The organism is Sphingomonas sp. STIS6.2 (assembly GCF_000732685.2).
Lineage (GTDB): Bacteria > Pseudomonadota > Alphaproteobacteria > Sphingomonadales > Sphingomonadaceae > Sphingomonas > Sphingomonas aerolata.
The window spans coordinates 1-55,816 of the sequence record NZ_JPDP02000031.1 but is presented as its reverse complement, the minus strand read 5'-3'; the positions used below and the strand labels follow the sequence as shown (position 1 = coordinate 55,816).

Below are 55,816 nucleotides of genomic sequence, written 5' to 3'. Positions count from 1 at the left end.
TGAAGGTCACAGGTTCAAATCCTGTCCCCGCAACCAAATCCTACGACAGCCCCGGAGCGAAAGCTTCGAGGCTGTCGTCGTTATTATGCCAGCGCGTAGTGCGAACAGTAAGACCAACTCGCCCCATAGATAGATGGTGAAATCAGCTCTGGTCAAAGCCGGAGCGCTGGAGCGTGCCTGCCCAAATTTGGCATTCGTTCACCGTGGTCGATGCGACGCCGTAGCGATGCTCGACAGATCGATTGTCGGATCGATCGGCACGCCGGAATCCCTCCGATCCGAATACCTGTCGACGAGCTGGGCCGCGTGAGGGCGTAGCATGACCGTGAAGCGGACCATCTTCTCCATCTTCGCAGTGCCGATCTGCCGGTCAAGATTCGTGAGTCCGACTTCACGATCCGGGCGGATGCTGACCGTCTCGGTCTCCAGGCGCTGCGTCTCCGCCTCATACCCTGCAAGGAATGCCGCGACGATATCGTCGCATATGGGTCGAGCCCACAGAAGAGCTACAGGGCGGTCGGTGACTCAAATACAGGTGTGTCGCTACCAATTGGCTGACGTTTGCAAAGCTTTACTCGGCACACATCTTGACGCCAAGGCGCGCTGCCATTGCGGAGCGGCCAACGAATAGATCGTCGGCTGAATTGGATGGAGCGCTGTGCAATGAACCGATATTTTCAACGACGCCGGACAGTTGCCGGGCTGCTGGCCGTCGTGGCCGGGATCGCAGCGATCGCCGGTGCTGGCCTAGCCTCGGCGGTACCGCCCCTACACGGGCCGCCTGGCCATTCGGCAACAGCGGATCCTGCGATCAACGACGCGCACTTCAACAAAATGCTAACGCAACTTCTGCCTGACGGCACACCCAAGCAAAGGGCGCAGCTGAAGCTAATCGCCAATTCGGTCCATACCGATCTGAATGCCTTTCACGCACAGTTCCGGACCGCACACCAACGTGCATACGTCCTGGTGTTGCAGCCGTCGATCGACCGCGCCGGGTTGGAGGCATTGCGAGTCGAGCAGGTGCAGCAGGCGGACCGTGCCTCGCGGCGGATCGTCCAAGGGCTGGCCGACGCCGCCGAGGTGCTGACACCATCACAGCGCGTCCGATTGGCTGCTTATCTAAAGGCGGTCCATCACAAGGGAGCAGGACTGTGAGCCCCTTTTTGGTTGGCATATGCATACTGGCCGTCTCAGGCGACGCCAGCGCCGCGCCGCTGACGTTGCCGTCAAGCCAGACCCCGATAGAACGCGTCAGCGTTTCTGATCTCGATCTACGCGGCGAAGCCGGCCGGGCGACCCTTCAGAGGCGCATCCATGGAGCAGCGCGTCGGGTATGCGACACCCATGGTGTTTTGCCATTGGCGATGAACCTGAGCGCGATGCGCTGTACTCGAACTGCCATAGCCCGTGCTTCGGCTCAACTCGACCAGATCGCTGCCGCCCACGCGGCAGAAGCGGTCGAGATCGCAGCACTCGCCGTCGACACAGGTCGCTGACGGCACGCGATCGTCGGACCTGGCCTACAGGCTTTGCGGAGTGCGCGAAGCCTGTATGGTCTGATGGACATCCCTGCATCATCATCTGAAGGCCAAGGCCATTATTCAGCACATCCTGATGATCGAAGACGATTGCCGCCTGGCGGCGATGGTGAAGATCTATCTAGCCCAGCATGGCTATGTCGTTGCACACGCCCCGACCGGCGAGGAGGGCCTAGCCGCGTTGCGCGACCACGAGCGTGCGGGGTTCGCGGCCGTGCTGCTCGACCTAATGCTCCCCGACAGCGACGGGCTCGACATCTGCCGGCATGTCCGTGCATTGCCGTCGCCCGCAGGCGCGGTGCCGATCGTGATGCTCACGGCAAAGGGTGACCCGTTCGACCGCGTAATCGGCTTAGAGTTGGGCGCTGACGACTATCTTCCCAAACCGTTCGAGCCCCGCGAGCTGCTGGCCAGGTTGCGTGCCGTGCTGCGTCGACCGGCCTTGGCCGCAGCGGACAGCCTGCCGCGGTTGCGGTTCGGGCGGCTGGAGATCGACCGCGATGCGCGTGTGGTGCAGCTGGACGGGCAGGGTTGCCCGCTGACCGCCTATCAGTTCGATCTGCTCGTGGTGCTCGCCGAGCGCGCCGGTCGCGTGCTGTCGCGCGACCAGCTGATCGACGCGTTGAATGGCGGAAGCCACGAGCCATTCGACCGATCGATTGACGTTCATATCGGACGCCTGCGTGCCGCAATCGAAGACGATCCCAGGCAGCCTCGGCGCATCATCACGGTGCGCGGATCGGGCTACGTGTTCGCACGGGTGCAGGATGGCTGAGCCTGACGTGCTGGACGGTGACAGCGGACGACCCCGCCTGATGCAGCGCCTGTATTGGCGGATCTATCTCGCATTGCTGGCGAGCCTAACGGCGGCGGCAACTCTCTTTGGACTGGCGCATCTGCGCTACGGCGCGGCTCCAGCGGCCATGCAGGGCTTCCATGGCCATCTCGCCATGCTGGCGCTGCTGCTGGCGATTGCGGTGGTTGTGGCGGTCGCTGCATTCCCCGTCGTTCGTCGGCTTACCCGCCGGCTCGAGCGGCTCCAGGCCAGCGTCGATGCCTGGGGAACGGGTGATCTGTCGAGGAGGGTTGCCGTCGAGGGGCGCGACGAAATTGCGCGGCTGGCAATGAGCTTCAACCAATCGGCCGGGCGGATCGAAGCGTTGATGGGCGCGCAGCGGATCCTGCTAGCCAATGCCTCCCACGAACTGCGATCGCCGCTCGCGCGTATCCCCATGGCGATCGAGTTGCTGTCCGAGGCACCGTCCGTCGCAGTACGCGCGGAGCTAGCGCGCAATGTGATGGAGCTCGACCAGCTGGTCGAGGAGGTATTGCTCGCAAGCCGGCTCGACGGAATGTCAAAGCGTGAGCACCGGCCAATGGTTTTGGACCTGACCGCGCTCGTCGCCGAAGAATGTGCGCGGGCTACCGCGCAGTTCACTGGAGAGCGAGTAGAGATCTGCGGCGATGCGATCCTCCTCCGGCGGATGCTCCGCAATCTCCTCAACAACGCGCAACGTTACGGCGGAGGGACGGCGATCCTCGTCACGCTGACAGCCTCTGCAGCGGAGATCGCGCTTGAGGTCCACGATGGTGGCGCAGGTGTCGCGCCAAGCGAGTGTGAGGCCATCTTTGCGCCGTTCTACAGAGCACGCGGCGCGAACGAGGGTGATGGCGGACATGGCCTCGGTCTCAGCCTCGTCCGTCAGATTGCACGGCAACACGGAGGTGAGGTGCGCTGCATCGCAGCCGAGGCGGGCGGTGGTCGGTTCAGGGTGGCATTGCCGAGATCACAGCTCTGCCGCAATGCCGCCCGGAAAGCGGCCGGGAATCTAAACGAACGGACGACCGAAGTTTGGGGAGCACATAGGGCGCGAACGCCCGCTTGTGGGTTAAATTTGCGAAAACGACGCCGGACTTAGGATCTGGTTGTCTATTCCTGTGGTGATTTCGCGGTCGGTAAGCCCCGGCGTCGAGATGAGCCGGCGCCAAGCGGGATCCGACCCGAAGGCACGCCAGTTTCGCTCACGGGTCGCAAGGTCGGGAAAGGTCAGCAGGTAGGTCAGGCTCGGCAGGCGGGCTCCGGTAAGGTCCTGGGCGAAAAAGACCGGCGTTAGGCCAGTCCGACGGAATATCTCGATCTCACCGCGCGTGTCGAACATCCCGATCTTGGTCATTCCTGCCGCGTCGCTATGGCTGAAATACGTCCGGAGCTCGAATACGCGCGGCGTGTTGCTGCTCGAGGCGTCGGTCAATTCGAGCCGAGGAAAGTGAGGGAACGCGCGCATCAACTTCACTTCAAGGGACGTGTATGGCGGCGCGTCTGGCGTCGCCTTCAAAAACGACCCGGCAGCCGTGGTGTAGCTCGGATCGGCGGTAAGCCTGCCGGGCAAAGCCACGAAATCCTCGATCGAGGGATAGGGGACGAGAACATGGACGGTTGGACTTTCGGACCCGATCGCCACCGTAAATACACCCACCGGCCCGCAACCTGCGCGTCGTGCTGCAGGGATAAAGGCGTTGCTCAGATAAGCGTCCAGACGGTCCTTCATGGGGCCGTTTACCAGCCGATAGGTCCGCAGCTCGTAGATCTCCAGGGTTGCTGCCGCGTCGCGGGGCTGAGCCTGAGCCTCGACAGTTGCGAGCGCCACGCCGCTCATAGCGGCACCTGCGAGTAAGGAACGTCGATCAATTGGATGTGCCATCATGCCCTCGCAAAGCCGTCCGGGCCAGTCGAGCGCAAGCCGCAACCGTCGTCAATCGGCGATGTCTGCCCGCTGATGATTGACCTACGCCGACCTCGCGGCATTCCTGCGTCAAATGTGCCAGCTGGGTGGCGTCAAATGGTTCAGCGCTATGATATAGAGATAATATGTTGAGAGCGCTTAATCATCGAAAGCGGCTGTCCAGCTAGCATGTAAGTGCGACCAAAGCTGGGGATCTGGGACGGGCAACCGAATGGCCGACCTCGGTCATCCCATGGCAGCGATTGGCCAGAGCCGCTGTCGAGCGTGCGGCGCAGCGGTCCCCCCTGTCGGCATAGGCGGCCAGCCGCTTATGTAGCTGGCAGCCGATACGGTGCACGGTAGCGGGGCGTGATTAGTCTGTTCGCCTCTGCGTCATCCCTGAACTGACCTGTCGCAGTATCCCAATTCACCTTGCGGCCTGTGCGCAAGGCGATGTTTCCCATCTGGCACACGATGGCGGTGTTGGACGCCGCCTCGATCGTACAAGCTGGCGTGCGCGCGCGATTTTTGACGCAGGCAATGAAGTCGGCTGTATGCCGGTCGAGCCCCTCGTCCTTGGCTTTCGTGACCGGGATCTCCCGAGTCATGGCTTTGCCATCGCTTGTTTCTGGCGTGACACGCCACTGGCCACGATCGACGACAAGGGTGCCGGTCTCGCCGACGAAGGCGACGCCGTGGTCGCGGCCGCCATAGGGGCCCTGACTGATGCCGACCGCATGCTCCCATTCCACGGAATAGTCGCCAAAGTCGTAGATGGCGGTCTGCGTGTCCGGAGTTTCCATCGCAGAGCCCGGATAGCCATAGGCACCGCCAAGCGAACTGACCGAACGAGGTGCCTCTGCCTTCATGCCCAACAGCGCGATGTCCATCAGATGGACGCCCCAGTCGGTCATCAGGCCACCCGCATAGTCCCAGTACCAGCGCCAGCTGAAGTGGAAGCGATTGGGATTGAAGGGGCGCAGCGGTGCGGGGCCCAGCCAGCTATCATAATCGACGCCGGCGGGTGGGGCCTGATCCGGTTGGGGAACGACGCGCTTCATCCATCCCATGTACGCCCAAGCCTTGACCTTTCGGACCCGACCGATGCCGCCGGACTGAACATGCGCGATCGCGTCTGCCCAGTGCTGGTTGCTGCGTTGCCACTGACCAACCTGAACCACACGATTGTGACGCTGTTTGGCGGCGACCATGGCACGGCATTCGGCAATGGAGTTTCCGAGCGGCTTTTCACAATATGCGTCCTTGCCCGCGGACATGGCATCGACCAGCTGAAGCGCGTGCCAATGGTCGGGCGTGGCGATGATCACCGCGTCTATCGACTTGTCGTCCAGCATCCGACGATAGTCGTCGTAGAGCTTCGGCGTGAGGCCTGAGACCTTCTTCAATTCGGCACCGCGTGCCGCAAGGACCGTAGCGTCGACGTCGCAAAGGGCTACGGGCGCCACGTCGGCCCGCTTGCACATGGCCGATAGATCCGACCAGCCCATGCCCTTGCAGCCTATCAGACCCACCTGGACCTTGTCGTTCGCCGACACCCGGCCGCGGCGCTGGGCAAAGGCCTGGCCAAGTGGCACCACGGTAGCAGCCGAGGCTGCGAGGCCGCCAACCAAGAGGGCGCGGCGGTCGAAGCTAGTGGTCATGTTGGTCCTCCCCTATCTGTCCTGACGGCATTGGTAGCGCCCAACCGCCCCTTCGCAAGACTACAGACGCAAAGGGAGTGCGCCGCAAAACGCAGTTTCAGCTCCTGGTCAGGGGCATCCAGACGAAAAGCAGCGTCCGGTCGGCCATGACCAAGAGCGTCACGCATCGTCGAAATAGTTGATCCGAACGATAGATGGGCGTCCGAAATCGGGAAGGGGGCGATGTCTCTGAGTGTTCAGATGGTGGTCTTCAAAGGGAAAAGTCGTGGCGGGGCCCGTCTACACTAACCTGCTAACGCAACGGCGTTCGTAGATACCGGACCCACGGGAACTAGTGCGTTAGGTATCGCCGCCCCAAATTGTAGCCTTTAATCGTCAGCGCCATGTTCCGATCCAACAGGAATGGATGATCGTCTGATGCACCTTGGGCTGGTCGATGAGAATGATACCCTTCCTGACGAAGCCGCGCCTGCATTGGCGCTCCTCGACCACGCCGGCACCGACCGTGCTGCCTGTGATGACGTGCTCGAAGCCATCTCCGTCCGGCTGGCGGCCGTTGCCGGCGGTTCGCAGGCAGCGCTGGGAGCAGGCCGCCGCGCCTGCGACGGCCCTTGCCGAGGAGTTCGGGTTCGTTGGTGACGCTCGCTTTCGCACCACGATTGCCCGTAAGGTGGTCAGTTCCGCGTCTTATCCTAAAACGCGACCTTGAACTGGCCGCCGATGATCCGCGGCTCGTTGATCATCCCCGTCAGGTTGTTGAAATCGATCGCGCTGATGCTGCGATACTGGTTGGTGATGTTGCGTACGAACGCGCCGACCTCATACCCCTGCGGCGATTTATAGCCGACCTTGAGCCCGCCTTCGAGCGACGACTTGCCGGTGAACTCCACCGCTTCATACAGGAAGAAGTTTATGCGGCTGCGATAGACCCAGTCGGTATAGGCATAGACCTCGCCACCGTTCGCGAGCGGGATGCCGTAGCGCGCGGTCCAGTTGGCGATCCAGCGTGGCGCCTGGGGAAGATCGTTTCCGTCGATCATCGCAAACCCGTTCACGATCGGGTCGAGCACGGTGCAGGTCGCGCAGACCCCCACGCCGATCGAGCGATCGCGGATCTCGGTGAAGTTGTAACTGCCGCTTGCGGTCAGCGACAATTCGGGTACCGGCCGCGCCTCGAACTCGCCCTCGACGCCATAGCCGATCGCCTTGTTCGCGCTGATCAGCCTTGCCGAGTTGCTGCTGCCGCCGACCGCCGTGATCTGCAGGTCCCTGGTGCTGTACCAATAGGCGTCGATCGAGAAGTTCACCTTCCGGTCGAGCAGCGTCCCCTTAAAGCCGCTCTCGCCCGAGAAGGTCGTCTGCTTCGGTGCGGTGCTCTGGACGCTGCCGAACGTCACGCGGTCCTGGATCGCCGGCCCCTGATAGCCGGTCGCAAGCCGCGAATACACGTTGATCGCGGGGGTCAGCTCATAGGTCGCGCTCGCGTCCCAGGTCACGTTCGAGCCACGGACGACCGCACGCGCGGGCAGTGTGTCGCTGATCCCGGTCCCGGGGATCGGTGCGGTCACGAGGTCGTTGCGATAGTCGTGCGAATAGCGGACGCCCGCGCGCAACGTCAGCAACTCGGTCGGCTTCGCCTCGATCGATGCAAACGCACCGTAATTCTCGTTGCGATTGTCGTGGAAGATGTCCTGCGTCAGGTCGGTCGCACGCGATCCGGTACCGCCGAACGCATAGTCATATTGATGATAGCGCAGCGTCTGGTAGAAATAATACAGCCCGCCCTGCAAGCGGATGCCGTTCATGTCCTCGCTGGCGTAGCGCAGTTCCTGGCTGAACTCCTTGGGCTTGGTGAGGCCGCCGGTGTTCGACGGGAACAGCCCGACGCCGATCGCGCCGATCGTGCCGCCCGTGAACGGGTAGCTGTTGCCGCCGTCGACGTCGCCGGTGCTCTCGACCTTGGCCTGTTCATAGCCGGTGACCGAATAGAAGGTGCCGATGCCGTCGAGGTGATAGTCGAGCCGCAGGTTCGTGCCCCATTGCGTCAGGCTCTGGCTGGTATAGCCGTCGAGCGTGACGTGCTTGGGGTCGAAGCCGGTGTTGAAGTCGTTGGTGCCGGGTTTGAACAGCCCGGCGCGGAAGATGCGCGGCGAGCCCGTGAGGTCGCGGACGTGGACGTTCAGCAAGGCGTTGAAGTCACTGCTGGTATAGCCGAGCTGGAAGCGGCCGGCGACATCGCGATACCCTTCGAGCTTGCGATCGGCATTGCCCGTCGTGGAATCGTTGGTGACCCAATCGTCGCGCGACTGGATCAGGCCCGATGCACGGAATGCGAAGCCGTTGCCGATCGGCAGGTTCAGCGCCGCCTCGCCGTTGATCGTGTTGTAGGTCGCCCAGGATCCGGTCGCATAGCCCGAGGCCTTGTCCGGATCCGGCTTGGCGGAATTGATCTTTACGACGCCGGCTGGCGTGTTGCGGCCGAACAGCGTGCCCTGCGGCCCGCGCAGCACTTCGACGCTTTGCAGGTCGAACACCGGGAAGGACTTCAGCATCGGATTTTCGAGCGCGACGTCGTCATACACCACCGACACCGGCTGTGCGGCGTTCGGATCGAAATCGGTATTGCCGAGCCCGCGGATGTAGAAGCGCGGGAAGGTGCGGCCGAACGACGATTCCACCTGAAGGCTCGGCGTGCGACCGGCAAGGAACCGGATGTCGAGGCCGCTCGAATTGAGCACGTCGAGTTTCTCGCCGCTGATCGCGGTGACCGCGAGCGGCACGTCCTTCGCCGATTCGCGACGGCGGGTCGCCGTGACGACGATGTCGCCAACGCCCTGTTCGCCGGCCGGATCGCCGACGGCTTGCCCCGTCGGCGCCTGGTCCTGCGCGACGGCGGGTGTGGCACAGACGAATAACGGCGCGCTGGCGGCCAGCAGCCGGGCGATGGCAGACGTACGAACGGGCAAGCGAATCATGGATGGTCCCCCCTTGGGCTTCGAACATCCTCCTGCGTCGATCCGTGTGGCCCGGATCCGTCCCCGACCGGTAACATCACTGCAACGTGCGGCAATAGACACGATCGGTGGCGATGCATTTTTGCGGCGCACCGCGACATCTTTGCCCCAGTTGGCGCCGCAGTCATCCCCGACGATTGGTTGCGGGGAGCGCAATGGCGAAGCTATTGCGGCCCGGCAGACGCGGCGATCGTGCCGGACCGGGGAATAGATATGCGCGTGCTTCTCATCGGGCTGGGTGACATCGCTCGCAAAGCATATCTTCCGGTTCTGTCGACGCGAGCTGATCTCGACATTCACCTGGCGACGCGCGATGCAGGCGTCCTCGACGAGGTCGGCCGCTCGTTTCGTATCGGGCATCGGCACACCAGCGCTGCAGATGCGCTTTCCACCACATCCTTCGACGCCGCCTTCGTCCACGCGTCGACGCAGGCACACGGCGAGCTCGTCACGCTCCTTATCGAGAGAGGCGTCCCGACCTTCGTCGACAAGCCGCTCGCCGATAATCTCGGCGAGGTCGAAGCGCTTGTCGCCTTGGCCACGGACCGTGTCGTTCCGCTCATGGTCGGCTTCAACCGGCGGTTTGCGCCAGATTATGTCGCATTGCGAGGCATCGACGCGAACCTCATCATCCTCGAAAAGCACCGCTACCGGCAACCCAACGAACCGCGGAAGGTCGTCTTCGATGACTTCATCCATGTCGTCGATACGCTGCTGTTCCTGGCCCCAGGACCGGTCTGCCGACGCAACATCGAAACCCATGTTGTAGACGGCATGCTCCACACGATCACCCTCACGCTGGCAGGCGACGGGTTTACCGCCATCGGCACAATGCATCGCGACAGTGGGCTCGATGAGGAACGCCTGGACGTCATTGGCGGTGGGGCCCGTCACACCGTGCTGAACCTTGCTGATCGCGTCGAGACAAGCGGGACACAGCGCTTACATCGACGAGGCGATTGGGTCTCGGTAGGACAGCAGCGCGGCTTTGCGGCGATGTGCGACGACTTCCTGCTTGCGGCGCGTGAGCGAAGGCCGGTAGATGCAGCCGCAATTCTCGCAACGCATGAAATTTGCGAGGCCATCGTCCGTCACACGGAGGCGTGATTCCGGGACACGCCTCCCGGAATTTGAAGGCGTCGGCGCACAGCCCGCATCGCACCGATAAGGTCGCCCCCACTTATGTACGCCAGTGCCGACAACCGCCTAAATGGCGGCATGCAGTGGCTTAGCCGGAAACCTCATTGAATGAGTGTCCGCAGCTCGGCGGGGGAAGGCCCTGCAACGTCTGCTTGTGGGTCGTAGGTGAAAGAAGGTCGTGCGTGGCGGCAGTCCCTCGGACTGCCATGGGCCAGGTCTGTAGCGAATTGCGTTGCAGAACGACCCAAGGGTTATTGGCCGGCATTTGGACGACGCGAGTGATCGTGGTGGACCCGTCAGATGCTACGATCACCGTCACGCCGTCGCGTAAGCCCCAGAGCGGGTTGCGTGTCTTCAGGGAAGCGTCGAACGAGTCGTTGGGCGGCCCGGTCGGCTGACCTGCACGGTGTAAGGGGCCGTGCAGGAACAATGGATCGCCCTCTCGAAACAGGCGGGCGGCCCCGGCGAGCGACCCGAGCATCGCCGACCACAGGCCGATATAGACCATGTTGATGCACGATATCGGCCCCGCGCTTGCGATCGGTCAGTCTTCGACGGCAGTGTCGAGACCGCGGTCGAACATTGTCTGCCTTGTCGCACCACGCAACGGTCGAGAGGCGGGCGGCTGACTCCGGATCGCTTGGTCGCCATCGGCGTCACAATCCTGCAACAATATCATACTAATCTAATGGGGTATGGAACCGAACAGCCCCGCGCATATGGCGCGAAGGATTCTCATTGGGAGGATCGAGACCCTGAGCATCGGCCAGCCCGGTGCAGCCCTCAGCTTCGAAGGGAGGCTGGCCGCAGAGAACGGATGGACCGGGTCGTTTGCAGACCGGGTCGCGATGGAATATCGTCGCTTCCTCGCGCTGGTCGCGATCAGCGATGAGCAGCTTACGCCGTCGGACGCAATTGATCAGGCGTGGCATCTGCATCTAGCCTATACCCGCGATTATTGGCACGGCCTCTGCCGCGATATCGTCGCGCGCGATATTCATCACGAGCCGACATCGGGTGGCCCCGAGCAATGCGAGCACTATCGTGACCGGTATGCGCGTACGCTCAATATATACCGGGACACCTTTGGTGCTGCGCCGCCCGCAGATGTTTGGCCCGATCCCTCCGAACGATTCTCGGGAAATTTCCAGCGGATCGACCGGACCAGAAAGGTACTTCTGGGCGCGGAAGAGGCGACGTTGGTCGGGGTCACTTGCGCCGGCCTGGTTGTCCTGATCGTTCAAGATATGGTGGCGCTGGTTGCCGTTTTCCTCCTTGCCGTCGCGATCGTCACTTGGATCCAAGGTGCGCGACTAAAGGCCGGCACAGCTGGTCGTCGTTTCGATCTGAATATCGACGGTGACGCTTGCGGATCGGACAGGCACGGTAGCGGCGATGGCGGGTGCGGCGGGGGATGCGGCGGGGGGTGCTCATGACCCACCCCGTCTTGCAACGGGCGACGAGGAGGGGCGCACCGCTGCCAAGCGAGACATGCGCGTCGACGGCGGTGCGCGCCAGCACCAACCCGGATACTGTAACGCTGTTCGCACTACCTTTACTCAGGAGTGGGGCCCGCGGGATTTGCCGCCACGCGCACTGCGTCCCGATATTCGCGCACGAGCGGCAAAGGTGAACGGACGTCCGCTTTCGGGCTGCTCTAAGACACTGCTGCAGGAGTGGCTCTGGGTCTTTGCGATGCCGTCGTCCGAGCGGAAGTGAGCCGCAAGTTTCCAGCAGTGCAAGCGCTGGGGGCTCGAATGCGCGCAGGTAAGGCGACTGCCCTCCTTCCGAAATGTGATCTCTAGCTTTGGTTGTCGACGAAGCTACGCTGATCGCCATGGATCTGGTCTTTGGCTGGCGTACGGCCGTCCTCACGGTGGCAGCGGCAATTCTGCTGCCACTGGCGGTCGGCTTGTCGACGTCGTTTCAGAACCGGCTGGCGGCGCGCGCGCTTGCTGCGCTGCTGATCGTCATGACCGGCGTCTTCGTGCCCTGGCTGATCGGGTTCGCCGGCTTTTATGATCGCTGGTGGTGGCTGACCTTCGCGCCCTTCTCGAACGCGCTGCTGGTCCCGCCGCTCCTCTATCTGCATGCTTATGCTCTCGTCACCGGCCGCTGGTCGCCCGCGGCTTGGCGACACCTGCTACCTGGCGCCATCCAGTTCGCCTATCAGGCTGCCGCCTTCCTCCTGCCGACGCCGTTGAAGCGTCGCTGGGCGGATCTTGCTTTCACGACCGGCAATGCGATCGTCGCATCGCTGCTCGCGATCAGCTTCGTCGTCTATGGCGCGTGGACGATCCGGCTGTTGCACGACTACCGCGACGCCCTGTCGCAAAAGCGCAGCGACGACGCCCGGTTCGCGACTGCGTGGCTCAGCCGCACCGCCGTCGCCTATCCGCTGCTGGCGATCGTCTGGGCGGGCTGGCTGCTGGTCGATGCAATGAAGCCGCTCGGCTATAGGGGGATGATGCCGCTCTACACCGCGATCGCGGGGTTCGCTTTGTATCTCGGGATCGCAGGATGGCGGTATCTCGCGTTGCCGTTTCCGGCGCTCGACGCACTGGAGCATCCGGAGGTGCGATCACCCGCCGTTCGAAACTGGCAGGCGCAAGGGGAGGAATGGGCGACGCCGATCCGCGCCAACGGCTGGTATCGTGACGACGCGCTGACGCTGCGGCGGCTGGCGAGCCTGCTTGGGACCAACGAGACCTATGTGTCGCGCGTGCTCAATGAGGGGCTGGGCGTCGGCTTCTCGGACTTCTTCAACGGTCTTCGCTGCGAGGATGTGGCCGCGGCACTGGCGGCGGATGATTCCCGGCCAGTCCTGGTGATCGCGCTCGACGCCGGATTCTCGTCGAAGGCAAGCTTCAACCGCGCCTTCCAGCGGTGCTATGGTCGGTCGCCCAGTGCGTATCGGGCGTCTCACAAACGATAAACCGCATGGCATGGGCGATGATGAGGCGACGCGTACGCGCTCGGCCATGCTTGAAGGGGGTATCCATAACGTCGGAGCTGACATGACCGCATTGCCACCGTCCCGCCGCACCGTGCTCGGCGGCCTCGGCGCCACCTTTTCAGTCTCGCCGCTGCTCGCCCGGACCTCATCCAGTCCGACGCTCCTCCGCGCCGCGGCGATGCGCGAGGACGTCGCGTTACTGCGCAGGGCATATGCCGAGCTCCACCCCGGCATCCACCGTTACAATACGCCCCGGGAGATCGATGCCCGCTTCGCAGCGCTGGACCAGGCGGCGGCCATCCCCATGACGCTACGGGCGTTCTACCTCACGCTGTCGCGCTTTCTCGCGACCGTGCGCTGCGGGCATAGCTATGCCAATTTCTACAACCAGCGACGCGAGCTCGCCGTCGCGTTGTTCGAAGCACCGGATCGGTTGCCGTTCGACTTCCTCTGGATCGGCGACGCGATGGTCGTCACGGCCGATCCATTCGCCACGGGGATCTCGCCGGGAAGCCGCATCCTGGCGGTCAATGGCCGCCCGGCGACCGCCATTCTCGCCGCGCTCATGCCGTTCGCGCGTGCGGATGGGCACAACGATTCCAAGCGTCGCCGGCTTCTCTCGGTCCAGGGCGACGACCGCTACGAGACCTTCGACATCTTCTTCTCGATGCTGTTCGGGCAGGAGCGCTATCAGCTGACCGTGGAGGACTTCTCCGGACGGCGACGTACCGCGACCGTTGCCGGCGTCTCGCTGGCGCAGCGCCGTACCACCGCGCACGCCGGCGTCGATGCGAGCGGCGACACGCCGGTCTGGACGATCGAGCGGCGCGGTGACGCCGCGCTTCTGTCGATGCCGAGCTGGGGTCTCTACGATAGCAAGTGGGATTGGCGCGGCTGGCTCGATCAGGCGGTCGACCGGCTGGTCGCCGAGCGGGTGCCGCGATTGGTCGTCGATCTGCGCGCGAACGAGGGGGGGCTCGACTGCGGTAACGCGCTTGCCGAACGGCTGGTTAACCGCGAGACGCCGTTCGAGGAGGTCCAGAGGCTCGTCCGCTACCGCACCGTGCCCGAGGACCTGCGGCCCGTGCTCGACACGTGGGACCGCAGTTTCGACCATCTGGGAGAGAATGCGACCAGGATCAACGACCGGTTCCTCCGGCTCGATACGCGAGGCGACCGGGTCGACCCGATCAGACCGCGCGGTACGCGCTATGAGGGCGACGTGCGCGTTCTAATCGGGCCGCAGAACAGTTCGGCGACGTTCCAGTTCGCCGATTTCGTCCGCCGCAATCGCCTTGCAACGCTGATCGGCAAGACGACCGGCGGCAACCGGCGCGGGATCAACGGTGGCTGCTTCTACTTCGTGCGGCTGCCCGCGACCGGGCTGGAAGCCGACCTGCCGCTGATCGGCCGGTTTCCGACGACCCCGCAACCCGACCGGGGTGTGAAGCCGGACATAGCAATCCCGATCACGCGGGCAGACATCGCGAAGGGCACGGATGGCCAGTTGATCCGCGCACTTGCGTGACGAATGGCGGCGGCTCCGAGCGCTTGCGTTCGGGATGAACGAACGACCGGAGCTGGTAAGCGGGAACCACTGCGAATGTCCGGGTCTGGCGCACCGCTGCTGTAGTCGTCGGGAGGTCGACCAAGATAGAGGTCTTAACTACCTTCATCAGCATGATTGCGAGATCCGATCAGACCCCCCGATCTCTGCCTCGACGAGGACGGGGCCGAACTCATCGCCTAGGCGCTGGATGACGCCGCGCTTACCTACCTTGAGGGTGCCTTGGCTGCGCTTCTGACGGACGGGCCAGGCGTTCCGATCGGGAGAGACGCAAGCTTAAGCCGTTTCTAGAAGTCGCAGGACCGATCGGTGGGAGAGCCGCCACCGCGTTCGGACCCGACGCGCGTCCTAACCATGACGCTGAGAACTCGCTCAAGGCTGAAATGGTCAGCCGGGTCGACCTGATCTTCGTTATGAGGAAGGCGCATCGGAGCAAGCTCCAGCTTCAAATCCGGGTGGCTCTGGCAGACAAGCGCGCGATTTGTTTGACGTAATGAACAGTTTTGCATTTATGCAGCCGGAACTGGTCCGGCTGCTCGCGACGACGGTGAGCAGGCACCTACCAGCATGCGCCATGAAAACCGAGAAGCGGTCAAACTTGGAACATGAATTAGCAGCGATTGTGGGAAGCGGGTAGGCTGATCTGAGTGTCATCTATTGGATTTTACCAGCTGCAAAGCGGACCGGTAGCTAGCGCCCAATACCGGACGTTCAGAGTGGCTATACGGGCAACCCATAACGGCCATTCGTTAAGCGCCATCTCTCCCGTTTCTTGTCGCCGACAGGCCATTCGCGAATGCGCAATTGAGACAGACATTGGAAGTACGGCTGCGTCTACGGACGACTTCGCTAGGCTGCCAGCCGCATCCTGTTGCGGCCCTCGTTCTTCGCGACATACAGCGCATCATCGGCTCGCCGCAGCAGCGCATCGCAACTCTCCCCAGGCGCCATTTCAGCCACGCCAATGCTTACCGTGACACCCGGCGTACCGCTGTCCGTTCCGATCGCATGACGCACCCGTTCGGCGACCTTGCTTGCCGCATCCGCTGCGGCATCCGGTAACACGATCACGAATTCCTCACCGCCGAAGCGGCCAATGGTATCGCCGCTGCGCAGTTCCGCGGCAGCGCCTGCTGCCACCCTCTTCAGCACCTCGTCGCCTGTGTGATGTCCATAGGTGTCATTGATGCGCTTGAAGTGATCAATATCGAACATCGCCACGGACATCGGGTGCCCGGTTTCGCGGGCGAGCAGCAACGTCTGCTCAAGCACGAAGCTGGTGCGGCGCCGGTTTGCAATTCCGGTAAGCTGGTCCGTCTCGGCCAGAATTATTGCGTTGCGGGCGGCGGTCTCAGCACGAGTGCGGGCCCGTTCGATCTCGGCTTCGTGCGCAACCTGCGTCGTTATGTCCTGGATAATGCCGAACAGGCCAACCGATTCATTGACGCCGTTTCGGTCAATCTCACCCTTCGAAAACACATGGCGTACCTCCCCGTTGGGGCGGACGATGCGAGCGGTGAATTCAAAACCTACGCAGTGTTCGAGGGAGCGCCCGATATGCGCCGAAACCGCATCCCTATCGTCAGGGTGATAGGCGTCTATCGCGGTGTCGAGTGACGGCGGAACGCGGTTCTCCACACCGTGAATGCGAAAGACTTCGTCCGACCACGTTATGAGCTGGGTCAACAAATCCAGATGCCAATGACCCACGTGCGCCGCACCTTCGGCAAGCTCGAGCAACCGCAGCTTGTTCGCATTGCTATCGATCAGCTGTTGTCTAGTCGCAAGCAAGGCGGCAATCGGCAGGGCGGCCGCGAACAGGGCCAGCAAATAGAATTGCAGAAAGATGCTACGTGCGTACGCCTGACCGTCGGCTATCGCCTGCGGATCAGAGCCGAAAATATGGGCGAGTGAGCTGGCCGTCGCAACGATCAGCACACTTCCGGCGGCGCCAAACGGACCCATTCGCAACGCTGCCAGAAGGACTGCAAGCATCGGCAGGAAAAGCAGCGAGTAGTTGACCTGCGAGAAGGCAATGATCGACACGCCAGCCACGAGCAGAAATACCGCGATGGCTTGAGGGGCTGCTGCCAGGCCATCGCGAAACCGTTTGCGATAGAAGGCTCGGCCTGCGATCAGGATGAGCGGGGCAACGATCAAGATCCCCAGCAGATCAGTCGTGAACCACGAAAGCCAGAAGCTGATCCCGACAGCCGTTGTCGCGCAGGCGGCGATCGTCGCGCTCAGCGCTGCCGCGGCCGCTGCGGCGATGCAGAACAAGACCAAGCCCTTTGGATCGGTGAATGAATCACGACGCCGCGTTCGGTTTCGTAAAAGCCATGCCGCAAATCCGGACTCGGACACGTTAGCGAGCGTGAAACCGATCGAAAGCAGGACGCCATTCCCGCCGCCGAGGTTGGCAGCGAGACTGGCCATTGCTGCGGCGCCTAAATGCCACACGATGCGATTCCGAGGTTCGACCAGTAAGGCTGCGAAAAGAATGCCGCTGGGCGGCCACAGCATCGCGATCCCGTCAGCACCGCGGGTGAGGTAGAGGGATGCGAAGGCCGCCAGATAGTAACCAACGCCTGTGGCGATCGGTAGCGCTGCAAAACGTGTGAGCTCGGTTACACGGTGGGCTATTCGGTTCATGCGCAAAATGTAGGAGGCGACGGTTAACGGATCATAAGGACTGGTGTATTTTCAATCGGTTGTGAAGCCTGCTCCAAATTTGGCTTCATCGCCGATAGCGAGGCTTGGCCGGCGCCATGCGAAACAGAGCAGGCCGTCTGATCTGCGTACCCGCCCTTGAGGATGCCAACGCGGCGTTATGTGAAGATTGCGGCGGAGAACCCTGCCGCCGCGGATCTTCAGCGCCTCAAGCTGATCCAGGGCAGCGTGGGTTTGGCAGAGCGTGGGGCCACGACGGACTCCAACTTGTTTCCCCGAAATCTGGCAGCACACTTGGGGCGGCGGTGCTGGGCACCGTGCTCGATGCCAGCCTCGCCCGCGGACACGCTGGGGCGCTGCAACAGATTTAGCAGATGCTCGTGGACCAGGGGTCGGCGGCAAGCGCAGTGATGAGCCGGGCAGGGCTAGCGCACGGCCGGCTCCTGACGTCCCGGAGCATCCTTAAGATCGCAGGCGTCACGCTGGCGTTCTCGGTGTTCGTACCGCAAGCGACGGAGGAGCACGGCGCGCCAACCTAAACCGATGTCTGAGTGCTAGCAGCAGAAGCAGCGGCATCAAAGTCTGCCTGTGCGTCAACATCGCAAAGGCGCGCGGGCACATTCCTCCCAAGCCTATCCCTCTCGCTACCGCTCAAACAGACGCCTCAAGAATACGGTTTCCACCTCGCGCCGCAGATCGTTGTTCGGCTTTTTCAGAAAGCCGTGCCCTTCGTCGGCGAACACCACATACCAAGCGTCGTTGCCGTTGGCCCGCAGGCGCGCCACGATCTGGTCCGATTCCGATTGGGGTACACGCGGGTCGTTGGCGCCCTGCATCACCAACATCGGCTTGGTGATCCGCGCGACATTCGTGAACGGCGACACCCGCGTTAGTACCGCGCGCATCGCCGGATCGCGCTCGTCGCCATATTCTGCGCGGCGATTGTCGCGACGATAGGCCTCGGTGTTCTGGAGGAACGTGTTCCAGTTGCTGATCCCGTAGCGCTCGACCCCGCCGACCAGCCGGTCCGAATAATGCGTCATGACGGCAAGGCTCATATAGCCGCCATAGGACTGACCATAGACCGCGACACGACCTGCATCGAGGCCCGGCTGCGTGCCGATCCAGTCGAGCAGGGCGCCGATATCCTTTACCGAGTCCTCGCGCTTCACGCCATTGTCGAGGTTGAGGTAGCGCTTGCCATAGCCGTCGCTGCCGCGGACGTTGGGAAGGATCACCGTCGCCTTCAACACATCGGCAAAATATTGCGCGCCATAGTTCCAGATCGGACGCGTCTGCGCCTCCGGGCCCCCATGGATGTCGATAATCACCGGCGTCCGCGTGCCTGCCGGCAAGCCCTTGGGCCGATAGACGAACGCCGGGACGGACAGGCCGTCGAAGGACTTGAAGCGTACGAGCTCGGGCTCGGCGAGGATCGTGGGATCGAGTTCGCCCAGCTCCGATTCGGTCCAGCGTGTCAGGCCGCCTCCGGTCACGCCCCAGCTCCACACGTCGCCGGCGGAAGTGGCCGAGGTCAGGCCAACCGCCAAATTCCTGCCGTCGGGCGAAAATCTGAGCGCGGTCAGGACGCCGCGCGGCAGCACCGGTTGTGGTAGCGCGCGGCGGGTGACCCGATCCTGCACCACCACGCGCGAGAAGCCGTCCTCGTTCACGGAATAGGCGAGCACGCGCCCGTCATCCGTCAGATCGAAGCTCTCGACATCCCATTTAAGGTCCGGCGTCAGGACCGTCTGCGCGCCGGTGGCGATATCGATCTCGACCAGTCGGCGCGTGTCGCTGCCGGAATCGGAGATGGCGATCAGCTTTCGTCCGCCCGGCAGATAGCGTGGGTCGGCATAGACGGCAGCGTCAGCCTTCGGCGCGATGCGGTCCGCCTTGCCGGTCTTAAGATCCAGCTCGAACAGCTGGTCCTCACGGTTGGAAAGGCTGCGCACAAATATCAGCCGCGCAGCGTCGGGCGCGATATCGGCGGGCGCCACCGCGCCGTCGGACTGGTAAAGCGAGCGCGGGTTGCCGCCCGCCTTTGGGTCGCCCCCCAGGATTGCATAAGCGGCGCTTCCCTTGGTCGCCCGCGCCCATGCCATCAGCGTGCCGTCCTTGCTGAAAACCGGCGACTGGTTGCGGGTGCCGGCTTCGGTCACCGGCGTGGCTACACCGGTGAGGCCGCGCGTATAGAGTTGAAACCACTCGTCCCCGCCCGTGTCGCGCGTCATCACGAAACGATCGCTGCGGGGGATCGTCGTCGCGGCGGCGATCGGCTCGGCACCGAACGTGATCTGTGTGCGTGCGCCACCGGGGGTTGCGACGTGATGCAATTGCTGCGTCGCGCCAAAGCGCGTGGCGATCAGCATCGAGCCGTCCGGCAGCCAATCCTCGAATTGTGCCGCCCGACTATTCTGATAGCGCTGCACCGCCTCGCGCACCTCAACGGGGATACTGGGCACGCCAGAGAGCGTGGCGCTGCCGACCTGCTGCGTCGACACGGTCTGCGCTGCGGTTCCAGTAGCTAGCGCGGATAGCGCGACGGTGGCGACGAAAGGCTTGATCATTCGGCGGTTGTCGGTCGCCGGGCACCGTTAGGTCAAGGGCGGGTACAGCGGGTCCTCCGAATTGCTAGCGGTCTCGCGTGATCGACATCGTAATTTATCGTCCCGATGTCATCCTCAGCCGATCGGCGAACATCTCGCGTCCATCGCAGGGAGTGTGATTTACGTATCAACAATAAACCGCTCGATGATCGCAAGCGTCGCCTATAACTTGATCCAAGAAATGCTTTTTATCGCAGTTCCAGCCGCTTCTTGACCCAAGCCGATACAGTTACCTGCTAACTTCAGCATCAATTGAATGCGTAGCCATGGCGGCGCTTCTCCTCAATATATTTAGGACGCCCATGCCGCTTGAAGCAATGTGACCCAATGCAAGCTTTGACGCTAGAACCACGCTTAAGACGAGGCACATTGACGTGCCGCCTTCGCTTACCGCTTAGGAGTGTCTAGGCAGGTCGTGACCGGACCGACGATGGCGCGAACAGCCGAACGCGATCCGTGTCCGGTAGTCCCGGAGGTAGGCATTGGCGTCGGTACCGGATGGGCGATCGGCGCCAACTTCTATTTCAGCACATAGCGCGGTATCAGACCGTATGGCTCGTGCGCAAAAGCTGAAGGTTTACAGGACGGTCGCTGGCTTCAATGATGCCTATGTCGCGGCAACGAGTCAGAAGGCTGCCCTCGAGGCCTGGGGCAGCGAGCGAGACCTGTTCGCGCGAGGCATAGCTGAGCTCGTCACAGACCCCGCGCTGACCGCAGAGCCTTTGGCGTCGCCAGGCGTGGTCGTGAAGCATTCTCGGGGCACGACCGCGGAGCAGATCAAGGCCATGCCGGCCCCCGAACTGCGGACAGCGCGGGGAGATGTTTCGGCGCGCCCCGAAACGTCCGAACAGCCGCAAAAACCGAAGTCTGCACCGAAACCGAAGCCCAGCAGCGCCAAGCTCGAGGCGGCGGAGGCTGCGCTGGAGACGGTGGCGGCCGATTACGGCGGCAGGATGAAGGGGTTGGCGGACCGGGAGGCCAAACTGGCCCGCGAGCGACGTGAACTCGAAGAGCAACACCGCGCCAATGTTGGCGCGGCAGAGGCTGCAGTCGAAGCAGAGCGTCAACGATATGACGCGGCGATGCGACAATGGCGAAAAGCAAAAAGCGACACGTGAGTCGCAGCTGCCCAAGGGCATGGTCTATCCCGCCCACGGCGTCCTGTGTCGCGACGCTGCTATTCATGGTTACCGCTTCGCTAACCCTTAATATCCGGAACGATCATCCTTCGACACCGCTTCTAGATCCGTGAGCAAACCGAACTGTCGACAGGAATCATCATGAGCACGACCCTCGTATCAGCCGTTTTCGACAATCACGCCGATGCAGAGCGCGCCGTTTCAGAGCTGCGCGCTGCGGGCGTAAACGACAGCGCGATTTCGATCGTGGCGCAGCATGATGGCAAGAACACGACCACAGACGGCAACGGCGACACGCAGGAGTTTGTCGGCAAGGTCGCAGCCGGCGCTGGCATCGGAACGCTGCTCGGTATCGCCGCACTCGCAATACCCGGCGTCGGCCCTCTGGTTGCAGCTGGCGCGATCGCGTCGGCCGCGATCCCCGGTGCGGCCGTCGTCGGTGCAGCGCTGGGTGGCGCCGTCGGGGGGCTGGAAAAAGTCATGACGGACCATGGCGTCAGCCGGGTCGATGCCAGCTATTATGAGGGGCGTATCAACGAAGGTGGTGTGTTCGTGTCGGTCGATACAGCCGGGGCAGGGGTCGCTCCCGAGGATGCAGCCGATGTGCTGTATCGCTCCGGCGGTCACACATCGACGCGTGCCAAGGTCGCGTCGGCGTAATCCTCTCTGATTTGCTGGCTCGAAGAGACGGGGCGTTCCTAAGGGGGCGCCCCGTCTCGGCATTGGACAGCATCGAAGGCAAGCATCGCGACGCCTGAGCCGAACCCGTGTGCGCATCATGCCATTTGCCAATGCGACGAGGCCCGGTACAGGGCGCCCCGCAATGGCGTATGTCAGGACCTCATGATGATCAGTACACCCCGCTCGATTGACGACCGCATCGCAGAGGTGGCCACGCACGGGGACGCGGCCTGGTTCGACAATAATCCCGATCGACGCATCCGGATACGCCAAGCCGTTGCAGGGGAGTTCGCCGAGAATATCGGACAGCCCCCCGTTGGCATGCAGTGGTTCGTACTCGTCCTCGAGGCGCAGCCCGGTGCTCGTCTTCGTCAGCCCATTGCCTTGTCGATCGGGTTTGACATCAGCGGTTTGGACGATGGCGCGCTGTTCAGCCTGTTCAAACAGGCGGCCCCCGTGGAAGCACGCGATCTGCTGAGCAAGCTCCGCGCGGCGAAGCTCCCGGGGATCACGAAGCCCGCGAGCTGAAGGTATCCCAAGGCTCGACGATCTTCTCGCAGACAGAGACCTTCCCAAAGGGCGCTTGGGGTAGAGCCAGTCCCCCGCGACGTTCACGAGGGCGTTGGTCGGGGAAGGGCATCGAGCGCTGCCGATACCTGCAGGCGCAGATCGTCGTCCCGGGAAATCTCGAGCATCGCGCTAAGGCTGTTGCGGGCGCCGGCAACATCTCCCGCGACTAGCTGAAGTCTGGCTCGCTCCCACCAACCATGGGCGTGCGTGGGCGCCACGATCGTCATGCGGTCGTACAGGACTAGCGCGCGCGCGGGATTGCCGGCCTGCTCGGCACGCGTCGCCTGGTTGAGCAGCAGTCGAACAAGCGCCGATCGGTTCGACAGGGGCAGCATCCCGTCGGAAAACCGTGTCTGGCCCGTCATCTGCTCCAACAAGGCTTCCACCTGTTCGGGGGCGACGATGCGACCGTCATTGAAGGGATCGATGATCAGCGCATCCGGTGCGTCGCCAAGGCGGACCAGGACGTGACCGGGGGTGTTGAGCGGCATCGCCGACCATCCAAGGCGTCGGGCCATTGCCACATAGAGGATCGACAGACTGATCGGCAGACCGAGCCGTCGATCGACGACAGCGATCAGGTCCGCGTTCTGGGGATCGTCGTAGTGCGTGCGGTCGCCGGAGAAGCCGAAATCCTCGACCATGACGCTGCTCAAGGTCTGGGCCTGCGCGCCGCTGCCTGCTGCGTCGTCGTCCGCAGCGCGCAGGGCCAATTCTATGCCAGTGAGCTCGTCGATATATTCATCGAGATCGATACCGGGATGATCGAGCGCTGCGAGTTCCAGGGCGGCCAGATCGAGCTCGATCTCGCCGTCTTCCATGAGCCCGAGATGAAGAATGCTATTGGTCATGCGACGCTAGATGGGGGCTTTTCCGATCGTTCCTATGCCCGACTTGACCGCCGGCATGATCAGTCGAGCGACAACCGGACCGGCGTCGAGGATCACAACGCCGCCACCGATCGGACTGCGTGAAGGCTGCGCCGACCCGAACGAAACTTACCCCGGAGCCGGCGCGTTGCGGCGGTGCCGGAGCAGTCTGCTTCGCAGCCATTTGCTTAGCGAGGATCCTATCATGGGCCTGTTTTCCAAAGACATCGTGACGTTCGACGACCTGTTCCTGCACCAGTTGCAGGATGTGTATTACGCGGAAAACCAGATCACCAAGGCGCTGCCGAAAATGGTCGCCAAGGCAACGGCGCCAGCCCTGAAGCAGGGTTTCGAAACCCATCTGCGTGAGACGGAAGGCCAGATCACGCGCCTCGAGCGGATTTTCGACCTGCTTGGCGAGAAGGCGAAGGCCGTGACCTGCCCGGCGATCGACGGCATCATCAAGGAAGCCAACGAAGTCGCCGGCGAGATCGAGGACAAAGCCGTTCTGGATGCCGCGCTGATCGCGTCGGCACAGGCCGTCGAGCATTACGAGATCACGCGCTATGGCACGCTGATCGCTTGGGCGAACCAGCTCGGCCGCGCCGATATCGCTGCGATCCTGAAAGAAACGCTCGATGAGGAATATGCGACCGACGACAAGTTGACCGCGATGGCAACGTCGAGCGTGAACGTCAAAGCGGAAGCGGTCACCGCATAAGCGTTTCGGTGTCGGGGGGCCAATGCCCCCCGACCATATCCAGTTCATGAAAGGCACGTTCGATGGCTGATGATATCGCGTTCACGCTTCCCGAAGCCTTGCGTGCGCAAAAACACATGCGTGATGCACTGGGCCTGGGTGAGGAACGGTTCCCGGTCCCCGCCTTCATCAACATGGTAAGCGACGAGATCGAGCAGCTGCGCAACGCCGGGAAGACCGATGGCGAAATTGCCGCGCTTATTGAGGAGTCGAGCGGTCATGTCCTCACCGAAGCGGATATCGCGCGCTATTACACGCCGGCCGAAGACCGGCATTTCAACGAGCACTAAAACCGCCCCGACCAGCGAGATGATTATGCCTTTTGTTTTAGGGCGGGGGACACAGATTTGCTGTCCTGAACGAGACCGCCACTTCCAGCGTCGAGCGTCCTACCGGTCGTGATACCGTGATGGACGCGTGGGTGGGCGAGCATGAGCAACGGCGACGCGACCCATCTCAGGGCGATACGCCATATGTTGCGAAGGACCAGTCCTTTGCTGTCGAGAATGGCGGCGGATTTGGGCGAGAGTGCAAGTGCCGGATCACAGTCCGCGAGCGTGGATTCCAACGCCAGCCCGGCTATTGCCTTGGCCCAGCACAGGTTGTTGAACTCGAGCGTCAAGCATCGCGGATTTCCGCACCGGAACATCGGGTGATTTAGGCTTGAGGTTCGACGCCGCCGTGAGATCGGCCATGCGGCCGATACGATCGCTCTTCGGTCTGCTATCCAGCCTGTTCAGATAGAAATACGACGCGGGCTTGATTGCGAGGGCCTTGTCGAACTCCATCATCGCGTCGTCGTGGCGTGCGATCGAATGATAGAGGCGCGCGGCAACGACGTGCACATAGTCATTGCCTGTACCGCCGTTACCGGTTCTGCGGCTTCTACTGCAACCGCTTGCGGTTTGCCGTTGGAAAGCTGGATCGTAGCATGCATCATACAGGCTTCGGCGTTCGTTGGATCGAGCGCGACAACCGCCGCCAAATCCGCCAGCGCCGCGTCCGGATCGCCAACAGCGCGGCCCGAGCGGGCACCGCTTTTGAGCGCAAAGACGTTTCCGGGGTCAAACTTCAGCGCTCGGGTAAAGGCCTAGCCGGTGGCCTTGAGATCTTTGATCGCGTCAACCTTCACGCCGCGGGCGCGCCAGACGATCGAGGCGGCGCGGCGATTATACAGCATCTGATCGGCCTGATCGCGTTACGTTGCTTGCGCCGCGGGCGCGTCCTTTGCAGGGAATTTGGACATGAGGCTTCGTTGGGTGCGCTCCGCGGTGAACATGCCGCCCTTTAACGTGACACGGCGGCGATATTCGGTGCCCGCGACTGTCCTGGCGATATCGTTCTTGCGGCAACAGGATCGTTTCCACCGTGCGCGTATGCTGTGGATAGGGGACGGCGTACGGCGCGGCACCGTCGGGCGCGGCGTCGCGGGTCAAATCAGCACAATAGCCGATCGTCATCCCGTCGGTTGGATCCAGCCTGAAGTTCAGTCCATGCGCGCCTTACCCGTCATCGAAAGACGTCGCTCGCCCGTCTTCGGATCGAAGCTGCTGGCGGTCGGATCGACATCGACGAAGTTGGATTCGCTCTTCCAATAGTCTCGCAACGCCCGGTCGCGCGCATCGCCGACCAGCCCGTGCTGGTGATCATGGCGAAGATGATCAGGTCGCACCCCTTGCCGGAACTGGTATCCGATGGGAGGCAGGCTCAAGACCTATCCGGGCTATCCACATGGTATGGCGACGACGCAGGCTGATGTCATCAACGCCGACATCCTCGCGTTCATCCGGAGATAACCGTCGGCGGTAGGCGGGATACGTATCGCGCCTGCCGACCCTCTATCGAAACAGGTCGATGCCGGCGATGGCCATATGCCTCCTGGGGGATGCAAGATCGATGAAGGTCATGCGGACGTAGACGGCGTCGACTTTCGTGTCGAAGACGATGCGTTGCGGCGAGAGCGCGTTGGCGATGTTCGAGAACTCGTCGGCAGCCGCCTTGACCCATGTCCTCCCGTCGAGGCTTGTCTCGACAAGGAATCGCTTCGGTGGCGCGGTATCCGTCATCACCGCGCGCGAGGGCGTCAGGATGAAGCCAGCCAAGTGCTGAGGCGTGGTCAATTTGAAAGTGACGGTCGGCCGATCCGCAGTCGACGCAACGGGAACCTGCCAGACTGTGTTCGAATCATTGTCGAGCACGGCGCCGGCAGTCTGTCCCGATGCCGAGACGATCGATATCTCGGGGGGCTGCAGCACATCGCGGCTACGCGCGGCGGGCAGCGCGACCGCGATCGGGGCGATCTGGCGGAACAGCGCGATCTCGCTGATCGCCGGACACGCCTGTGCGGCGACGATCCGCAGGCGCAGCCGTCGTGCGACGACGGGCGCGGGCAGGCGGACGACACGCTGTGCGGCGATGCACGTGCCCGATGCGATCTCCGACCAACCCTTGCCGCGATCGACGTCGATCGCAAACCGGTCGACGCGGACGCCAAGCGGCAGGAACTCCCGGATCCGGACGAGATCGAAGCTGCGGCCGGGCGGAAGGTCGAGGACAAGGCTTGGCGTATGCACGGCGTCGGGGGTCGACCAATAGCTATCAGGACTCCGATCGAGCACATTGGCCGCCGCAAAGCGCGGCCCGCGAATGTGATCGGCCGACGCGATCGCGCCGGTCGCACGATTGTCCGCGAACGTTGCGCGCTGCGCGGTACCGAATGCTTGCAGAACGGCGACGTCGGGATCGGCGAGACGGCCGCGCCGGTCGGGTGGCAGGTTCAGGATCAGATTGGTGCCACGCGCGATCGATTCGTCGAACAATTGCAGCATCCGCTCAGGATCCTTGACCTTCGCATCCTCGTCGGCGTGGTAGAACCAGCCCGGGCGGATCGAGGTGTTGGTTTCGGCGGGCCACCATAAGGCGCCGTTGCGAAGACCGGCGTTGCCGTCCGCCTGGCTCGGTTTGCGGTTAGCCATGGTCGGCCAGCACGGATCGCCGGCGACACCATCCTCATTGCCGACCCACCGCACGTCGGACCCTAGCGGTTCGAAGGTGCAGGCCATGGGCTGATGCTGATGCACCAGGGCGAAGATCGACGGCCAGTTATAATAGGTCTCGGAGTCGATCTTCCGTGTCTCGCGGGCGCCGCCATAATAGCCGTCGCCGCCGTTGGCGCCGTCGAACCAGAACTCAAACAGCGGGCCGTAGCGCGTACAGAGTTCGACGATCTGTTTGCGGTAATAGTCGAGATAGCCGGGGCGGCCATATTCGGCGTGATTGCGGTCCCAGGGTGGCAGATAAAGGCCGAAGTCTAGGCCGGCGCGCCTGGCCGCTTGCTCGAATTCGCGGACCACATCGCCTTTACCATCACGAAACGGGCTGTTCCTGACGCAATGCTCGGTCAGCATCGTCGGCCAGAGACAGAATCCGTCATGATGCTTGGCGGTAAGCACGATCCCGCGCAGGCCGCCGGCCTTGGCCGCTCCGACGATCTGATCCGCCGAGAAGTCGGTTGGTGCGAACAATTTGGGGTCTTCGTCGCCATAGCCCCATTCGCGATCGGTGAAGGTGTTGATCGAAAAATGGACGAAGGCGTATTGCTCGCGTGCGTGCCAGGCGAGCTGGCGCGGGGAGGGGGTTGCTCCCCAGGACGCGGGTGGAGTTCCAGGCGATGGCTTGCGCGCCCAGCCGCTAGACGACGCTGTCGATGCCAGGCCGGAGGCGAGCCCCGAGGCTAGCATAGCGCGGCGGGTGATGATCGGCATGGGGACTCCTGGAACGTTTCGGGTCATGTGGCATCGCTCTCGCGTGGCGTGCTGCTGGCGGCGCCCTGAGCGGTTCTGCGTAGCGCGACGTCGTAGCGTCGGCCCTTCACAGTCTCGAACGTGATAGACTGTGCATCCTTCTCGAACCGGACGATCGTCCCCCGCTGAACAATCTTGAGCGGTTCGAACCCTGACGGCAATCGGACCGAAAGGCGCGTGTCGCCGGCAATTACCGTCGCGTCGACATGGCCATCGCTCCACGCGATCGCAACCTCGTGACCGCCCCGCGCGCGGAGCCCGACGACGCGACCGCTGGTCCATTGCGGGGGGACCGCAGGCAGCAGCGCGATCTCGGTTTCGCGGCTCTGTAGCAGCATCTCCGCGATCGCCGCGGTGATGCCCAGATTGCCATCGATCTGGAATACGGGCCGTGGCTTTGCCGGATGCGTGTCGAGCAGGTTCGCTGCGACGCTGTTGGCGATGAACGCGGAAAGCGATCGCCCGGCCTGCGCGCCGTCACCCAGCCGGGCCCAGACCGCGGTCGCCCAGGCACGGCTCCAGCCCGTGCTGGCACCGCCATGCGCCTCGCGGCGCGTGATCGACGCGCGCGCAGCCCGGGCGAGCGCGGGCGTCCGGACGGGGTCGATCGCATCGCCGGGATAGAGCGGATAGAGATGCGAGATGTGTCGGTGGCCCGGGTCCTGCTCGGCGAAGTCGGTCGCCCATTCCTGAAGTTGGCCATATTGGCCGGTGCGATAGGGCTCGATTTGCTTCAGCAACCCGGCGAGGCGCACTTTGAGCCCGTCGACATCACCGATTACTGCCATGGCCGCGATGCAGTTCGTGGACAGTTCGCGGATCAGCGCGAGGTCCATCGTGCAGCCTGCCGATATTGCGGCGGACTTGCCGGTCGCGGTCAGAAACAGGTTCTCAGGCGAGATCGACGGGGCGGTCGTGAGATGGCCGCTTCGTGGATCGCGAACCAGCCAGGCTGCACAGAATTCGGCGCAGCCTCGCATCAATGCAAAGCCACGCGTCTTGAGGAAGTCGCGATCGCCGCTGAAGCGGTAATGATCCCAGACGTGCTGTACCAGCCATGGGCCCGCCATCGGCCAGTTCGCCCAATTCGGATCGCCGACGCCCGCGCCGACGGGGTTGCTCATCGCCCACAAATCGCTGTTATGATGCACACACCAGCCCGGCATTCCGTAGAATTGTCGCGCGGTGCGCGCGCCGGTGACCGCGAGCCGTTCGATATGATCGATCAGCGGAAGATGGCAGTCTGCGAGATTGCAGGTCTCGGCGGCCCAATAGTTCATCTGGAGATTGATGTTGGTGGTGTAGTTCGAACTCCAGGGCGGGCGCACCGCGGCATTCCACACGCCCTGAAGATTGGCGGGCATCGTATCGGCACGGGAACTGGCGATGAGGAGATAGCGGCCGAGCTGGAACAGGCGTTCGGCACGCGGTGTATCGCCGTCCCCGATCGTGCCGTTGAGTTCGAGCAAGGCGCGGCGGTAGAGCGCCTGATGATCGCTGACGTGGCGCTTTACTAGTGTCGTATAGTCATGACGTCTGGCAGCCGCGAGGTCGCGTTCGGCCGAAGCGCGGACCGCGGCGACGGGGGTGTCGGGCGCGAGGTCGAAGCGGCGAAACCCTGTGGCGGCGGCGATGCGGACGATCGCGGTTGTGGCGCCGCAGATGTGCAGCGCGCCCTCCGACGCGGTGATTGCGCCGCCATCGGTTTCGACCGACAGGATCGTCGCGAACGCCATGCCCCGACCAGGGCTATCCGAATATCGAATGGGGTCGGGGACATCGCGGTAATCGGGCTCGCTCTGCGTGGGTGCCTTGCCGAGCAGGGTGATCTGTTTGCTGCCTGATTGTGCGGTAGCCGTCGCCGTCGCGCGCAGCTTGCTCGTCAGCATGAGGCGGCAATTGATCATGCCGCGTCGATCCGCGGTAAGGCGCAGCACGATCACGCCATCGGGGTGCGAGGCGAACAGGTCGCGGCCGAAGCCTGTCCCGCCAGAGCGATACGTGACGGATGCAACCGCGCGATCGAGGTTGAGCGTCCGGCAATAGTCCTGCGGGGCTTCGCGATGGTCCATCTCGAGGTGGAGATCCGCCATCGGTGCATAGCTCGCACTGAACGGCCCCTGGAGAGCATGGCTCAGTTGATCGGCACTGACCGGATCATCGGCGAACACGGCGCGGCGAACTGCGGCGAGTGCGTCCCGGTTGCGAGGATCGGCATGGTCTCGATCGACGCCCGCCTGCCCGGGGCTGACGTCGGGCTGGCCGCTCCACAGTGTATCGTGATTGAGCGACAATATGTCGCGTACGACCCCGCCGCCCATCATCGCGGCGAGCCGGCCGTTACCGACGGGATGCCCGAGCAGCCACTCGCTCGCGGGCTCGGTCGCCGCAATCCGGTGGCGCTCGTCCGCGCCGGGGGCGCTGGCTTCGGCGGCGCCCAGCCCCGTGAAGAGCCCGGCGAACATGGAACCGGTCCCTGCTGCCATGACGCGGCGACGTGATACGCTGGCGAATGCGTCGGCGACGCCCGGTGGTTGACCCGTCATGCTTTCCCTTCCCGCATGGCGGCGCGTCCGGTGGCGCCGCCATGCCCGGCTACGGCCCTAGAAATCCAGGGTCGCCCCGATGTTGATAGACCGGCCGAGCGCATCATAGACCGAAGGCGAGGTGTTGACGCGCTCCGCCGCCTCAAGCGGGGGGCTGGGACGAACCGGCGCCGCCCGGTTGAGCACGTTGTTGACGACCAGTCGCAGCGTCAACGCCCGCGATACGGTGACGCTCCCGCTCAGGTCGAACACGTCATAGGCCGGCAGATACTTATACGCATCCGGCACGTTCGGATCGTCCTCGCCGAAAATCGGATTTCCGTCGAGACGCGAGTTTTTCAGCCCCGAATTATGCCTCCAGTTGACCGAGACCAGCGCCTGGGTCTGCGCAGCTTCGGGGGAGCTGAGCGTAAACCGGAAATTGTGCTGATACCGGCGATAGCCCTGCCCGGCATAGGGCCCGAACAGCCCGACCACGTTGAAGTCGGTGTCGGGGAGGCCGAGATCACCGCCCTTGGCGGTCTGCAGCGTCGCAACATAGCTGGTGGAGAACCGCGCCCAGTTGCCCATCCGCGTGTCGTAATTGGCAGAGAAGTTGAACCCGCGGGCATTCGTTCGGCCAAGGTTGCTGTATCCCTGGTTGATATAGCCCGTTGCTGCTCCGGCGTTGCTGAACAGCGTCCCGTCGGCGTTGCCGCTTGAGCTGTCCGCAGAAGAAATCATAGCCGGTGTTCGCGCAGGTCTGCAGGAAGTCGATCGCGCGGTAATAGCCGATGCCGTTCTGGATCTCGATGCTGTAATAATCGGCGGTCGCGGAAAAACCGCGCAACATGCGGGGCGTCAGGACGAGGCCGTAGGTGTAGGTGTGCGCGACTTCGGGCGTCACCAGACCTTCGGAACCGTTGCGGACAGTGCACAGGAAATCCGGACATTGCTGGATCGCTCCATATTGTGCGGCGGTCACGCCGGTGCTTGCACAAACCTCGCGGCTGGCAACGGGGCTCGTCCCTGCGCACGGATCGCCCAGCGTGTTCGTGTCTAGCACGCCGTAACTGGCGTTGGCGTTCGACGAGAGTTCGTAGATGCTCGGTGCGCGGGTTGCCTTGTTGTAGCTCGCCCGGAACAGCAGGTCCTCGATCGGCCGCCAGCTGCCGTCGATCTTGTACGTCGACCGCACCCGTTCGACCCCGGAATATTTCGATCCACGGATCGCGGCGCCGATACTCAGGTCGCGGATCAGGGGGCGGTCGCTGACCAGCGGCACGTTGACCTCACCGTAGAGGTCGACCGCGTTGTTGGACAATGTCGAGGGCGTCGACCCGAACGCGGCCTGATAGGCGGCGTCGGGGCGCGAACGATAGCCGCTCGACCGATATTCCCCGCCAACCGCGATGTTGATCCCCTTGGTCGAAAACGGGCTTCTGATGCCATATTCGCCGAGGTCGCCGGTGACGTTGGCATTGCCCACCCATTGTTCATACCGCTCGTGGAACACGCCGCCGCCCTGCGCGAACGACAGATAGTCGACGGCCGCGGCGCTGGGCCCGTTGGTGGAGAAGATGTCGAGCGGGACGCAGCTCGGGTCGGATCCGCTGACCACCGCGGCGCAGGTCGGCGTGCCGTTGACGTCGACCACCTGCAGTGCGGTGGCGACCTTGGCGGGGTCGATGCGGCCGAGCTGTTGCTGGCGGTAGAGCGTGGTCGAATAGACGCCGCCTACGTCGTAATGCCATGCGCTGCCAAGATCCCCGCGAAACCCCGCCACGGCACGATAGATCTCGTTGGACGACAGCGTCGACTGCGCGTCGGTGAAGCGGTAGCGGACATCGGTGCGGACGTTCGTTGCCGTCCCCGCGGCAGTACCGCACAAAGCCCCTGCCTGCTGCTGCGATAGAAGCGGGTTGTCGCAGTTGATGTCATAGGGGATCGAACCGGGCTGGATCGTGGCAGGATCCGACTGGCTCCGCGACTCGGATCCCAGATAAAGCCCGTTTGCGTAGAGCTGCAGCGCGGGGGAAACCTCGTAGTTGAGGAAGACGGCGCCGTTGTAGCGCTTGTTCTCGCGCTGGAAATAGAAGCTGTCATTGTAGTTGTAGCCGTTGGCCCCCGTGAACGGGACGAATTCGCGACCGCCACCCGCCGCGTTCGTGAGGACGGAGCCATTCTGCGCCGGCCCGGACAGCGCCTGGAAATAGCCAGCCGGCGTTGCCGAGGACGGTGAGGCGCAGACGACCGACTGCGCCGACAAGGTGATCGGGCAGACGGAAAACGATCGCGACGATGCGAGGACCGGCTCGACCTGGCTATAGGCCCCGAAGAGCGAGATGTTGCCGCGGCCGCCGGCGAAATTTTTGCCCATGCTGATATTGGCGTCGAACCGGCCGCCATCATTGGCCATGCCGCTGGGCACGGCGAAGCCTGCGTCACGCGCGGCCTGCGCGGCGATGTTGTCGCGATTGTCGGCGTTGTAGAAGCCGTAATTGACGTTCGCGTTGACGCCCTCGAAATCCTTGCGGAGGATGAAGTTCACCACGCCGCCGATAGCGTCCGAGCCATAGACGGCAGATGCGCCGCCGGTCAGCAGATCGACGCGCTCGATCAGTCCAACCGGCACGACGGACGCATCGATCCCTTCGGTGACACCGATCCGCTGACCATCAATCAGCGTGAGCGTCCGGTTCGTCCCGAGGCCGTGAAAATCAAACTGCTGGCGCCCGTTGCCGTTCGATAAGTTGGTGTCATTGTTCTTGATCGCCGGAACGCGGTTCAGCACCTCCTGGACGCTGAAGGCTGCCTGCAGCTTGATGTCCGCCTGGCTGACGCTGGTCACCGGTGCGGTTTCGACGAGATTTTTCGACCGGATGCGCGATCCCGTCACGACGATGTCGCCACCAGGCGGCGTCGGACCCGTCGTGTCGTCCTGTTCCGTGTCAGGCTGGTTCGCCGGGCGTTGCGGCAAAACCTGTGATTGAGATCCCGTCATCGATACGCGCATCGGCGCGGCGGGGCGCGCGATTACATAGACGCCCTGTCCCGTTCGCGACGTGACGAGACCACTGCCCTGCAGGAGCCGGTCGATCGCCACGTCCGGCGTCATCGATCCGGTGATCGACGGGGATACGCGGTCGGCGAGGAGGGTTTCGTCGAACACCATCTGCACGTGCATCTGGCGGCCGAGCAACCGCAGCGCCGGGCCGAGTGGCTGGGCCTTGATGTCGACGCGAACCACCCGCTGCGCCTGTGCCGGAGAGACCGCCATCACCGTAGCGATTGCCACGCAGCTTACGCCAAGAATTCGTCGGTCCCTTAACATCATCGATCGCCCCTCTTCCTCTGTTATACTTTTGTGACGTACGAGGGTGTCGAACACTCACTTCATTACGAAAATTATCTTATAATTTCGCTTTATCTCGGTTTCAGCGACGGCGGCTCAAGCGGATCGCCTCGCCGTCAACGGCAGCATCGACCGGGAAGGTTGTGGCGATTGCGTCGGCAAAGGCATCGACATCGCCATTGTTGAAGACCCCGCTGACGCGAATGTCCGCGGCACCCGGATCGACGATGATCCGGCGGCGCTGGGCATAGCGGTTCATGCGTTCGGCGGCGGCGACGAGTGTCTCCGACGTGAAACTTACCTGCTCCGCACCCCAGCCGTCGTTTCCGATCGATGAGCTCACGGATCCGACGAACCCCGATACCGGCAGGCCGATCTCATGCCCCGGGGTCAGCGCGCGCTCTGCGGTCAGTTGGCGCCCACCCAGCCGAACGACCTCGTTCATCTGCCCCTGGGGGGTATCGCGTAATACCGCGACCCGACCCTCGAACAGCGCGACCCGCACTTCGCGGCTGAGCCTTTCAACCGAAAACTCGGTCCCGGTTGCGATCACCACGTTTCGCCCGCTGCGCACGGCGAACGGGCGCAGCGGATCCTTTGCGACCTTGAAGCGCGCGCGGCCCTTCTCAAGGACGATGTCGCGGCGTTGCGGGCTGAAGGCGACCGTGACCATGCTGTCGGCGTCGAGCGACAGACGCGAGCCATCGGCCAGCGCGATGACACGTCGCTCACCGATCGCGGTGCGATATTCGTCGCGGCCGCTATGGCGCCACGCCAGCGAGCCCAGCGACAGCGCAAGCAGGAGCACAGCCGCGATCGCCCAAGCCACAGGTCGGGACACCATCGGCGTCCGAATCCAGCGACGCTGCCCCGCGCGATGTACGGCACCGAGCGCTTCGCGGCGTAGTGCGAGCATCTCGGGAGCGTCGGCATTTTCCTCAACTGCGTCCCAGGCGGCAAGCGCTGCGCCCAGGCGCTCGCCCCGGCGCGGGTCGTCGGCCAACCACGCGTGCAGGTCGGTGCGCTCCTGCGGAGACAAGGGCCCGTCGGACAACCGCAGGCACCAGTCGATGACGATGTCCGCATCGGATTGCGGCGCGGTCATTGCGAGTCTCCCATGGCGGCAAGCAGCGCACGCATTGCGTTCGCGATATGCTTCTCGACCGCGCTCACGGAAATGCCGAACGCATCGGCGATCGCCTTACGCTGCATGCCCTCCAACCGGTAGAGAATGAAAATCTGGCGAGTCCGGTCAGGCAGTCCCCCAGCGTGCGCGCGACGCACCCGACGCTCTGCCGCGCGGACAGCAACCGCTCGGCGTCGATCGGATCGACGCCGAGGTCGGCATCGGTCGCTCGTGATTGTTGATATCGGTACCGCGTCGCGTCACGTCGATATTGATCGCGCAACAGGTTGGCGGCTGCCTGGAAGATATAGCCTTCGGGGTTGTCGGTGGCCGGCCCCCTCATCGTCGCCATTCGGATGAAGAGATCCTGGATCAGATCTTCCGCCTGCACGGGATCGCTGAGACGACGGACGAAGAACGCCATGAGTGCCGGCCGCATGCGTTCCATGGCCGCCGACAGATCGCGTGCCGGCATCGCGCCGGCCGGAGGCCTATGCTTCATCATGCTAGATAGACGGGCAGGCGCGCGATGTGCACAGTTTAAACGAGCGCTTTGGTCGGTGGGGTTCGTCAGGCAACTCCACGATCAGCAGCGCGTACCGCGGGCGGGGTGGGTAGATACATATTGCCAGCTCGGCGAGAACGGCCGAACGCAGCGTCCTGGCGCAAGAGAGCGAACGCGGATTGCGAGCCCTGCGGCGCATGCGACGACGAGGATGGCGATGAAGCAGAGGATGATCCCGGTTCCCCGTCTGACGACTTTCGTTGCAGTGCCGCTTGCGCTGCTGCCGTGCGCCTGCGCGGGTGGGCCGAGCACCGCGTCGATCGCCGCGCAACCGGCCTTTGTCGCCGAACGGTTCTTCGCCGGGCGGCTGGACGGGACGGGCGTGCTCAAGATCGCATTTCGGGCGCCGGTCCGGACGCATGTCGCGAGCGTCGGTCGCGTCGCTCCCGACGGAACATTAATCCTGGACCAGCATATCGAGCAGCAGAGCAAGCCGCCGCGCGATCGGCAATGGCGGATCGTTCCGCTCGGGCACGGGCGTTACACGGGCACGCTGACTGACGCGTGCGGACCGGTGACGGGGGAGGCGGTCGGCAATCGCCTGCATCTGGCCTTTCGTATGCGCGGCGGCATGATGGTCGATCAGTGGCTGACGCTGTCTCCCAATGCCCGGGTCGCGCAGAACCGACTGATCGTCCGCAAGCTCGGCATGACGGTGGCGACACTCGGCGAAACCATCAGGATACTGCCATGAGCGCGCATCGCGAACGTCATCTTGTATCGCGGAGCGGCTGGCTTCGTGCCGCGGTGCTTGGCGCAAATGACGGGATGGTGTCGACCGCGAGCCTGATCGCGGGCGTCGCCGCGTCGGGCGCAACGACCGGCGCCGTGTTCGTGGCCGGCGCGGCGGCTATGGTCGCGGGGGCGATGTCGATGGCCGCGGGCGAATATGTGTCGGTCAGTTCGCAGGCCGACAGCGAGGCTGCCGATCTGGCGCGCGAGCACGGCGAACTCGCCAGCGACTGGGCGCATGAGCATGACGAGCTCGCGCAGATCTACGTGGCGCGCGGTCTCGATGCGACGATCGCGAGCGAGGTCGCGCGGCAATTGATGGCGCATGATGCGCTCGGCGCGCATGCCCGTGACGAGCTTGGGATCTCCGAAATCGTCATGGCACGCCCGCTCCAGGCGGCATTCGCGTCCGCTGTCAGCTTCGTCGTCGGCGCGATACCGCCGCTGCTGGTGGCCATCCTGACGCCTGCGCCACACCGGCTGCTAGCGGTGACGGCAGCGACTCTGGTCTTCCTCGCGCTGCTGGGGATTGTCGGGGCGCGGACGGGTGGCGCAAGCCCGTGGCGGCCGGCGCTTCGCGTCCTGTTCTGGGGTGCGGCGGCGATGGCCGCGACGGCCGCGATCGGTCATCTCGTAGGTAGAACGGCCTGATACCTGGCCCCGATCCGGGTGCGAATTTCCGCGGCTCGCGTGAATGTGAGCGCGGCGGCTTCGACATACGAGGCCGAATAGCCAGCGTTTTTGATCGTGGGTGCGACTGGTAACCGCCTCCTATCGGCGTATACGACCGGATCGTAGACGGAAGGGCCGGGGATCGGCCCGCAAGGAAAGATGCTGCTGCACCCTTATGGATTCTGCTGATCAGACCCTGGAACAGCTTGGCTGGGACGCACATTTCGAGAGCCAGATCTCGGCCGCCGAAGCCGCCTATTGTCATCCCGCCAGGGTGATGGCCGTCCACCGCGGCCAGATTGCCGTGGCAGGGTCGGGCTGGGCGGGCGATCTGTCGCCCTATATCGCTGGTGCCACGCCTTCGGACGATCACCCAACCGTCGGCGACTGGCTGCTGACCAGCGCGGACAGGGCGCAGGCGCTGCGTGTGCTCGGCCGCAAGAACCTGTTCAAGCGCCGTGCGCCGGGTGATCCGCGCGGTGAGCAGATGATCGCCGCGAATGTCGACACGGTCTTCCTCGTCGCGTCGTGCAACCAGGATTTCAGCGTTGCGCGGCTTGAGCGCTATCTCGTCCTGGCACGCGAGGTCGGGGTCGATGCGGTCGTGATCCTCACCAAGATCGACCTGACGGACGCGCCCGAGACCTATGTGGACGCGGCTCGCGCGATCGAGCCCGGGCTGATCGTCGAGACCGTCGACGGCCGAGATCCGGCCGACGTGGCGCGGCTCGCCGCCTGGTGCGGTATCGGCAAGACCGTCGCCTTTCTGGGGTCGTCGGGCGTCGGCAAGTCGACGCTCGTCAACACGTTGCGCGGGTCCGCAAGCATCGCGACCCAGGCGATCCGCGAACATGACGGGACGGGGCGGCATACGACGACGGTGCGCCAGATGCATCGCCTCGACCAGGGTGGCTGGCTGCTCGACCTGCCGGGCATGCGCGAATTGCAATTGTCCGACGCGGCCGCGGGCATCGCGGAAGTGTTCGACGACTTTACCCTCGCCGCGCAGGACTGCCGGTTCTCGAACTGCGCGCATGGCGGAGAGCCGGGCTGTGCGGTGCGCGCGGGGATCGACGCGGGCACCTTGACGCCCGAACGCTTTGCGCGCTGGCGAGCGCTGGAAGCGGGCGAGACCGCCGCCACCGCACGCACGTCCCGACGGCGCCCCCGCTAGCGCCCCGTCGGGGGGCTCGAAGCCGCGGTCGAGGTCGAGAACGGGCGCGACGATGCGCTCTTCCCCCATTGCCGGTTCGGCCGGGCGCTCATCACGAACCGCAATTCGCCGCCCTGCCGGATCTCGTCGTCGCGGAAATAGGTGCGGGTGAGGGGCCGGCCGTTCAGGGTGACGGACTGGACGTAGCGATTGGCGGTCGAGAAATTGTCCGTGCTGATCACGAACCGCTTGCCGCCGGGCAACATCAGTGTCGCTTTGGGCAGGAAGGGGCGGCCGATGACATATTCGTTCGCACCCGGCGCGACGGGATAGAAGCCGAGCGCGGTGAACACGAGCCAGGCGGACATCTGCCCGAGATCGTCGTTGCCGCTCAATCCTGCCGGCGTGTCCGCATATTGGCTGGCGACGATCTGCCCCAGCCGCTCCTGTGTCCGCCAGGGTGCTCCGGCATAGCTGTAGAGATAGGCGACATGATGGCTCGGCTCGTTGCCGTGGATATACTGGCCGATCAGCCCGGCGATGTCCTCCGCATGGCTGTAGTCGATCTTCGACAGGTCGAAATCGAACATCGCGTCGAGCTTCCGGATCGTCTTGGCGTCGCCGCCCAGCAGGCGGAACAGCCCCGCCTGATCCTGCGGCACGAACCAGCTATATTGCCACGCATTGCCCTCCGTATAGTCGGAGCCGTAGTTGATCGCGGTCGGGTCGAAGGGGGTGCGGAACTGGCCGTCGGTCTTGCGCGCGCGGAGCCAGCCCGACGACGCGTCGAAGCTGTTGCGCCAGTTACCGGCCCGCTTTTCGAAGCGCGCGGCGATGTCGGACCGGCCGAGTTTTCGCGCCATCCGCGCGATCGTCCAGTCGTCATAGGCATATTCGACGGTCTTGGAGGCGGCTTCGGGTTCCTTGTCGATCGGCACATAGCCGCGCGCGATATACTCGCCGAGACCCCCGTAGCTGGAATGGTCGGCACTCGCGACCATCGCGTCGAGCGCCGCATTGGCATCGAAGCCGCCAATCCCCTTCATATAGGCGTCGGCGATGACGGGTACGGCGTGATAGCCGATCATCGTCCACGTCTCGCGCCCGGCGAATTGCCAGACCGGGAGGATGCCGTCGGGGCTGTACGTCTGGCTGGCGAGCAGCGAGCGGACGATGTCGGTGTTCGTCTTCTCCGGCTGGATCAGGGTCAGCAGCGGGTGTTCGGCGCGGAACGTGTCCCAGAGCGAGAAGGTCGACCGGACCGTGAAATCGGTCGCCTGGTGAATCTGGTCGTCGGGCCCGCGATAGCGGCCGTCGCGGTCGCTCCAGATGCTCGGCGCGAGCAGGCTGTGGTAGAGGGCGGTGGCGAAGATGCGGCGCATCGGTGCCTCGGCCTCGAACGTTACGGCGCCGAGCGCGGTGTCCCAGGCGGCCTGTGTCTGCGCATGGATATCGTCGAAGCCGCCCGCTTCGCCGTCGAGATTGGCGAGCGCGCCGGCTTCGTCGACGCCTGAGATCCCGACCTTCACCTCGAGCGGTTTGGTCAGGACGCCGAAATCGAGACGGGCCTCGAGCGCCTGACCGAGCTTTTCCGCGAGCGCGTCGCTGTCGCGGCCCGGCCCCTGGAACCCCTTGTAGGGAATGGCGGTCTCGCGGTTGACGAGTGCGTGGCCCGTCAGGGGGGCGGAGAAGCGCATCGCGAAAAAGAGCTTGCGTCCGGGTGCCCATCCGCGGGTTTCGCGAAAGCCGGTCAGGACGCCGTCGTCGCGCAGGTGCAGCCCCGACCACAGGATTTTGCCGGGGTAATTGTAGAGCGAGGAGCGGAGGTCGAGAACGAGGTGCGCGGCCTTGCCCGCGGGAAAGCTGTAGCGGTGCACGCCGACCCTGGTGCCGGCCGTCATCTCGGCGCGGATGGCGCGATCGGCGAGCGTGACGGCGTAATAGCCGGGCTTCGTGGTTTCAGTGGCATGCGAGAAGCGCGAGCGATAGCCGGGGGCGGCGGGCGTGCCCGGGTCCATCGGCACGTCGTCGCCGGCGACGGGCATCACTAGGACGTCGCCGAGATCCGAATGGCCGGCGCCGGAGAAATGGGTGTGGCTGAAGCCGACGATCGTCGGGTCGTCGTAGCGATAGCCGGCGGCGTGCGGATAGCAGTCGCGGAGGACGCAGGACGTGTCGGTGTCCGGCGAGAGCTGGACCATGCCGAACGGGGCGACGGCGCCGGGGAAGGTATGCCCCTCACCACCGGTGCCGATCAGTGGATCGACCGAGTCGCTCGGTCGCGGCGCGGTCTGGGCGAGGGCGGGGGCGGGGCACACGGCGAGCAGCGCGAGCGCCGATCCGGCGAGGCAGAGACGCTTGAGCATTGGCATGGCGGTCACCCGGTCTGGGAGGGGAAGGGGCTCCGGAGTCTGGGGCCGGAGCGGCAAGGCCGGGTGCTGATACCGGCCGAGTTGAAGACGACAGCATTCAGTTTGCGGCGCGATTTGGCAAGACGGCGCGCCGTCGGTCGAGCGGTCAGCAGATTTGGTGCCGGTTCGGCCAAGTTCCGAGCTGCGGCGAATGTTGCGAATGTTGAGACCGAAACGGCATAAATCTGCTCCGCATAATCCATTTGACAATTTACTTTTATAATTGGCAAATAGGCAAGCAAAGACGACGTGCCGTGACGATCCGATGAACCGGACGTCCCACCCGAATACGGGGGCAGGCACGCGATCAGCAGGGTGACGTGAAGCGGGCAAGGACGTCCCGCACGCCGAAAAGGGGAAGTCTGATGAGCGCAACCACGACAATATATGCCGTTCCGCCGCACCGCCGCCGCGCGCTGCGGTTTCTGCTCGCGGGCGCAAGCCTGAGCGCGGCGCTGGCCGGGACGGCGCACGCGCAGGAGGCGGCGCCGCCATTGCCCGCTGCCGCCGCGACACCGCAGACCGGCGACACGACCGGAACGCCCGACGCGGTAACGCCCGCATCGACGGCGACCGCGCCCTCGGGCCAGACGGCGGACACCGCGTCGGCCGTCGCGGGTGAGCAGGATATCGTCGTCACCGGCTATCGCCGCTCGATCGAGAAGAGCCTGAATCAGAAGCGCGAAGCCAATGCGTTCGTCGACGTCATCACCGCCGAGGACATCGGCAAGTTCCCCGACAAGAACGTCGCCGACGCGCTGCAGCGCGTGCCGGGCGTGGTCATCACCCGCGACGGCGGCGAAGGCGCGCGCGTCAGCATCCGCGGGCTCCAGTCCGACCTGACGCTGACCTTGCTCAACGGCAACTTCCTTGCCGGCGCGGACAGCGGCGATCCGCAGCGGTCATTCAACTATGTCCTGCTGCCGTCGAGCTTCATCGCCAGCACCGAGGTCTACAAGTCGCCCGAGGCACGGCTGGAAGAAGGCGGTGTCGGCGGCACGATCATCCTCAACACGCGCAAGCCGTTCGACGTCCCGGCCTGGTCGGGCTTCGTGTCGACCGAGGGCACCTATTCGGACACCACCGAAAAGTTCGAGCCGCAGCTTGGCGGACAGCTGTCGTGGAAGAACGAGGACGAGACGTTCGGCCTGCTGGTCGGCGGCGTGTGGCAGAAGCGGACCAACCGCGAACTGCGCAGCAGCTCGGAAAGCTGGCTGTGGTGGAGCGACCGCGACGCGCAGGGCAATGTCCTGACGCCCGCGACCGACGTCAACGGCAAGCCCTTCGCCAATGACGACGCAATCTCCTATTGGCCGGGGCAGGGCACGACCGCGCGCGACGGCACGCATTATTCGGGCTATTGGGCGCCGCAGTCGGTCAATGCGCAGGTGTTCGACCAGGAACGCGAACGCTATGGCATCCAGGCGACCGCGCAGTTCCGTCCGTTCGAGAATGTCACGGTCACCTCGAACTATTTCCGCTTCGGTTATAGCAGCGATTATACCGCCAATAATCTGAAGATCCCCGAATGGGGCTATAACGACTTCTTCACCGGCGCGACGCTCGACAAGAGCGGGACGATCTTCCAGTCGGCCAATTTCGCGGTCCCGGCGGCGGGGACGGGCTGTCTCGCGCGCGCGACCCCGTGCACAATGGAGACGCCGCAGATCGGCGGGACGTACAGCCGCGAAAAGCAGGTCTCGAACACGTTCGAAACCGAAGTGAAGTACAGCCAGGACCGGTTCGACGCGGTGCTGAAGCTCGGCAAGACCAAGTCGAGCGGCGGCCCGTCGGCGCGGTTCAGCGTCGCCTCCAAGCCGCGGCTGACGATCCCCGGCCAGGAGCAGAACGGCAATCTGGTCAGCAACTGGGACATTTCGAACGGCATCGCCGATTTCACCTTCTCGCCCGAATTGCAGCAGAACATCCGCAACGGCATCGCGCAGATCGACGTCGGATCGACCAATTCGAGCTTCACGAACAGCGACCTGGCGCAGCGGTATCTTCAGCTCGACCTGACGCGCCGGTTCGACGGGTTCCTGAAGTCGGTGCAGATCGGCGGCAAATGGCGTGACCTGAGCATTCACCGCGAGACCGGACGCAATGAATGGTATGCCGATGCGGCCAACGAGATCCGCTATCAGGATACCGCGGCCGGCGCGGTCGCGCGGCCTGAATTCTTCTATGAAAACCCGATCGGCAACGTCAATGGCGGGTTCAACGCCAATGTCGTGCCGGGGATCAATTTCGACAAATATCTGAGCTATCTGAACGCGACCTATGGCGACGCGGTCCGCGTCAACGAGCGCGACTTCGTCTATGATCTGGGCGAGCGCGTTTTTGCGGGTTACGCCCAGGCGAACTTCGGCACCGGCGGCCTGCGCGGCAATATCGGTGTGCGCATGGCCAATACGCGTCAGTCGGGCAACACGTCCGACCGGCTCCAGTATCTGAACGACTATTGCGTCAACGGGCCGAACGGTTCGTTCGATCCGAACCGCCCGCTGGGCGCGGACGGCAATTGCCAGGTGCTGCCGCTGAGCGTCCGCGAGACGATCGTCAACACGCGAGCCGACCAGACCAAGACCTACACGGACTGGCTGCCGAGCTTCAACATCTCGTACGAGATCACCCCGGACCTGCTGGTCCGCGGTGCGGTCGCCAAGGTCATTTCACGGCCGTCCTTCGCCAATCTCGGCTCCGAACGGTCGCTGACCTATCGCTCGCCCGAATATGCGTTCGACCGCGGCCAGTTCGGCGAGTTCGAGGGCTGGTCGGGCAGCGGTGGCAATTCGGAGCTCAACCCGTTCTCGGCATGGCAGTATGACGCCGGCATCGAATGGTATTTCCATCGCGGATCGGTGCTGGGCGCGACGCTGTTCCGCAAGGACGTGTCCGATTTCGTCGTGCCGCTGGTGCTGAACGTCACGCGCGAGGTCGCAGGGGAGCAGGTGCTGATCCAGCCCTATTCGACGGTCGCGAACGGATCCAACGCGCGGTCGCAGGGTGTCGAGCTCTATGCGCAGCACACTTTGTCCTTCGGGCTGGGTGCGCAGGTCAACTTCACCTATAACGACACGTCGGTCGCCGACGTGACGCTCGACGGCCAGTCGGTCGGCTCGTCCGCGCTGGTCGGGAGCGCGAAGACGCAGATGAACGCCTCGGTCTTCTACGAACATGGCAAGGTGCTGGTCCGCGCATCGTACAACCGCCGCGGCGAGGTCGTCGGCGGGCTCCAGTCGGGGCTGAACGTCTATACCAGCCCCTATGAACAGGTCGATCTCAACGCCGCCTATGCGCTGACTGACCGGCTCAACATCACCGCCTCGATCATCAACCTGACCAAGTCGGAAGAGAGCCAGCATCTCGGCAACGATACCAAGGATCGCTTCGTCTATCGGAATTACTTCGGGCGCCGTGCCTATGTCGGCGTGTCGTTCAACTTCTGATGGCGGGGCCAACACCTTCCTCTCCCCTGGTGGCTCCTTCGCGGAGCCACCGTTTTTTTGATAGATATCCCCGGGTCCTGCGTCAGGCGCTGACGCTGGCGGGCCTGCTCGCCTGTGGTGCGGCGACCGCGTCCAACCCGATCGTGCCGGGCTGGTATGCCGATCCCGAGATCCGCGTGTTCGCCGGGCAATACTGGATCTACCCGACCTATTCCGACCATGCCGGAAAGCCGGTCGCGCCGAGCCGGTTCACGCCTGCGCAAAAGGCCGCGCGACTGCGCAAGACGGTCCGCCCGTCCTATGGCATGCAGACCTTCTTCGACGCGTTTTCGTCACCGGACCTGGTGCACTGGACAAAGCATCGCCGCGTGTTCGACGTGCAGGATGCGGGCTGGGCGGCCTATGCGATCTGGGCGCCGTCGGTGCTCCAGGCGAACGGGCGCTATTACATGTTCTTCAGCGCGAACGACATCCAGAGCGATGCCGAGCTCGGCGGGATCGGTCTGGCGGTCAGCGCGACGCCGGGCGGTCCGTTCAGGGATGCGCTCGGCAAGCCGCTGGTCGGCGCGTTCCATAACGGCGCGCAGCCGATCGATCCGTTCGCGTTCCGGGATCGCGACGGGCAGGTCTACCTCTTCTACGGCGGGTGGAAGCATTGCAACGTCGTCCGGCTGAGCCCCGACCTGAAGCGCGTCCTGCCGTTTCCCGACGGGACGATGTTCAAGGAGATCACGCCCCCCGGCTATGTCGAGGGGTCGTTCATGATCGAGCGTCGCGGCGTCTATTATCTGATGTGGTCGGAGGGCGGGTGGACCGGCCCGGACTATAGCGTCGCCTATGCGACCGCGCCGAGTCCGACCGGACCGTTCACGCCGAAGGGGAAGATCCTGTCGCAGGACCTGCGCATCGCGCGCGGCGCGGGGCATCATTCGGTCGTCAACGTGCCCGGCACCGACGACTGGTACATCGCCTATCACCGCAGGCCGCTCGACACCGATCGCGGCGAACACCGGCAGGTTGCGGTCGACCGTATGGTCTTTGCCGCCGACGGTACGATCAAGCCCGTGGTCATGACCAATACCGGCGTCGCGCCGCGGCCGATCCGTGCCGGGCAAGCCGCCGCAAGGCGCGACCAACATTCATCTGGGAGAGCGATGTGAGACACAGGGTAATCGCCGCATTGCGCGGCACGGTGGCGGCGGTCGCGTCGATCGCGCTCGTCGCACCGGTGCCGCTGTCGGCGCAGGCTGCCGCCAGCGCCGAGGCGCAGCCGTCGGTCGAGCTCGTCAACCCGCTGATGGGCACCGATTCCGATTATACGCTGTCGTACGGCAACACCTATCCCGCGGTCGCGGTGCCGTGGGGGATGAACTTCTGGACGCCGGTGACGGGCAAGCCGGGCAGCGGCTGGGGCTACACCTATGACGCTAACAAGATCAACGGCATCAAGCAGACGCACCAGCCCAGCCCGTGGATGAACGATTATGCCGCGTTCGCGCTGATGGCGACGACCGGCGCGCTGAAGGTCAAGGCGGACGAACGCGCCTCGTGGTACAGCCACAAGGCCGAGGAGAGCCGGCCCTATAGCTACAAGGTCTATCTCGCCGATTACGACGTGACCGCGGAGGTCGCGCCGACCAACCGCGCCGCGCAGTTCCGCTTCACCTTCCCCGAAAGCGACGACGCGCACATCATTCTCGACGGCTATGCGGGCGGATCGATGGTGTCGGTCGACCCGGTCAAACGGCGGATCACCGGCTATGTCCGCAACAATCACGGCGGCGTGCCGGGCAATTTCCACAATTACTTCGTCGCCGAGTTCGACCACGCCTTCACGGTCAGCCGGACCTGGGACGATAATGGCCAGATCGCCGCGACGCCGGTGCGCGAGGGCGATCATGTCGGCGCGGTCGTCAGCTTCAAGACGCGCAAGGGCGAGCAGGTCGGCGTCAAGGTCGCGTCGTCGTTCATCAGCCTCGACCAGGCCGAGCGCAACCTGCGCGGCGAGATCGGCGGCGATGGCTTCGAGCAGACCAAGGCCAAGGCAAAGGCGGTCTGGCAGCGCGAGTTCGACCGGATCGAGGTGAGCGATCCCGACATCGACAACCGGCGCACCTTCTACTCCGCGCTGTACCGGATGCTGCAGTTCCCGCGCATGTTCCACGAGGTCGATGCCAAGGGGCAGACGGTCCATTACAGTCCGTATGACGGCAAGGTGCATCCGGGCATTCTCTATACCGACAACGGCTTCTGGGACACGTGGCGCGCGGTCTTCCCGTTCTTCGCGCTGATGTATCCCGAGCGTGACAGCGAGATCATGCAGGGGCTGGTCAACACCTACAAGGAGTCCGGCTGGCTGCCCGAATGGGCGAGCCCCGGCCACCGCGACGTGATGATCGGGTCGAACTCGGCGAACCTGATCGCCGACGCGTATCTGAACGGCGTGCGCGGGTTCGACGTCGAGACGTTGTACGAGGCGATGGTCAAGAACGCGACGACCTCGCAAGGGCGCCCGGTCGACAAGAAGGGCAACGTGGTCGGCGCGGTCGGGCGCGAGGGCGTCGAATATTACAACCGGCTGGGCTATGTGCCCTATGACGTCGGCATCAACGAGAATGCCGCGCGCAGCCTCGAATATGCGACCGCCGACTTCTCGATCTCGCGGCTGGCGAGTGCGCTCGGCAAGACCGAGGATGCCAAGCTCTATGCCGCGCGGGCGCAGAATTACCGCAAGCTCTACGACACGCAGAGCGGGTGGATGCGCGGTCGCAACCAGGACGGCAGCTGGTCGACCCCCTTCAACCCGTATAAATGGGGCGACGCGTTCACCGAGGGCAATGCGCTGCATTACAGCTGGTCGGTGATGCAGGACGTGCAGGGGCTTGCCGACCTGATGGGGGGCAAGGACGCGTTCGTGAAGCGGCTCGATTCGGTCTTCACCACGCCGCCGATCTTCGACGACAGCTATTACGGGCAGACGATCCACGAGATCCGCGAGATGCAGATCGTCGACATGGGCCAATATGCGCATGGCAACCAGCCGATCCAGCACATGCCCTATCTCTATGACTGGGCGGGGGCGCCGTGGAAGACGCAATATCATGTCCGCGACGTGATGAAGAAGCTCTACGCGCCCACGCCCGACGGCTATCCGGGCGACGAGGATAATGGCCAGACCTCGGCCTGGTACGTGTTCTCCGCGCTCGGCTTTTATCCGGTCACGCCCGCGGTCGGCCAATATGCGATTGGCAGCCCGCTGTTCCGCACCGTCAAACTGACGATGCCGGGCGGCAAGACACTGACGATCGAGGCGGCGAACAACGGGCCGGGCAATGTCTATATCCAGTCGGCAAGCTTCAACGGGACGCCGCACGACAAGCCATGGCTGACGCGCGAGGCGCTGCAGAAGGGGGGTACGCTGCGTTTCGTGATGGGGGCGACGCCGAACCGAAAATGGGGGTCGGCGAGCAGTGCTGCGCCCTTCTCGATGAGCGCGCCGGTGGCCAAGCCATGAGCGGCGTGCGCTTCACCCCCCGCCGCCGCGACGTGATGACCGGTGCGGCGGCGCTCGCACTGACGGCCGCGCTGCCCGGCGGGGCGGTCGCCGCGCCGCTGGCGAGCAAGCGCCCGCCGCGTGGCGAGCGTCGCTTCGTCAGCGTCGCGGTCGAGGCCGAGATCGCGCGGGTGAAGGCGAAGATCGCCGACCCCGAGCTCGCCTGGCTGTTCGAGAATTGCTACCCCAACACGCTCGACACCACGGTCCGGCTGGGCATGGTCGACGGCAAGCCCGACGCGTTCGTCATCACGGGCGATATCGAGGCGCTGTGGCTGCGCGACAGCTCGGCGCAGATGCAGACCTATGTCCATCTCGCGCACAAGGATGCGGGGCTGCGCCGGGTCTTTGTCGGGCTGATCGCACGGCAGGCGCGCTGTATCCTGATCGACCCGTACGCCAACGCGTTCATGGACGACCCGACCGCGAAATCGAACCTGGGCGCGCGGACCGACCAGACCGAGATGAAGCCGGGCGTCGCCGAGCGGAAATGGGAGATCGACTCGCTCTGCTACCCGATGCGGCTCGCGCACGGCTACTGGACCGCGACGCGCGACAAGACGCCGTTCGACGACCTGTGGGCGCAGGCGATGGTCCGTGCGGTCGCGACCTTCCGCGAACAGCAGCGCAAGGACGGCAAGGGCCCGTATCATTTCCAGCGGCTGAACGTCTCGCCGACCGAGACGCTGATGTTCGAGGGATACGGCGCACCGACGCGCAAGGTCGGGCTGATCCATTCGATGTTCCGCCCGTCGGACGATGCGTGCCTCTACCCCTTCCTGATCCCGTCCAACCTGTTCGCGGTGTCGGCGCTGCGCATGCTGGCGACGGTCCAGCGCGAGGCGCGCGGCGATACCGCGGGCGCGGCGGACAGCGAGGCGCTCGCGACCGAGGTCGAGGCGGCGCTGCGCGCGCATGGCCGGATGCCCGACGGGCAGGGCGGCGAGGTCTGGGCCTATGAGGTCGACGGCTTCGGCAATGCGATCTTCATGGACGACGCCAACGTGCCGAGCCTGTCGGGCCTGCCGCTGCTCGGCGCGGCGGACCGCGCCGACCCGCTGTTCCGCCGCACCGCCGCGCTCGCCTGGAGCGATCGCAACCCCTATTTCTTTGCGGGCAAGGCCGCGCAGGGGATCGGCGGGCCGCATATCGGCCTCGACATGATCTGGCCGATGTCGATCGTCACGCATGCGATGAACAGCGATGACGACGCCGTGATCCGCCAGTGCCTGACCTGGCTGAAGACGACGCATGGCGGCACGGGCTTCATGCACGAATCCTTTCACAAGGATGATCCGACGAAATTCACGCGCAGCTGGTTCGCCTGGGCCAACGGGCTGTTCGGCGAGCTGATCCTCGACCTCGAGCGCCGCAAGCCCGGCTTGCTCGCCGCGCGCTACTGACATGGACCCACGGGAGAGACACATGACCACCGCCAACCGCCGCCAGGTGCTTGCCACCACCGGGCTTGCCGGCCTTGCGGGCGTGCTGCCCGCCGCCGCTGCCACCGCGCAGGGCAAGCGCCCGACCGCGGGCAAGCCCGATCTGTTCATCGGCACGGGCGGGCACGGCCACACCTATCCCGGGCCGTCGCTGCCGTTCGGGATGGTCCAGCTCGGCCCCGATACCGACAACAGCCGCTGGGACGCGTGCTCGGGCTATCACCAGGATGACGGCTCGATCATGGGGTTCAGCCACACGCATCTGTCGGGGACGGGAATCGGCGACATGCTCGACGTCCTCGTCGTCCCGACGCGCGGGCCGCTGAAGCTGAAACCCGGTGCGCTCGACAAGCCGCAGGACAGCTATCGCCAGCGCTTCTCCGATGAGCTGGCCGAGCCCGGCTATTACCGCGTGAAGCTCGAATCGGGCGTGCTCGCCGAGCTGACCGTGACCGAGCGGACGGGGCATCACCGCTATACCTTCCCGCAGGGCGCGGGGCACATCCTGATCGACTTCGCGCACATGATCCTCGACGTCTGGGACAAGGGTGTGCTGATCGACGAGGCGTCGCTGGCGCTGTCGCCCGACGGCATGCTGACCGGCAGCCGCCGCGTCCACCGCTGGGCGAAGGGTCGGCGGATCCATTTCGCGATGCAGCTGTCGCGCCGCCCCGACCGTGTCGAGTTCTTCGGCGACGACGACAAACCGGCACCCGCGGGCGCGAAGGCGATCACCGGCAACCGGCTGAAGGTCGCGCTGTTCTTCGACCAGGCGGGCGGCGAACCGATCCTGATCAAGACGGGCATCTCCGCGGTCGACGTCGCGGGCGCCAAGGCCGCGCTGGCGGGCGAAGCCCCGGGCTGGCAGTTCGACAGCGTCCGGCGCGCGGCGGCGCGGACCTGGCAGACGCAGCTCGACTGTATCCGCGTCGAGGGCGGCACGCCCGATCAGCGCACGATCATGGCCAGCGCGCTGTACCACACGTTCCTGTCGCCCACGCTCTTCACCGACCGCGACGGCCGCTATGTCGGGCTCGACCGCAAGGTGCACACAGCGGCGCCGGGAGATCCTGCGTACAGCACCTATTCGCTGTGGGACACGTATCGCGCGCTGCACCCGCTGCTCAATCTGGTCCAGCCCGACAAGGCGGCGCAGTTCACGCGCGATCTGGTCCGCCAGACGATCCAGAGCCCGGCGGGCTCGCCGGTCTGGCCGCTCCAGGGTGTCGAGACCGCCTGCATGATCGGCTGGCATTCGGTGTCGGTGCTTGCCGAGGCGTGCGTGAAGGGCGTGAAGGCGGACTATGCCGCCGCCTGGCCGCAGATCCGCCGCCGTGCGTTCGACCGCAGCTTCCGCGATCTGGAAAGCACGCTCGGCCGCGGCTATTATTACGACCTCGGCTTCATCCCCGCCGACAAGGTCTGGGAATCGGTCAGCCGGACGCAGGAATATGCGTATGACGACTGGGCGATGGCGGTGCTCGCGGACGCGGCGGGCGCCTCCGCGGACGCGCAGGCGTTGCGCAAGCGCAGCCTCAACTATCGCAACGTCATCGATCCGAAGATCGGCTTCGCGCGGCCGCGCTTCGCCGACGGGACCTGGTGGGCGGACTATGATCCGATCCAGCTTGGCCACAACCCCGACAAGCACCGCGATTATACCGAGGCGAATGGCTGGCAGGCGACGTTCCTCAACCAGCACGATATCTACGGACTAATCGACCTGTTCGGCGGCGATGCCGGGTTCGTGAAGAAGCTCGACGCGCTGTTCGTCGCGCCGTCGACATTGCCCAAGAATGCGCCGCCCGACATTTCGGGGCTGGTCGGCCAATATGCGCATGGCAACGAACCTGACCAGCATGCCGCGTATATGTATGCCTATGCCGGTGCGCCGTGGAAGACGCAGGCGATGGTGCGGCGGCTGTGCACCGAGATGTACAAGGCGGATCCCGACGGCGTCATCGGCAATGACGATTGCGGGCAGACGAGCGCGTGGTTCATCTTCTCAGCGCTCGGCCTCTACCCGGTCGATCCGGTCAGCGCGGTCTATGTGTTCGGCTCGCCGTTGTTCGATGCCGCGGAGGTCGCGCTGGGCGGTGGCAAGACGCTCAGGATCACCGCGTCGGGCAATGGTCCGCAGGCGCCCTATGTCCAGTCGGTGCGGTGGAACGGCAAGCCCTGGACGAAGAACTGGATCGGGCATGCGGATCTCGCCCGGGGTGGCGAGCTCGCCTTCGTGATGGGGGACAAGCCGTCACGCTTCGGCACGGCGAAGGCGGATCGTCCGCCATCCTATCACCCCGGGCCGCGCCCGACGCGGGCTTGAGGGCGACCGCGCCGCGCCGGGTGCTGCTGCACCGGGCGCGGCGCGGGGGTGCGTCAGCGGACGACCAGACGCGTATAGAGGTGCCAGGTCGCATAGCCGAGCCAGGGCAGCACGACCGCCAGCCCGATCGCGAGCGGGATCAGCCCGAGGACCAGCAGTCCGGCGACACGCGCACCCCAGCCGAACACCGCGCGCGGGTTGCGCCGCGCCGCCGCGAGCGAGGTGCGCAGCGCGAGGCCTGCATCGACCGGCTGATCGACGACCATCGGGAACGCGACCAGCGCGAAGACCAGCGTGGTGATCGCGAAGGGTGCGCCTGCCAGATTGCCGAGCAGGATCAGCGTCCACCCCTCCTGCGTGGTGAACAGCCGGCCTGCGACGTCGCCGATCCGCAGCGGCGCGGTCGCACCGAAGGTCAGGTCATAGACCGCATAGGCCGTCGCCAGCCATCCGACCATCAGCGCCGCGAGCCCGGCGGTGAGGATCGCGAGCGGCAGGCGGCTGCGTCCGTTGAGCGGATCGAGGAAATGCCACCAGCTCGAGTCGCGCCCCTCTTCGCGGCGGCGCGCGAGTTCGTAGAAGCCCGAGGCGGCAGCGGGCCCGAGGATCGAGAGGCCGGCAACCAGCGGGAAGAACAGCGGGAGCAGCGGCGCGTTGTACGTCACCACCGCGGCGACCAGACAGACGATCGGATAGAGCAGGCCGATCACGATCAGGTCGCCGCGCTTGGCGAGAAAATCCTTCCACCCCTCGGCGAGGGCCCAGCGCAGGTCGGCGGTGCCGATCTCGCGGATCTCGGGGATGGCGGGTGCTGGCGCGATGAAGCTGTGCGGATGGGTGGCCATGATCTGCTCTCCGTTCAGGGGGTGGCGTATATCCTCGTCATGCGGGGTATCGTTGGGCGGCGTGACCGAACGGCCGGTTCAGCCGCACGATCGCCCAGTTGAGCCAGGCCGCAAAGCTGACCCACAAGAGATAGGGCGCGATCAACAGGCTCGCGAAGCGGTCGATGGGCCAGAGCCCGACGACCAGCGCGACCAGCGACGCCCAGAGAAACACGACCTCGATCAGCGCCCAGTCGGGGCGCCGGGCGCGGAAGAAGAGCGGGCTCCACAGCAGGTGGAAGACCGCGTTGACCACGAACAGCGTCACCACCTCCGCGCGGGTCGCGGCGTCGGGCGCGGCGGTCCAGGCGATCGACGCGGACCAGGCGGCCAGGCCGAGGATGATCGTCCAGGCGGGACCGAACAGCCAGTTCGGCGGCTGCAACCGCGGCTTGCGCAGCGTGCGGTACCAGGGGCCGATCGGCGTCATCAAACCGCCGACGACGCAGAGCGCGATGGCGGCACTGCCGCTCACGACAATCGGGTTAAGCATTACATTGTCCATCTTGCCGAGTGTCCAATGCGTGTTACACCTTTGGCATGCGCGTGTCTTTCCCCTTTTCGGCGATCGTGGGTCAGGACGAGATGAAACGCGCGCTGCTGATCGCGGCGGTCGATGCGCGGATCGGCGGGGTGATGGTGTTCGGCGATCGGGGCACGGGCAAGTCGACCGCGGTGCGCGCGCTCGCCGCGCTGCTGCCGCCGGTGCGCGCCGACCAGGCGGGGTATCAGGACGGAACGCCGCGCAGCGGACAGGTGCCGGTGCCGTTCGTCGACCTGCCGCTCGGCGCGACCGAGGACCGGGTGGTCGGCGCGCTCGATCTCGAACGCGCGCTGGGCGCCGGGATCAAGGCGTTCGAGCCGGGGCTGCTCGCGCGTGCCAATGGCGGCTTCCTGTATATCGACGAGGTCAATCTGCTCGAGGATCATATCGTCGACCTGCTGCTCGACGTCGCCGCGTCGGGCGAGAATGTTGTCGAGCGCGAGGGGCTGAGCGTCCGCCATCCGGCGCGGTTCGTGCTGGTCGGCAGCGGCAATCCGGAGGAGGGCGAATTGCGACCGCAGCTGCTCGACCGGTTCGGGCTGTCGGTCGAGGTCCGCACGCCGCAGGATCTGGACCAGCGCGTCGAGATCCTGAAGCGCTGCGACGCGTTCGAGCGGTCGCCGTCGGCGTTCGTCGAGCACTGGGCGGCGGACGAGCGTGCGACGCTGGCGGCGATCGCGCGGGGGCGGGCGGGGTTGCCGAAGGTCGCGCTGCCCGACGCGGTGCTCGCCTTCGCGTCGCGGCTGTGTATCGCGGTGGGGGCTGACGGGTTGCGCGGCGAACTGACGCTGATGCGGGCGGCGCGGGCGCTCGCGGCACTCGACGCGGTGTCGGAGGTGACGCAGGCGCATGTCGCGACGATCGCGCCGATGGCGCTGCGCCATCGGCTGCGGCGCAACGTGCTCGACGAGACCGGGTCGACCGCGCGGATCCTGCGCGCGCTGGAGGAGGTGGCGGGGTGACCGGGCCGGCAGCGGGGGCGCCGGATCCGCTGGCCGATGCGCTGATCGCGGCGCGGCTCTGTGCTGCCGATCCCGGGCTTGGCGGCATCGCGCTGCGCGGCGGCGGCGCGCTGCGCGATGCGGTGATCGCGGCGCTGCGGTCGCATCTGCCGGCCGGTGCGCCGCTGCGGCGGGTGCCGGTCCATGTCGATGACGACCGGCTGTTCGGCGGGCTGGATCTGGTCGCGACGCTGGCCCAGGGGCGCGCGGTGCAGCGTGCGGGGCTGCTCGTCGAGGCGGCGGGCGGGGTGCTGGTGCTGGCGATGGCGGACCGGCTGTCCGATGCGGTGGCGGGGCGGATCGTCGCGGCGATGGACGGCGGCGGCGTCGGACGATGCCTTGTCGTGGCGCTCGACGACGGGATCGGTCCCGACGAGCGCCCGCCCGCGGCGCTGCTCGAACGGCTGGCGTTTCGCATCGACCTGCACGACTCGAAGTCCGTGGCGGCGATGCAGGGCGGGGAAGATTTTGGGGACGCGGGGACGCCGCCGACGTCCGAGGCTGTCCTTGCGACGCTGGTCGCGACGGCGGCCGCGCTCGGGATCGAGACCGCGCGCGCGCCGCTGTTCGCGTTGCGCGCGGCGCGGGCTGCGGCGCGGTGTGCGGGGCGCGACGTGATCGGCGATGGGGATCTTATGCTCGCCGCGCGGCTGGTGATCGCGCCGCGTGCGACGCGTCTGCCGGCCGAGCAACCGGACGACGCGCCGCCGCCACCCGAGCCGCAGCCGCCTGACGCGCCGCCGCCGGACGCGGGGGATCGCGACCAGCCGGAAGGCGAAACCCGGCCACTCGACGACGTCGTGCTGGAGGCCGCGCTCGCGGCGCTGCCGAAGGATGTGCTGGCGCAGATCGCGGCGGGGGGCGTACGGCGCGGGCGGACGCGCGCGTCGCGCGGTGCGGGCGAGCGGCGTCGATCGCCGGCGCGCGGTCGGCCCGTCGGGGTGCGCCCGGGCGTGCCGGGCGGGGGGCAGCGCCTGAGCCTGATCGACACGCTGCGCGCGGCGGCGCCATGGCAGCGGCTGCGGCGCACGGCGGACAGCGCGTCGCGGGTGCTGGTCCGCCGCGACGACCTGCGGATCCGCCGGTTCGAGACGCGCGCGGTATCGGTCACGATCTTCGTCGTCGACGCGTCGGGATCGGCGGCGTTGTCGCGGCTCGCGGAGGCGAAGGGCGCAGTCGAGCTGCTGCTGGCCGATTCCTATGTTCAGCGCGCGCAGGTCGCGCTCATCGCGTTCCGGGGCAATGGTGCGACTGTGCTGCTCCCGCCCACCCGGTCGCTGGCGCGCGCGCGTCGGTCGCTCGCCGAGCTGCCGGGCGGGGGTGGCACGCCACTCGCGGCGGGGCTGCGCGCCGCGATCGACGTCGCCGATGCGGCACGCGCGCGAGGCCAGACGCCGTTCGTCGTCCTGCTGACCGACGGGCGCGCGAACATCGCCGCGGATGGCCGGGCGGTGCGCAGCGTCGCCGCCGCGGATGCGAGCGCTGCCGCCACCGCGCTCGGCCGTGCGGGAATCGCTGCGGCATTTCTCGACATCTCCGCGCGGCCGGGGCCGGAGGGCGCGGCGCTCGCCGCGGCGATGCAGGCGCGCTATCTGCCGCTGCCACGCGCGGATGCGGTGCGGATGCACGCGGCGGTCCGCGCGGTGCAGCCCGCATGAGCGCGCCGCGCTGGAGCGTCGAGGGTCGCGACTGGCCCAATCGCGCCGCCAGCCGCTTCGTCACGGCCGGTGGCCTGCGCTGGCATGTCCAGACCTTTGCGCCCGAGGCGCCAGTAGTCCAGGACCCGCCCGCGACGATCCTCCTGCTCCACGGTACCGGGGCGGCGACGCATAGCTGGCGGACGCTCGCGCCGTTGCTCGGCCGGGAGTACCACGTCGTCGCGGTCGACCTGCCGGGGCATGGTTTCACCACCGGCCGCCCGGTCGGCGGCCTGTCGATCGCGGGCATGGCGGGTGCGGTCGCGACGTTGCTCGGTGCGCTGCAGGTCACGCCGCAGGTGATCATCGGCCATTCGGCGGGCGCGGCGATCGCGGCACGGCTGGCGATCGACGGCACGGCGTCCCCCGCGGCGATCATCGGGTTGAGTGCGGCGCTGCTGCCCTTTCCGGGGCTGGCCGCGACATTGTTCCCGGCGATGGCGCGCGCGCTGTTCGTCAATCCGATCGCGCCGCATCTCTTCGCGCGGATCGCCCGCACCCCGGGCGAGACGGGTCGGTTCCTGTACCGGTCGACCGGATCGCGGATCGATGACGCGGGCGTGGCCTGTTATGCGGCGTTGCTCGGCACGTCGGCGCAGTGCGCGGGCGCGATCGGCATGATGGCGGCCTGGGATCTGGTCGGATTGCGGCGGGATCTGGCGCGGTTGAAGACGCCGG

The 55,816-nt window shown here is 65.0% G+C and carries 43 protein-coding genes and 2 pseudogenes; 25 read left to right on the top strand and 20 right to left on the bottom strand.

The annotated features are described in order from the left end of the window. Nucleotides 1–198: 198 nt before the first annotated feature. Nucleotides 199–348: pseudogene (locus tag sphst_RS21075) on the bottom strand (arsenical resistance protein ArsH); the annotation flags it as partial. Between the two features lie 315 nt (nt 349–663). Here sphst_RS21075 and sphst_RS04495 point away from each other — a divergent pair. From sphst_RS04495 to sphst_RS04480, 4 genes are all read left to right on the top strand, one after another. Then, complete coding sequence (locus tag sphst_RS04495; protein WP_051916480.1) at nt 664–1,158, top strand: periplasmic heavy metal sensor; 495 nt, start codon at nt 664–666, stop codon at nt 1,156–1,158. Continuing rightward, nucleotides 1,155–1,499 carry a UrcA family protein gene (locus sphst_RS21625; protein WP_159043507.1) on the top strand — a complete coding sequence of 115 codons (345 nt, stop codon included), beginning with the start codon at nt 1,155–1,157 and terminating at the stop codon, nt 1,497–1,499. Before sphst_RS04495 ends, sphst_RS21625 begins: the two co-directional genes overlap by 4 nt. 118 nt (nt 1,500–1,617) lie before the next feature. Next, nucleotides 1,618–2,316, top strand: a complete 699-nt coding sequence (locus sphst_RS04485) for a winged helix-turn-helix domain-containing protein (RefSeq protein ID WP_031395121.1) — start codon at nt 1,618–1,620, stop codon at nt 2,314–2,316. Between the two features lie 40 nt (nt 2,317–2,356). Beyond that, nucleotides 2,357–3,460 carry a sensor histidine kinase gene (locus tag sphst_RS04480; RefSeq protein WP_199848911.1) on the top strand — a complete coding sequence of 368 codons (1,104 nt, stop codon included), beginning with the start codon at nt 2,357–2,359 and terminating at the stop codon, nt 3,458–3,460. Here sphst_RS04480 and sphst_RS04475 read toward each other — a convergent pair. The 3 genes from sphst_RS04475 to sphst_RS04465 all read right to left on the bottom strand — a co-directional run bounded on the left by sphst_RS04475 (nt 3,431) and on the right by sphst_RS04465 (nt 8,900). Further along, nucleotides 3,431–4,198 (bottom strand): NIPSNAP family protein, encoded by a 768-nt coding sequence (locus sphst_RS04475; RefSeq protein WP_051916330.1) that lies wholly within the window; start codon nt 4,196–4,198, stop codon nt 3,431–3,433. The two genes, sphst_RS04480 and sphst_RS04475, sit on opposite strands and share 30 nt — an antisense overlap. A gap of 395 nt (nt 4,199–4,593) precedes the next feature. Continuing rightward, nucleotides 4,594–5,925: a Gfo/Idh/MocA family protein gene (locus sphst_RS04470; protein ID WP_031393868.1), complete on the bottom strand. Its 1,332-nt coding sequence runs from the start codon at nt 5,923–5,925 to the stop codon at nt 4,594–4,596. 692 nt (nt 5,926–6,617) lie between these two features. Further along, entirely contained in the window at nt 6,618–8,900 is a 2,283-nt protein-coding gene (locus tag sphst_RS04465) for a TonB-dependent receptor (protein ID WP_234387351.1), read from the bottom strand. A gap of 252 nt (nt 8,901–9,152) precedes the next feature. Here sphst_RS04465 and sphst_RS04460 point away from each other — a divergent pair, with 252 nt between their 5' ends. After that, the gene (locus sphst_RS04460) at nt 9,153–10,046 is read left to right on the top strand and encodes a Gfo/Idh/MocA family protein (protein ID WP_031393870.1); all 894 of its coding nucleotides are present in this window, start codon (nt 9,153–9,155) and stop codon (nt 10,044–10,046) included. A gap of 121 nt (nt 10,047–10,167) precedes the next feature. On the opposite strand, the gene sphst_RS21620 is transcribed toward sphst_RS04460, so the two are convergent. Continuing rightward, nucleotides 10,168–10,593, bottom strand: a complete 426-nt coding sequence (locus tag sphst_RS21620) for a DUF938 domain-containing protein (RefSeq protein ID WP_442800377.1) — start codon at nt 10,591–10,593, stop codon at nt 10,168–10,170. Nucleotides 10,594–10,774: 181 nt separating this feature from the next. On the opposite strand from sphst_RS21620, the gene sphst_RS04450 reads away from it, so the two are divergent. From sphst_RS04450 to sphst_RS04440, 3 genes are all read left to right on the top strand, one after another. Then, on the top strand, nt 10,775–11,515 hold the full coding sequence (locus tag sphst_RS04450; RefSeq protein ID WP_051916332.1) for a glycine-rich domain-containing protein: 741 nt from the start codon (nt 10,775–10,777) through the stop codon (nt 11,513–11,515). A gap of 401 nt (nt 11,516–11,916) precedes the next feature. Further along, on the top strand, nt 11,917–13,014 hold the full coding sequence (locus tag sphst_RS04445; RefSeq protein ID WP_199848910.1) for a helix-turn-helix domain-containing protein: 1,098 nt from the start codon (nt 11,917–11,919) through the stop codon (nt 13,012–13,014). 82 nt (nt 13,015–13,096) lie between these two features. Beyond that, nucleotides 13,097–14,563 carry a S41 family peptidase gene (locus tag sphst_RS04440; protein ID WP_043156745.1) on the top strand — a complete coding sequence of 489 codons (1,467 nt, stop codon included), beginning with the start codon at nt 13,097–13,099 and terminating at the stop codon, nt 14,561–14,563. Nucleotides 14,564–15,451: 888 nt separating this feature from the next. Here sphst_RS04440 and sphst_RS04430 read toward each other — a convergent pair. Together sphst_RS04430 and sphst_RS04425 are read right to left on the bottom strand one after the other, a co-directional pair. After that, entirely contained in the window at nt 15,452–17,254 is a 1,803-nt protein-coding gene (locus tag sphst_RS04430) for a sensor domain-containing diguanylate cyclase (RefSeq protein WP_031393874.1), read from the bottom strand. Nucleotides 17,255–17,916: 662 nt separating this feature from the next. Next, complete coding sequence (locus sphst_RS04425) at nt 17,917–19,842, bottom strand: S9 family peptidase (RefSeq protein ID WP_031393875.1); 1,926 nt, start codon at nt 19,840–19,842, stop codon at nt 17,917–17,919. A 590-nt stretch (nt 19,843–20,432) separates the two neighbouring features. Here sphst_RS04425 and sphst_RS04420 point away from each other — a divergent pair. The 3 genes from sphst_RS04420 (at nt 20,433) to sphst_RS04410 (ending at nt 22,229) form a co-directional block, all read left to right on the top strand. Beyond that, nucleotides 20,433–20,999, top strand: coding sequence for a hypothetical protein (locus sphst_RS04420; RefSeq protein ID WP_031393876.1), 567 nt, complete (start codon nt 20,433–20,435; stop codon nt 20,997–20,999). 162 nt (nt 21,000–21,161) lie between these two features. Further along, nucleotides 21,162–21,680, top strand: coding sequence for a general stress protein (locus sphst_RS04415; RefSeq protein WP_051916334.1), 519 nt, complete (start codon nt 21,162–21,164; stop codon nt 21,678–21,680). A gap of 186 nt (nt 21,681–21,866) precedes the next feature. Further along, entirely contained in the window at nt 21,867–22,229 is a 363-nt protein-coding gene (locus sphst_RS04410; RefSeq protein WP_128082318.1) for a hypothetical protein, read from the top strand. An 83-nt stretch (nt 22,230–22,312) separates the two neighbouring features. Here the strand turns inward: sphst_RS04410 and sphst_RS04405 are convergent, their stop codons facing one another. Next, nucleotides 22,313–23,092 carry a SirB1 family protein gene (locus sphst_RS04405; protein WP_234387348.1) on the bottom strand — a complete coding sequence of 260 codons (780 nt, stop codon included), beginning with the start codon at nt 23,090–23,092 and terminating at the stop codon, nt 22,313–22,315. A gap of 64 nt (nt 23,093–23,156) precedes the next feature. Here sphst_RS04405 and sphst_RS04400 point away from each other — a divergent pair, with 64 nt between their 5' ends. Both sphst_RS04400 and sphst_RS04395 read left to right on the top strand, forming a co-directional pair. Further along, nucleotides 23,157–23,861, top strand: a complete 705-nt coding sequence (locus sphst_RS04400) for a YciE/YciF ferroxidase family protein (protein ID WP_234387346.1) — start codon at nt 23,157–23,159, stop codon at nt 23,859–23,861. Between the two features lie 62 nt (nt 23,862–23,923). Further along, nucleotides 23,924–24,190 carry a hypothetical protein gene (locus sphst_RS04395; RefSeq protein WP_031393880.1) on the top strand — a complete coding sequence of 89 codons (267 nt, stop codon included), beginning with the start codon at nt 23,924–23,926 and terminating at the stop codon, nt 24,188–24,190. A 252-nt stretch (nt 24,191–24,442) separates the two neighbouring features. Here the strand turns inward: sphst_RS04395 and sphst_RS04390 are convergent, their stop codons facing one another. After that, nucleotides 24,443–24,745, bottom strand: a complete 303-nt coding sequence (locus sphst_RS04390) for a hypothetical protein (RefSeq protein ID WP_031393881.1) — start codon at nt 24,743–24,745, stop codon at nt 24,443–24,445. A gap of 86 nt (nt 24,746–24,831) precedes the next feature. Here sphst_RS04390 and sphst_RS20305 point away from each other — a divergent pair, with 86 nt between their 5' ends. Beyond that, a complete protein-coding gene (locus sphst_RS20305) occupies nt 24,832–25,191 on the top strand; it encodes a hypothetical protein (protein WP_156360487.1) in 360 nt (119 codons plus the stop codon). A gap of 195 nt (nt 25,192–25,386) precedes the next feature. Here the strand turns inward: sphst_RS20305 and sphst_RS04385 are convergent, their stop codons facing one another. From sphst_RS04385 to sphst_RS20300, 8 genes and pseudogenes are all read right to left on the bottom strand, one after another. Next, nucleotides 25,387–25,611: a hypothetical protein gene (locus sphst_RS04385; RefSeq protein WP_162235418.1), complete on the bottom strand. Its 225-nt coding sequence runs from the start codon at nt 25,609–25,611 to the stop codon at nt 25,387–25,389. Nucleotides 25,612–25,738: 127 nt separating this feature from the next. Beyond that, nucleotides 25,739–27,664 (bottom strand): alpha-L-fucosidase, encoded by a 1,926-nt coding sequence (locus sphst_RS04375; protein WP_081877514.1) that lies wholly within the window; start codon nt 27,662–27,664, stop codon nt 25,739–25,741. Between the two features lie 23 nt (nt 27,665–27,687). Continuing rightward, nucleotides 27,688–30,249, bottom strand: coding sequence for a glycoside hydrolase family 95 protein (locus sphst_RS04370; RefSeq protein ID WP_107045219.1), 2,562 nt, complete (start codon nt 30,247–30,249; stop codon nt 27,688–27,690). A gap of 57 nt (nt 30,250–30,306) precedes the next feature. Beyond that, nucleotides 30,307–30,972: a TonB-dependent receptor domain-containing protein gene (locus tag sphst_RS21475; RefSeq protein WP_159043506.1), complete on the bottom strand. Its 666-nt coding sequence runs from the start codon at nt 30,970–30,972 to the stop codon at nt 30,307–30,309. A 25-nt stretch (nt 30,973–30,997) separates the two neighbouring features. Next, a pseudogene (locus sphst_RS04360) lies at nt 30,998–33,232 on the bottom strand (TonB-dependent receptor domain-containing protein); the annotation flags it as partial. 433 nt (nt 33,233–33,665) lie between these two features. Next, entirely contained in the window at nt 33,666–34,688 is a 1,023-nt protein-coding gene (locus tag sphst_RS04355; RefSeq protein ID WP_043156749.1) for a FecR family protein, read from the bottom strand. Then, complete coding sequence (locus tag sphst_RS21615; protein ID WP_442800376.1) at nt 34,685–34,795, bottom strand: hypothetical protein; 111 nt, start codon at nt 34,793–34,795, stop codon at nt 34,685–34,687. Before sphst_RS21615 ends, sphst_RS04355 begins: the two co-directional genes overlap by 4 nt. Continuing rightward, nucleotides 34,753–35,211, bottom strand: a complete 459-nt coding sequence (locus sphst_RS20300) for an RNA polymerase sigma factor (RefSeq protein WP_234387344.1) — start codon at nt 35,209–35,211, stop codon at nt 34,753–34,755. Before sphst_RS20300 ends, sphst_RS21615 begins: the two co-directional genes overlap by 43 nt. Before the next feature lie 220 nt (nt 35,212–35,431). On the opposite strand from sphst_RS20300, the gene sphst_RS20295 reads away from it, so the two are divergent. The 3 genes from sphst_RS20295 to rsgA all read left to right on the top strand — a co-directional run bounded on the left by sphst_RS20295 (nt 35,432) and on the right by rsgA (nt 37,852). Next, nucleotides 35,432–35,968, top strand: a complete 537-nt coding sequence (locus sphst_RS20295; protein WP_159043504.1) for a DUF3833 family protein — start codon at nt 35,432–35,434, stop codon at nt 35,966–35,968. After that, entirely contained in the window at nt 35,965–36,657 is a 693-nt protein-coding gene (locus sphst_RS04340) for a VIT1/CCC1 transporter family protein (RefSeq protein ID WP_031393890.1), read from the top strand. The genes sphst_RS20295 and sphst_RS04340 overlap by 4 nt, the downstream gene beginning before the upstream one ends. 196 nt (nt 36,658–36,853) lie before the next feature. Then, nucleotides 36,854–37,852, top strand: a complete 999-nt coding sequence (gene rsgA / locus sphst_RS04335) for a ribosome small subunit-dependent GTPase A (RefSeq protein ID WP_031393891.1) — start codon at nt 36,854–36,856, stop codon at nt 37,850–37,852. Here rsgA and sphst_RS04330 read toward each other — a convergent pair. Further along, on the bottom strand, nt 37,849–40,197 hold the full coding sequence (locus sphst_RS04330) for a GH92 family glycosyl hydrolase (RefSeq protein ID WP_107045217.1): 2,349 nt from the start codon (nt 40,195–40,197) through the stop codon (nt 37,849–37,851). The genes rsgA and sphst_RS04330 overlap by 4 nt on opposite strands. Before the next feature lie 410 nt (nt 40,198–40,607). On the opposite strand from sphst_RS04330, the gene sphst_RS04325 reads away from it, so the two are divergent. Genes sphst_RS04325 through sphst_RS04305 form a run of 5 tightly spaced genes read left to right on the top strand, consistent with a single transcriptional unit; the run spans nt 40,608 to nt 51,012 of the window. Next, nucleotides 40,608–43,691 (top strand): TonB-dependent receptor, encoded by a 3,084-nt coding sequence (locus sphst_RS04325; protein ID WP_107045216.1) that lies wholly within the window; start codon nt 40,608–40,610, stop codon nt 43,689–43,691. 29 nt (nt 43,692–43,720) lie between these two features. Beyond that, nucleotides 43,721–44,851, top strand: a complete 1,131-nt coding sequence (locus sphst_RS04320) for a glycoside hydrolase family 43 protein (RefSeq protein WP_234387337.1) — start codon at nt 43,721–43,723, stop codon at nt 44,849–44,851. Further along, on the top strand, nt 44,848–47,205 hold the full coding sequence (locus sphst_RS04315; protein WP_051916392.1) for a GH92 family glycosyl hydrolase: 2,358 nt from the start codon (nt 44,848–44,850) through the stop codon (nt 47,203–47,205). The genes sphst_RS04320 and sphst_RS04315 overlap by 4 nt, the downstream gene beginning before the upstream one ends. Next, entirely contained in the window at nt 47,202–48,647 is a 1,446-nt protein-coding gene (locus tag sphst_RS04310) for a glycoside hydrolase family 125 protein (RefSeq protein WP_234387335.1), read from the top strand. The genes sphst_RS04315 and sphst_RS04310 overlap by 4 nt, the downstream gene beginning before the upstream one ends. A gap of 22 nt (nt 48,648–48,669) precedes the next feature. Further along, nucleotides 48,670–51,012 carry a GH92 family glycosyl hydrolase gene (locus tag sphst_RS04305; RefSeq protein WP_107045214.1) on the top strand — a complete coding sequence of 781 codons (2,343 nt, stop codon included), beginning with the start codon at nt 48,670–48,672 and terminating at the stop codon, nt 51,010–51,012. 53 nt (nt 51,013–51,065) lie between these two features. On the opposite strand, the gene sphst_RS04300 is transcribed toward sphst_RS04305, so the two are convergent. Both sphst_RS04300 and sphst_RS04295 read right to left on the bottom strand, forming a co-directional pair. Then, the gene (locus tag sphst_RS04300; protein WP_031393235.1) at nt 51,066–51,857 is read right to left on the bottom strand and encodes a DUF2189 domain-containing protein; all 792 of its coding nucleotides are present in this window, start codon (nt 51,855–51,857) and stop codon (nt 51,066–51,068) included. A gap of 37 nt (nt 51,858–51,894) precedes the next feature. Next, nucleotides 51,895–52,389: a TspO/MBR family protein gene (locus tag sphst_RS04295; RefSeq protein ID WP_031393234.1), complete on the bottom strand. Its 495-nt coding sequence runs from the start codon at nt 52,387–52,389 to the stop codon at nt 51,895–51,897. A 47-nt stretch (nt 52,390–52,436) separates the two neighbouring features. On the opposite strand from sphst_RS04295, the gene sphst_RS04290 reads away from it, so the two are divergent. From sphst_RS04290 to bchO, 3 genes are all read left to right on the top strand, one after another. Continuing rightward, the gene (locus sphst_RS04290) at nt 52,437–53,402 is read left to right on the top strand and encodes an ATP-binding protein (protein ID WP_056409352.1); all 966 of its coding nucleotides are present in this window, start codon (nt 52,437–52,439) and stop codon (nt 53,400–53,402) included. Beyond that, nucleotides 53,399–55,099 (top strand): magnesium chelatase subunit D, encoded by a 1,701-nt coding sequence (locus sphst_RS04285; protein WP_234387334.1) that lies wholly within the window; start codon nt 53,399–53,401, stop codon nt 55,097–55,099. The genes sphst_RS04290 and sphst_RS04285 overlap by 4 nt, the downstream gene beginning before the upstream one ends. Further along, nucleotides 55,096–55,816: alpha/beta fold hydrolase BchO (bchO, locus tag sphst_RS04280; protein ID WP_107045213.1), on the top strand; the 721-nt coding region annotated here is incomplete at its 3' end. The genes sphst_RS04285 and bchO, both read left to right, overlap by 4 nt.

What these genes read in the sequence shown, in the direction of transcription:
- sphst_RS04475 (WP_051916330.1), bottom strand. Translation starts at nt 4,198, where the DNA reads ATGAGCGGCGTGGCGCTCGCAACTGTCGAGGCTCAGGCTCAGCCCCGC.
- sphst_RS04485 (WP_031395121.1), top strand. Translation starts at nt 1,618, where the DNA reads ATGATCGAAGACGATTGCCGCCTGGCGGCGATGGTGAAGATCTATCTA.
- sphst_RS04415 (WP_051916334.1), top strand. Translation starts at nt 21,162, where the DNA reads ATGAGCACGACCCTCGTATCAGCCGTTTTCGACAATCACGCCGATGCA.
- sphst_RS04470 (WP_031393868.1), bottom strand. Translation starts at nt 5,925, where the DNA reads ATGACCACTAGCTTCGACCGCCGCGCCCTCTTGGTTGGCGGCCTCGCA.
- sphst_RS04450 (WP_051916332.1), top strand. Translation starts at nt 10,775, where the DNA reads ATGGAACCGAACAGCCCCGCGCATATGGCGCGAAGGATTCTCATTGGG.
- sphst_RS04460 (WP_031393870.1), top strand. Translation starts at nt 9,153, where the DNA reads ATGCGCGTGCTTCTCATCGGGCTGGGTGACATCGCTCGCAAAGCATAT.
- sphst_RS04295 (WP_031393234.1), bottom strand. Translation starts at nt 52,389, where the DNA reads ATGCTTAACCCGATTGTCGTGAGCGGCAGTGCCGCCATCGCGCTCTGC.
- sphst_RS04430 (WP_031393874.1), bottom strand. Translation starts at nt 17,254, where the DNA reads ATGAACCGAATAGCCCACCGTGTAACCGAGCTCACACGTTTTGCAGCG.
- sphst_RS04440 (WP_043156745.1), top strand. Translation starts at nt 13,097, where the DNA reads ATGACCGCATTGCCACCGTCCCGCCGCACCGTGCTCGGCGGCCTCGGC.
- sphst_RS20300 (WP_234387344.1), bottom strand. Translation starts at nt 35,211, where the DNA reads ATGAAGCATAGGCCTCCGGCCGGCGCGATGCCGGCACGCGATCTGTCG.
- sphst_RS04310 (WP_234387335.1), top strand. Translation starts at nt 47,202, where the DNA reads ATGAGCGGCGTGCGCTTCACCCCCCGCCGCCGCGACGTGATGACCGGT.
- sphst_RS04495 (WP_051916480.1), top strand. Translation starts at nt 664, where the DNA reads ATGAACCGATATTTTCAACGACGCCGGACAGTTGCCGGGCTGCTGGCC.
- sphst_RS20305 (WP_156360487.1), top strand. Translation starts at nt 24,832, where the DNA reads ATGCATCATACAGGCTTCGGCGTTCGTTGGATCGAGCGCGACAACCGC.
- sphst_RS04465 (WP_234387351.1), bottom strand. Translation starts at nt 8,900, where the DNA reads ATGATTCGCTTGCCCGTTCGTACGTCTGCCATCGCCCGGCTGCTGGCC.
- sphst_RS04400 (WP_234387346.1), top strand. Translation starts at nt 23,157, where the DNA reads ATGCCCGACTTGACCGCCGGCATGATCAGTCGAGCGACAACCGGACCG.
- sphst_RS04300 (WP_031393235.1), bottom strand. Translation starts at nt 51,857, where the DNA reads ATGGCCACCCATCCGCACAGCTTCATCGCGCCAGCACCCGCCATCCCC.
- sphst_RS04355 (WP_043156749.1), bottom strand. Translation starts at nt 34,688, where the DNA reads ATGACCGCGCCGCAATCCGATGCGGACATCGTCATCGACTGGTGCCTG.
- sphst_RS04370 (WP_107045219.1), bottom strand. Translation starts at nt 30,249, where the DNA reads ATGACGGGTCAACCACCGGGCGTCGCCGACGCATTCGCCAGCGTATCA.
- sphst_RS04290 (WP_056409352.1), top strand. Translation starts at nt 52,437, where the DNA reads ATGCGCGTGTCTTTCCCCTTTTCGGCGATCGTGGGTCAGGACGAGATG.
- sphst_RS04330 (WP_107045217.1), bottom strand. Translation starts at nt 40,197, where the DNA reads ATGCTCAAGCGTCTCTGCCTCGCCGGATCGGCGCTCGCGCTGCTCGCC.
- sphst_RS20295 (WP_159043504.1), top strand. Translation starts at nt 35,432, where the DNA reads ATGAAGCAGAGGATGATCCCGGTTCCCCGTCTGACGACTTTCGTTGCA.
- sphst_RS04325 (WP_107045216.1), top strand. Translation starts at nt 40,608, where the DNA reads ATGAGCGCAACCACGACAATATATGCCGTTCCGCCGCACCGCCGCCGC.
- sphst_RS04405 (WP_234387348.1), bottom strand. Translation starts at nt 23,092, where the DNA reads ATGGAAGACGGCGAGATCGAGCTCGATCTGGCCGCCCTGGAACTCGCA.
- sphst_RS04425 (WP_031393875.1), bottom strand. Translation starts at nt 19,842, where the DNA reads ATGATCAAGCCTTTCGTCGCCACCGTCGCGCTATCCGCGCTAGCTACT.
- rsgA (WP_031393891.1), top strand. Translation starts at nt 36,854, where the DNA reads ATGGATTCTGCTGATCAGACCCTGGAACAGCTTGGCTGGGACGCACAT.
- sphst_RS04420 (WP_031393876.1), top strand. Translation starts at nt 20,433, where the DNA reads ATGGCTCGTGCGCAAAAGCTGAAGGTTTACAGGACGGTCGCTGGCTTC.
- sphst_RS04445 (WP_199848910.1), top strand. Translation starts at nt 11,917, where the DNA reads ATGGATCTGGTCTTTGGCTGGCGTACGGCCGTCCTCACGGTGGCAGCG.
- sphst_RS04410 (WP_128082318.1), top strand. Translation starts at nt 21,867, where the DNA reads ATGATCAGTACACCCCGCTCGATTGACGACCGCATCGCAGAGGTGGCC.
- sphst_RS04395 (WP_031393880.1), top strand. Translation starts at nt 23,924, where the DNA reads ATGGCTGATGATATCGCGTTCACGCTTCCCGAAGCCTTGCGTGCGCAA.
- sphst_RS21475 (WP_159043506.1), bottom strand. Translation starts at nt 30,972, where the DNA reads ATGATTTCTTCTGCGGACAGCTCAAGCGGCAACGCCGACGGGACGCTG.
- sphst_RS04305 (WP_107045214.1), top strand. Translation starts at nt 48,670, where the DNA reads ATGACCACCGCCAACCGCCGCCAGGTGCTTGCCACCACCGGGCTTGCC.
- sphst_RS04375 (WP_081877514.1), bottom strand. Translation starts at nt 27,664, where the DNA reads ATGCCGATCATCACCCGCCGCGCTATGCTAGCCTCGGGGCTCGCCTCC.
- sphst_RS04480 (WP_199848911.1), top strand. Translation starts at nt 2,357, where the DNA reads ATGCAGCGCCTGTATTGGCGGATCTATCTCGCATTGCTGGCGAGCCTA.
- sphst_RS04340 (WP_031393890.1), top strand. Translation starts at nt 35,965, where the DNA reads ATGAGCGCGCATCGCGAACGTCATCTTGTATCGCGGAGCGGCTGGCTT.
- sphst_RS21615 (WP_442800376.1), bottom strand. Translation starts at nt 34,795, where the DNA reads ATGCAGCGTAAGGCGATCGCCGATGCGTTCGGCATTTCCGTGAGCGCG.